The sequence below is a fragment of the Micromonospora vulcania genome (assembly GCF_042658605.1).
Classification (GTDB): Bacteria; Actinomycetota; Actinomycetes; order Mycobacteriales; family Micromonosporaceae; genus Micromonospora; species Micromonospora vulcania.
The window spans coordinates 1-57,230 of record NZ_JBHSQS010000024.1; the positions used below are offsets into that span (position 1 = coordinate 1).

54 protein-coding genes, 1 tRNA gene and 1 other RNA gene (1 of these 56 running past the window's edge) are annotated in these 57,230 nt (G+C 71.3%); 44 read left to right on the forward strand and 12 right to left on the reverse strand.

Features of this window, described 5'->3' with window-relative positions; genetic code table 11:
* Positions 1-45: 45 nt before the first annotated feature.
* The 11 genes from ACFQGL_RS27035 to ahcY all read left to right on the forward strand — a co-directional run bounded on the left by ACFQGL_RS27035 (position 46) and on the right by ahcY (position 12,978).
* Complete coding sequence (locus ACFQGL_RS27035) at positions 46-3,456, forward strand: toxin glutamine deamidase domain-containing protein (RefSeq protein WP_377515313.1); 3,411 nt, start codon at positions 46-48, stop codon at positions 3,454-3,456.
* Positions 3,422-3,739, forward strand: coding sequence for a hypothetical protein (locus tag ACFQGL_RS27040; RefSeq protein WP_377515314.1), 318 nt, complete (start codon positions 3,422-3,424; stop codon positions 3,737-3,739). The genes ACFQGL_RS27035 and ACFQGL_RS27040 overlap by 35 nt, the downstream gene beginning before the upstream one ends.
* 140 nt (positions 3,740-3,879) lie before the next feature.
* Positions 3,880-4,134: a hypothetical protein gene (locus ACFQGL_RS27045; RefSeq protein WP_377515315.1), complete on the forward strand. Its 255-nt coding sequence runs from the start codon at positions 3,880-3,882 to the stop codon at positions 4,132-4,134.
* A 59-nt stretch (positions 4,135-4,193) separates the two neighbouring features.
* Positions 4,194-4,910: a deoxyribonuclease V gene (gene nfi, locus ACFQGL_RS27050; RefSeq protein ID WP_377515316.1), complete on the forward strand. Its 717-nt coding sequence runs from the start codon at positions 4,194-4,196 to the stop codon at positions 4,908-4,910.
* 128 nt (positions 4,911-5,038) lie between these two features.
* On the forward strand, positions 5,039-6,109 hold the full coding sequence (locus tag ACFQGL_RS27055; protein ID WP_377515317.1) for a hypothetical protein: 1,071 nt from the start codon (positions 5,039-5,041) through the stop codon (positions 6,107-6,109).
* Positions 6,110-6,178: 69 nt separating this feature from the next.
* Entirely contained in the window at positions 6,179-7,564 is a 1,386-nt protein-coding gene (locus ACFQGL_RS27060; protein WP_377515318.1) for a phosphomannomutase/phosphoglucomutase, read from the forward strand.
* 61 nt (positions 7,565-7,625) lie between these two features.
* Positions 7,626-7,811, forward strand: a complete 186-nt coding sequence (locus ACFQGL_RS27065) for a Trm112 family protein (RefSeq protein ID WP_377515319.1) — start codon at positions 7,626-7,628, stop codon at positions 7,809-7,811.
* Positions 7,808-9,004 (forward strand): SIS domain-containing protein, encoded by a 1,197-nt coding sequence (locus ACFQGL_RS27070; protein WP_377515321.1) that lies wholly within the window; start codon positions 7,808-7,810, stop codon positions 9,002-9,004. The genes ACFQGL_RS27065 and ACFQGL_RS27070 overlap by 4 nt, the downstream gene beginning before the upstream one ends.
* A gap of 22 nt (positions 9,005-9,026) precedes the next feature.
* Positions 9,027-10,034 carry a cation diffusion facilitator family transporter gene (locus tag ACFQGL_RS27075; protein ID WP_377515322.1) on the forward strand — a complete coding sequence of 336 codons (1,008 nt, stop codon included), beginning with the start codon at positions 9,027-9,029 and terminating at the stop codon, positions 10,032-10,034.
* A gap of 3 nt (positions 10,035-10,037) precedes the next feature.
* Entirely contained in the window at positions 10,038-11,201 is a 1,164-nt protein-coding gene (manA, locus tag ACFQGL_RS27080; protein WP_377515323.1) for a mannose-6-phosphate isomerase, class I, read from the forward strand.
* A 277-nt stretch (positions 11,202-11,478) separates the two neighbouring features.
* Positions 11,479-12,978 (forward strand): adenosylhomocysteinase, encoded by a 1,500-nt coding sequence (gene ahcY / locus ACFQGL_RS27085; protein WP_377515325.1) that lies wholly within the window; start codon positions 11,479-11,481, stop codon positions 12,976-12,978.
* Positions 12,979-13,028: 50 nt separating this feature from the next.
* Here ahcY and ACFQGL_RS27090 read toward each other — a convergent pair whose 3' ends face one another.
* The gene (locus ACFQGL_RS27090; protein WP_377515326.1) at positions 13,029-13,187 is read right to left on the reverse strand and encodes a hypothetical protein; all 159 of its coding nucleotides are present in this window, start codon (positions 13,185-13,187) and stop codon (positions 13,029-13,031) included.
* 170 nt (positions 13,188-13,357) lie between these two features.
* Between ACFQGL_RS27090 and efeU the strand changes: the two genes are divergently transcribed.
* The 8 genes from efeU to hpf all read left to right on the forward strand — a co-directional run bounded on the left by efeU (position 13,358) and on the right by hpf (position 22,876).
* A complete protein-coding gene (gene efeU / locus ACFQGL_RS27095) occupies positions 13,358-14,275 on the forward strand; it encodes an iron uptake transporter permease EfeU (RefSeq protein WP_377515327.1) in 918 nt (305 codons plus the stop codon).
* 24 nt (positions 14,276-14,299) lie between these two features.
* Positions 14,300-15,433, forward strand: a complete 1,134-nt coding sequence (gene efeO, locus ACFQGL_RS27100; protein WP_377515328.1) for an iron uptake system protein EfeO — start codon at positions 14,300-14,302, stop codon at positions 15,431-15,433.
* A 78-nt stretch (positions 15,434-15,511) separates the two neighbouring features.
* Positions 15,512-16,789, forward strand: coding sequence for an iron uptake transporter deferrochelatase/peroxidase subunit (gene efeB, locus ACFQGL_RS27105; protein ID WP_377515329.1), 1,278 nt, complete (start codon positions 15,512-15,514; stop codon positions 16,787-16,789).
* A 227-nt stretch (positions 16,790-17,016) separates the two neighbouring features.
* Positions 17,017-17,706 (forward strand): MtrAB system response regulator MtrA, encoded by a 690-nt coding sequence (mtrA, locus tag ACFQGL_RS27110; protein ID WP_007455837.1) that lies wholly within the window; start codon positions 17,017-17,019, stop codon positions 17,704-17,706.
* 111 nt (positions 17,707-17,817) lie between these two features.
* Complete coding sequence (mtrB, locus tag ACFQGL_RS27115; RefSeq protein WP_377515392.1) at positions 17,818-19,473, forward strand: MtrAB system histidine kinase MtrB; 1,656 nt, start codon at positions 17,818-17,820, stop codon at positions 19,471-19,473.
* The gene (locus ACFQGL_RS27120) at positions 19,470-21,284 is read left to right on the forward strand and encodes an LpqB family beta-propeller domain-containing protein (protein WP_377515330.1); all 1,815 of its coding nucleotides are present in this window, start codon (positions 19,470-19,472) and stop codon (positions 21,282-21,284) included. Before mtrB ends, ACFQGL_RS27120 begins: the two co-directional genes overlap by 4 nt.
* Before the next feature lie 4 nt (positions 21,285-21,288).
* Positions 21,289-21,996, forward strand: coding sequence for a ComF family protein (locus ACFQGL_RS27125; RefSeq protein WP_377515331.1), 708 nt, complete (start codon positions 21,289-21,291; stop codon positions 21,994-21,996).
* Between the two features lie 244 nt (positions 21,997-22,240).
* Positions 22,241-22,876 (forward strand): ribosome hibernation-promoting factor, HPF/YfiA family, encoded by a 636-nt coding sequence (hpf, locus tag ACFQGL_RS27130; RefSeq protein WP_377515332.1) that lies wholly within the window; start codon positions 22,241-22,243, stop codon positions 22,874-22,876.
* 66 nt (positions 22,877-22,942) lie between these two features.
* Here hpf and ACFQGL_RS27135 read toward each other — a convergent pair whose 3' ends face one another.
* A complete protein-coding gene (locus ACFQGL_RS27135; RefSeq protein ID WP_377515394.1) occupies positions 22,943-24,052 on the reverse strand; it encodes a GNAT family N-acetyltransferase in 1,110 nt (369 codons plus the stop codon).
* A complete protein-coding gene (locus ACFQGL_RS27140; protein WP_377515333.1) occupies positions 24,052-25,194 on the reverse strand; it encodes a GNAT family N-acetyltransferase in 1,143 nt (380 codons plus the stop codon). Before ACFQGL_RS27140 ends, ACFQGL_RS27135 begins: the two co-directional genes overlap by 1 nt.
* Before the next feature lie 168 nt (positions 25,195-25,362).
* On the opposite strand from ACFQGL_RS27140, the gene secA reads away from it, so the two are divergent.
* A complete protein-coding gene (secA, locus tag ACFQGL_RS27145) occupies positions 25,363-28,290 on the forward strand; it encodes a preprotein translocase subunit SecA (RefSeq protein ID WP_377515334.1) in 2,928 nt (975 codons plus the stop codon).
* A 169-nt stretch (positions 28,291-28,459) separates the two neighbouring features.
* Here the strand turns inward: secA and ACFQGL_RS27150 are convergent, their stop codons facing one another.
* Positions 28,460-29,143, reverse strand: a complete 684-nt coding sequence (locus tag ACFQGL_RS27150; protein WP_377515335.1) for an Rv3235 family protein — start codon at positions 29,141-29,143, stop codon at positions 28,460-28,462.
* Positions 29,144-29,241: 98 nt separating this feature from the next.
* Positions 29,242-29,469 (reverse strand): helix-turn-helix domain-containing protein, encoded by a 228-nt coding sequence (locus tag ACFQGL_RS27155; protein ID WP_377515337.1) that lies wholly within the window; start codon positions 29,467-29,469, stop codon positions 29,242-29,244.
* 216 nt (positions 29,470-29,685) lie between these two features.
* Between ACFQGL_RS27155 and ACFQGL_RS27160 the strand changes: the two genes are divergently transcribed.
* Positions 29,686-30,192: a DUF6912 family protein gene (locus ACFQGL_RS27160; protein ID WP_377515338.1), complete on the forward strand. Its 507-nt coding sequence runs from the start codon at positions 29,686-29,688 to the stop codon at positions 30,190-30,192.
* Between the two features lie 16 nt (positions 30,193-30,208).
* On the opposite strand, the gene ACFQGL_RS27165 is transcribed toward ACFQGL_RS27160, so the two are convergent.
* Positions 30,209-31,276 (reverse strand): hypothetical protein, encoded by a 1,068-nt coding sequence (locus tag ACFQGL_RS27165; protein ID WP_377515339.1) that lies wholly within the window; start codon positions 31,274-31,276, stop codon positions 30,209-30,211.
* 350 nt (positions 31,277-31,626) lie between these two features.
* Here ACFQGL_RS27165 and pruA point away from each other — a divergent pair, with 350 nt between their 5' ends.
* The 10 genes from pruA (at position 31,627) to ACFQGL_RS27215 (ending at position 40,574) form a co-directional block, all read left to right on the forward strand.
* A complete protein-coding gene (gene pruA / locus ACFQGL_RS27170) occupies positions 31,627-33,255 on the forward strand; it encodes an L-glutamate gamma-semialdehyde dehydrogenase (RefSeq protein ID WP_377515340.1) in 1,629 nt (542 codons plus the stop codon).
* A 185-nt stretch (positions 33,256-33,440) separates the two neighbouring features.
* A complete protein-coding gene (locus ACFQGL_RS27175; protein WP_377515341.1) occupies positions 33,441-33,956 on the forward strand; it encodes a PadR family transcriptional regulator in 516 nt (171 codons plus the stop codon).
* A gap of 64 nt (positions 33,957-34,020) precedes the next feature.
* Positions 34,021-35,142 (forward strand): peptide chain release factor 2, encoded by a 1,122-nt coding sequence (gene prfB / locus ACFQGL_RS27180; RefSeq protein ID WP_377515342.1) that lies wholly within the window; start codon positions 34,021-34,023, stop codon positions 35,140-35,142.
* Positions 35,143-35,260: 118 nt separating this feature from the next.
* The gene (gene ftsE, locus ACFQGL_RS27185; RefSeq protein WP_328423791.1) at positions 35,261-35,941 is read left to right on the forward strand and encodes a cell division ATP-binding protein FtsE; all 681 of its coding nucleotides are present in this window, start codon (positions 35,261-35,263) and stop codon (positions 35,939-35,941) included.
* A 67-nt stretch (positions 35,942-36,008) separates the two neighbouring features.
* Complete coding sequence (ftsX, locus tag ACFQGL_RS27190; protein ID WP_377515343.1) at positions 36,009-36,884, forward strand: permease-like cell division protein FtsX; 876 nt, start codon at positions 36,009-36,011, stop codon at positions 36,882-36,884.
* Positions 36,885-37,034: 150 nt separating this feature from the next.
* Entirely contained in the window at positions 37,035-37,514 is a 480-nt protein-coding gene (gene smpB / locus ACFQGL_RS27195) for an SsrA-binding protein SmpB (RefSeq protein ID WP_377515344.1), read from the forward strand.
* 104 nt (positions 37,515-37,618) lie between these two features.
* Positions 37,619-37,994, forward strand: a transfer-messenger RNA (tmRNA) gene (gene ssrA / locus ACFQGL_RS27200).
* Between the two features lie 245 nt (positions 37,995-38,239).
* Complete coding sequence (locus ACFQGL_RS27205; protein WP_377515345.1) at positions 38,240-38,920, forward strand: hypothetical protein; 681 nt, start codon at positions 38,240-38,242, stop codon at positions 38,918-38,920.
* A 130-nt stretch (positions 38,921-39,050) separates the two neighbouring features.
* Positions 39,051-39,566, forward strand: a complete 516-nt coding sequence (locus tag ACFQGL_RS27210; protein ID WP_377515347.1) for a hypothetical protein — start codon at positions 39,051-39,053, stop codon at positions 39,564-39,566.
* A 54-nt stretch (positions 39,567-39,620) separates the two neighbouring features.
* Positions 39,621-40,574, forward strand: coding sequence for a hypothetical protein (locus ACFQGL_RS27215; protein WP_377515349.1), 954 nt, complete (start codon positions 39,621-39,623; stop codon positions 40,572-40,574).
* 7 nt (positions 40,575-40,581) lie between these two features.
* Here the strand turns inward: ACFQGL_RS27215 and mdlC are convergent, their stop codons facing one another.
* Positions 40,582-42,177, reverse strand: a complete 1,596-nt coding sequence (gene mdlC / locus ACFQGL_RS27220; protein WP_377515351.1) for a benzoylformate decarboxylase — start codon at positions 42,175-42,177, stop codon at positions 40,582-40,584.
* Between the two features lie 436 nt (positions 42,178-42,613).
* Between mdlC and ACFQGL_RS27225 the strand changes: the two genes are divergently transcribed.
* Complete coding sequence (locus ACFQGL_RS27225) at positions 42,614-43,204, forward strand: YqgE/AlgH family protein (RefSeq protein WP_377515353.1); 591 nt, start codon at positions 42,614-42,616, stop codon at positions 43,202-43,204.
* A gap of 89 nt (positions 43,205-43,293) precedes the next feature.
* Positions 43,294-43,366: transfer RNA gene (locus ACFQGL_RS27230), tRNA-Ala, on the forward strand.
* A gap of 77 nt (positions 43,367-43,443) precedes the next feature.
* Here the strand turns inward: ACFQGL_RS27230 and ACFQGL_RS27235 are convergent.
* Complete coding sequence (locus ACFQGL_RS27235) at positions 43,444-43,839, reverse strand: hypothetical protein (RefSeq protein WP_377515354.1); 396 nt, start codon at positions 43,837-43,839, stop codon at positions 43,444-43,446.
* A gap of 273 nt (positions 43,840-44,112) precedes the next feature.
* On the opposite strand from ACFQGL_RS27235, the gene ACFQGL_RS27240 reads away from it, so the two are divergent.
* The 3 genes from ACFQGL_RS27240 to ACFQGL_RS27250 all read left to right on the forward strand — a co-directional run bounded on the left by ACFQGL_RS27240 (position 44,113) and on the right by ACFQGL_RS27250 (position 46,257).
* Positions 44,113-44,514: a hypothetical protein gene (locus tag ACFQGL_RS27240; protein WP_377515355.1), complete on the forward strand. Its 402-nt coding sequence runs from the start codon at positions 44,113-44,115 to the stop codon at positions 44,512-44,514.
* A 208-nt stretch (positions 44,515-44,722) separates the two neighbouring features.
* Positions 44,723-45,220: a SigE family RNA polymerase sigma factor gene (locus tag ACFQGL_RS27245; RefSeq protein ID WP_377515357.1), complete on the forward strand. Its 498-nt coding sequence runs from the start codon at positions 44,723-44,725 to the stop codon at positions 45,218-45,220.
* Entirely contained in the window at positions 45,217-46,257 is a 1,041-nt protein-coding gene (locus tag ACFQGL_RS27250; protein WP_377515358.1) for a hypothetical protein, read from the forward strand. Before ACFQGL_RS27245 ends, ACFQGL_RS27250 begins: the two co-directional genes overlap by 4 nt.
* A gap of 23 nt (positions 46,258-46,280) precedes the next feature.
* Here ACFQGL_RS27250 and ACFQGL_RS27255 read toward each other — a convergent pair whose 3' ends face one another.
* Complete coding sequence (locus tag ACFQGL_RS27255; RefSeq protein ID WP_377515360.1) at positions 46,281-47,153, reverse strand: helix-turn-helix domain-containing protein; 873 nt, start codon at positions 47,151-47,153, stop codon at positions 46,281-46,283.
* A gap of 136 nt (positions 47,154-47,289) precedes the next feature.
* Between ACFQGL_RS27255 and ACFQGL_RS27260 the strand changes: the two genes are divergently transcribed.
* The gene (locus ACFQGL_RS27260; protein WP_377515361.1) at positions 47,290-47,991 is read left to right on the forward strand and encodes an SDR family NAD(P)-dependent oxidoreductase; all 702 of its coding nucleotides are present in this window, start codon (positions 47,290-47,292) and stop codon (positions 47,989-47,991) included.
* A gap of 71 nt (positions 47,992-48,062) precedes the next feature.
* Here the strand turns inward: ACFQGL_RS27260 and ACFQGL_RS27265 are convergent, their stop codons facing one another.
* Complete coding sequence (locus ACFQGL_RS27265; protein ID WP_357071839.1) at positions 48,063-48,185, reverse strand: 50S ribosomal protein L36; 123 nt, start codon at positions 48,183-48,185, stop codon at positions 48,063-48,065.
* Between the two features lie 139 nt (positions 48,186-48,324).
* Here ACFQGL_RS27265 and ACFQGL_RS27270 point away from each other — a divergent pair, with 139 nt between their 5' ends.
* The gene (locus tag ACFQGL_RS27270) at positions 48,325-49,245 is read left to right on the forward strand and encodes a lytic polysaccharide monooxygenase auxiliary activity family 9 protein (RefSeq protein WP_377515363.1); all 921 of its coding nucleotides are present in this window, start codon (positions 48,325-48,327) and stop codon (positions 49,243-49,245) included.
* Positions 49,246-49,270: 25 nt separating this feature from the next.
* On the opposite strand, the gene mgrA is transcribed toward ACFQGL_RS27270, so the two are convergent.
* The gene (gene mgrA, locus ACFQGL_RS27275) at positions 49,271-50,266 is read right to left on the reverse strand and encodes an L-glyceraldehyde 3-phosphate reductase (RefSeq protein WP_377515365.1); all 996 of its coding nucleotides are present in this window, start codon (positions 50,264-50,266) and stop codon (positions 49,271-49,273) included.
* 120 nt (positions 50,267-50,386) lie between these two features.
* Between mgrA and ACFQGL_RS27280 the strand changes: the two genes are divergently transcribed.
* The 6 genes from ACFQGL_RS27280 to ACFQGL_RS27305 all read left to right on the forward strand — a co-directional run bounded on the left by ACFQGL_RS27280 (position 50,387) and on the right by ACFQGL_RS27305 (position 56,959).
* Complete coding sequence (locus tag ACFQGL_RS27280) at positions 50,387-50,884, forward strand: hemerythrin domain-containing protein (RefSeq protein ID WP_377515366.1); 498 nt, start codon at positions 50,387-50,389, stop codon at positions 50,882-50,884.
* 64 nt (positions 50,885-50,948) lie between these two features.
* Positions 50,949-52,196: a sensor histidine kinase gene (locus ACFQGL_RS27285; protein WP_377515367.1), complete on the forward strand. Its 1,248-nt coding sequence runs from the start codon at positions 50,949-50,951 to the stop codon at positions 52,194-52,196.
* On the forward strand, positions 52,193-52,843 hold the full coding sequence (locus tag ACFQGL_RS27290) for a response regulator (protein ID WP_377515368.1): 651 nt from the start codon (positions 52,193-52,195) through the stop codon (positions 52,841-52,843). Before ACFQGL_RS27285 ends, ACFQGL_RS27290 begins: the two co-directional genes overlap by 4 nt.
* Positions 52,844-52,934: 91 nt before the next feature.
* A complete protein-coding gene (locus ACFQGL_RS27295; protein ID WP_377515369.1) occupies positions 52,935-54,440 on the forward strand; it encodes a magnesium chelatase in 1,506 nt (501 codons plus the stop codon).
* A gap of 2 nt (positions 54,441-54,442) precedes the next feature.
* Positions 54,443-56,395 (forward strand): vWA domain-containing protein, encoded by a 1,953-nt coding sequence (locus ACFQGL_RS27300; RefSeq protein WP_377515371.1) that lies wholly within the window; start codon positions 54,443-54,445, stop codon positions 56,393-56,395.
* A gap of 99 nt (positions 56,396-56,494) precedes the next feature.
* Positions 56,495-56,959 (forward strand): hypothetical protein, encoded by a 465-nt coding sequence (locus ACFQGL_RS27305; RefSeq protein WP_377515373.1) that lies wholly within the window; start codon positions 56,495-56,497, stop codon positions 56,957-56,959.
* Between the two features lie 221 nt (positions 56,960-57,180).
* Here ACFQGL_RS27305 and ACFQGL_RS27310 read toward each other — a convergent pair whose 3' ends face one another.
* On the reverse strand, positions 57,181-57,230 hold the final stretch of the coding sequence (locus ACFQGL_RS27310) for a GlxA family transcriptional regulator (RefSeq protein ID WP_377515374.1). 940 nt of this gene lie beyond the right edge of the window; only the last 50 of its 990 coding nucleotides appear in the window; its start codon lies beyond the right edge, outside the window — the gene reads right to left on this strand; its stop codon occupies positions 57,181-57,183.

The following is a 57,230-nucleotide window of genomic DNA, read 5'->3' on the forward strand; positions in this document are numbered from 1 at the left end:
CGCCGTGCGCTACGAAGCCACCCTCACCATCGCCGCCATCAACCAATGGCTTCGTGCCCTACGAAACACGGCCTAGGCGGGCTGGAGGAGGCGGGGGAGGAGGCCGGGGTCAGCCTGGCCACCCAGGCGTACCAGAACTCCACCGGGCGGGCGCACGGCCTGGACCTGACCGATCTGGGCGCTTCGGCGGTCGGCGGGCTGGCCGGCGGGGCGGTCGCGCCGCTGGCCGGCCTGGGCCGGCACGCGACCGGGCGCGGTGCGCGGATCGGGGAGCACCTGGGCCGGGAGATGACCGGCGAGATGCTCGCCGAGAGCGCCGCCAGCATCGCCACCGGGCAGGGCCCCGCCTCGATGGAGGACGCCGTACGGGCCGCCGCGTCCGGTGCCACCGGCTCGGCGACCACGCAGGCCGACAAGGCGCTGCACACTCGACTCGACGCGCAGACGAACGCGCTCGCCGGAGCCTCGCTGAACGGCCCGTCGCTGGCACCGCCGGTCGCAGCCACCGACGTGACCGCCGCACCGGTGGCGTCTCCGGTGATTCCGGTGCAGACGTCGGCGGCGACGGCCGTCGACGCGACACTCGCGTCAGCGCCGACGGAGCTCGCTCCGGACCGTGCCGCACCGCTCCACGGTGAGCTGCCGTCATCGGGAGCCGCGCCGGGCGTGGACGTCGCGGCGGACCCGACGCTCCCGGCGGTCGCGGCCGATCCGACGCTGTCCTCGGTTGCGGCGCCCGCGACGGGCACGCTCGATCCGGCCAGCGGGCCGGCGGCGGGGGCCGGGCCGGGCAACCTGGCCAGCGGACCGCACAGCACTGCCCCGGGCCCGGTCGCCTCGACCATTACCGGCCCGGCCGTCGCTGGCCCGGCTGCTACTGGCCCGGTGGTCAACGGCCCGGTCGTTACCGGCCCGGCCGTCGCTGGCCCGGTCGCCCCGACCGTGACCGGGCCGGCCGCCTGGTCGTCGGCGACTGGCACGCCGGCCCCGAGCGTCAGCCCTGGTCAGCCGGTGCCGACGACGTCCGCAGGCCCGGCCGCGACCACCGGCGCCGGCCCGGCCCAGCCGGACACCTCCACCGGTACGGCCCCGCCGGTCGCGTTCAACGGGTCGGGTGGTGGCACGCCGTCGACAGTCGCGCCCTCCTCGGGTGGCACGGTCACCGGCACCTGGGGCACGTCGGTGATCGGCTCGGCGGTCGGTCGATCCGCGGTGCGGATCCGGGAGGCGCTCGCACCGGTCCGCGTACCCGATCATCCGGCTCGTGGCCGGGCGTCGATCCCCGCCCAGGCGGCGGCGTTCGACGACCAGTCGCTGCCCGCGCCGGAGCACAGCGACTGGTACGCGGCCCGGTGGGCCGCCGAGGCGGACGCCGTCGAGCGGCGGCGCTACCAGGGCTACTACGAATCCCAGCGGACCTGGTTCGAGAACAATCGCCGGCAGTCCGAGGCGATCCGGTTACGTGCCCAGGCCGCCGAACACAACCGTCGGGCGGCCGAGTACGCCAGCTACGCCCGGCAGTTGCGTCAGGGCGGTCACCCGCGCTGGGCCGACGGCTGGCAGCGGACCGCGTACGACGAGGCGCGCGCGTACACCGATTGCCATGACCTGGCCGACGCGGTGCTGGCCGGCACCACGGCGCCGCCGGTCGTGGACATCGGCGCCGCCCACTTCCGGCAGGCCAACGAGGACGTCGGCGCGCTCGCCCTCGGCGCGGTGGAGACCGGCAACCGGTCGAGGCTCACCGGCGACGACGTTCCACCACCGAGTGACGACTCCCGGCCGTACGGGCGGCCGGGTGGGCTCCGTCCGCCGCTGGCCCTGCACCAGGTCGACGTCGAACGGCAGGTGCCCCGCGAGCGGGACGGCACCGTTACCCGTACCGCCGACCCCCGCCGGGGCGGCTGGCTGCGGCTACTGAACGACGGCGGCCCCCGGGCCGACGCCACCCGGGGCATCAACTGCCTGGACTGCACCCTCTCCCTGTACGAGACGTGGGTGCACGGCCGCCCCCGGGTGTCGGCGCCGCGTACCTTCGACGGCTACCTGGAAGGTGACACCCGGCGGCCGATCCGTGGCGAGGCGGGCGGCCCGGGCCGGGTGGAGGACGTGACCGGCGGACGCTTCCAGCGGCTGCTCGCGCCGACCCCCGGGCAGCAGCTGAACCCCGTGCAGGCCGCCGAGCGCGGCTACACCAACCTGCACGACCAACTGCTGCTCGGGGGCCACGGCAGCTACGCGTTCCTGATCACCGAGTCGCCGCAGGGTGGCTCGCACGCCTGGGTGGCGCTCAACCAGAACGGCACCGTGCTCTACGTCGACCCGCAGAGCGGTCTCGTCCGGGACCGGCCGCTGTACCTCGACGTGGTTGGTATCGACGCGCTGGTGCTCGGCGGGGACGGGCGGCCGATGCCGCTCGGCGGGCTGCCCCGGGGCCGTTTCAGCGAGCGCCCCGACCTGCCGGAACATCCTTCGGCGCTTGATGAGGGCGGCCACGGCGACCCGTACATCAACCGGATGTACCTGCTGCTGGACGGCCCCGGCGCGATGGACCCGGGTGCCGGTCTGGGCGATGGTCCGGCTGACTCCGGCGATGCCGAGCGTTCGACCTCAGAGCTGGCACGGCTCACGACTGCGGAGTTGACGGCGCTCACGGACCTCCGTGCTCGCGCGCTCGCCGCTGCCGGCCCGGTCGAGAACGCCCTGGATCAGATCGGGCGGAGCGTGACGGAAGCCATGGGCCTGAGTGATCCGGTGCAACTGCGTGACCGCACGTTCCGCGTTAAAGATCTGGAATCGCTGGCCCGAAAGTACGTCGACGAGACGCGTGCCACGACGATCGACGCGACGGCCTTCGCGGCGGATGTCAATGATGTCCTGAGATTCTGCTTCGAACTGCCGTCGGGGAAGCAATACGCAAGAGCCGTCGAATTGATCCTTGCTGGCCTCGTCGAAGCCGGCTTCGCCGTACCGGATTCAGCCTGTAAGAACTTCTGGCGGGAGGGCAATCGGTTCTACGGATTCAACTGCACTCTCCGCTCGCCTGGCGGGATGCTGCTTGAGTTGCAGCTGCACACCCCGGTGTCGCGGAGGGTTTGGCTGGCGACACATGAGGACTACGAAGTTCTGCGGCGCACCTCGAACAGTCCTGAGCAGAGAGCGGGCGCAATCTTGCGGATGCTTGCCGCGAACCGTGAGAGTGGCCTGCCGGACTCGCTGCCGACTGCGCTGGCGAGGCGTTTTCCTCCTAAGGACGCCACCTTCGCAAAGTGGATTAGTCGAAACGCGCGTGTCTGGCAGGAGTATCGCTCCTGGTTGGCTCGTCATGAGACAGGTCTCCCGCAGGTTGTGCGGGATCTCGGGCTAGAGTCTCGTGACTTTCCCGTAGCGCCGCAGGTTGCCCGAGAGTTGGAGCAGGAAGATGTTGACCTACTACGCAATTTACCGAATGGATGAGAAAGGTGACCCGGCCGGGCTCTTCATCATGGATGTGGGGTTTGGTCAGGCGATTCTCTGGGATCACAGAGCGCAGGCGTGGAGCTATGATCCAGACCTTGTCGTGCGGTTCCTTGACGATTACCGGAATATCGACCGCTACAGGACCGTCGATCGTGCAACGGCAGAGGGCGTGGCTCTGGCTGTCACGGGCGGCGTCAGCCTTCCCGACGAGCAAGCCATCCGTGGCATGTTCGCGGCGGCCGGCGGTGCCAGTCCCCACCTGACCTCTGGCGATCAGTGAGGTACGGCTGACTCCACCGTCGACTCTCGCCTTCAGACGTCCACCACCACCCCACCCGTACCGTCGAGCGGCCCGACACCGTCGCCCACGACGACGTTTCCGTTCGGGCGGGTTCCGCAGGGCCCGAATAGCATCGAGGGATGGCAGAACCGGAGGGGCAGGGTAGCCAGTCCCGTGCCTGGGCCTGGTGGGTCGGCATTGTGCTCGGTCTGGTGATCGGCGTGCTCGCGCTCGGCGGTCCCAGTGGAGTCGGGTTCGGCATCGCCATCGGCGTCGCTTTCGCGATCGCACTCGGTGCGACCAGGAAACCTGCCGAGGTGCGCCCCGCCGACGACGGTCCTGCAGCCCCGGAAAACGAGGACGGCGAGGTCCCCGGGGACTCACGCCGAGGATGATCGACACCGGTCCCGTCATGTCAGGGCATCAAACCCCGCCGGATAGCCCGACATCGCCGATGTCGAGTGGATCAAAGCAGCCCGCGCCGGCCGCGCCTGCAAAGCAGCCCGCGCCGGCCGCGCCGGCTACGCCTGCCGAGGCGGTGGCCGTACAGGAGGAGTTGCGGGAGCTGGTTGACCTGGTCGGGCCGGGGCCGGCGGCGCCCGCGACGGTGGCCGGCCTGGATGTCGCGTACGCCCAGAGTGGTGACCTTCTCGCGGCGGCCGTGACGGTGCTGGACGCCCGGACGTTGGCCGTGGTGGACTCCGCGGTCAGCGTGGGCCGGCCGGCGTTCGAGTACGTGCCGGGGCTGTTCGCCTTCCGTGAGCTGCCCGCGCTGCTCGCCGCTCTGGACCGGCTGACCACCGTCCCGGACCTGCTGGTCTGCGACGGGCACGGGCTGGCCCATCCGCGCCGGTTCGGGCTCGCCTGCCATCTCGGGGTGGTCACCGGGCTGCCCGCGATCGGGGTGGGAAAGACGCCGCTGGTCGGCGAATGGGTACCGCCGTCCGCCGAGCGGGGTTCCTGGTCGCCGCTGCGGGACGGGGGCGAGATCGTCGGACGGGTGTTGCGGACGCAGGACGGGGTCAAGCCGGTCTTCGTCAGCGTCGGGCATCGGATGAGTCTCGACAACGCCACCGCGCAGGTGCTCGCCCTGACTCCGCGTTACCGGCTGCCGGAGACCACCCGGACCGCCGACCGGCTCTGCCGCGACGCCCTCGCCGACGCGGAATGACGGGACCGGGAGCCGGGTCGTAAACCGTAACGCCGCGCACATCCGGGGCGCTCTATGACCGGTGGCGGGGGTGGGCCGGTAGTAGCCTGACCCGCGGACCCCACCCGGGGCGGAACGGTGAGGTGATCATGACGGTACGTCGGCGCGTGGCGCGGCTCGCGACGGTCTGCGGTCTGCTGGGCGGCATGGTGCTGCTGGGTGCGTCCCCGGCGCTGGCCGATGACGACTCGGTCCGGGTGGGTGCGGCCAGCAGCTTCGCCGCGGGCGGCTCCGCGCAGGGTGTGAACGTCGCGGTGCGTAAGCGCTCCGACGGGTGCGTCGTGCTGCGTACCGCCCTGGGTCTGCGCCTCGCCGGTCTCCGGGCCGATCAGGTGACGGTGCAGGTCGCCGCCGGTGGGCACTGGGTTCCGGTGGCCGTCTCCGGCGGCGGCGGCAGCGTGGCGACGGGGGCCACCTCGTCGGCCAAGCCGCTGTGCAAGGGCAAGGGGGCCACGGTGCGCTACCGGGTGGCGTTCGCCGCCGGGGCTCCGGGCGGCTCACTCGCGGTGACCGGCGTGGCCGCCAGCGCGGCCGGTCAGGAACTCGGCCGGGGCAACGACACCTCGAAGGTCACCGGTGCGCGGGTCACCGCGTCGCCCACGCCCACGCCGTCGAAGAAGCCCTCACCCACGCCGAGCGTGGTCGCGACCGACGCCGCGACGTCCGACGACGCGGTGATCCCGGCCGGGCCGGCCGACGATTCCGGTGCGCCCGACACCTCGGCAGCCGCCGCCGAGTCGTCCGGTGGTGGCTCCACGGTGATGTTCTTCGGCATCGCGATGGTGGCGGTCGGGCTGCTGCTCATCGTGCTGCTGCTCCGGCGGTCACGGCAGGACCGCACGCCGGCCGACGACGCGCCCGGGTCGCTGCCGGGCAACCCCGGCGGCACCACCTACCGCTCCGGCGGGGGGTCGCCGGCCGCGCCCGGTCGCCCCGGTCCGGTGTACGGCCAGCAGCCGCCAGCCGGCGGCTACGGCGCCGTGCCGACGCCCCGTCCCGCCGCTGGCGGTGTCTACGGGGCCCGGCCAGCCAGCTCGACGCCGGACGCGACGCAGCCGATGCCGGGCAGCCCTGCGGGTGTTCCGCCACTGCCTGGCGACCAGCCTCCACCTGCCGACGGGGGCGGTCACACCGTGTACATGCCCCGGCTCCCCGGCTGACCGGGGCCCGACCTCGGCCCTCCGATACGCTCAGGTTTGTTGGAAACCTGCGGCCAAGGAGCGGAAACAGTGTCTGATCTGTCCCGGATCGTGAAGGCGTACGACGTCCGAGGGACGGTGCCGGACCAGTGGGACGAACGGGTCGCTGAAGCGCTCGGAGCTGCCTTCACCCAGCTGCTCAACACCACCGACGAGCCGGGCGACGCCGTCGTCGTCGGGTACGACATGCGGGCCAGCTCGCCGGGTCTGGCCGCCGCCTTCGCCGCCGGGGTCCGGGCCGAGGGCCGCTCGGTGATCGAGATCGGGCTGGCCTCCACCGACCTGCTCTACTTCGCCTCGGGCTCGCTCGACCTGCCCGGCGCGATGTTCACCGCCAGTCACAACCCGGCCCAGTACAACGGCATCAAGATGTGCCGCTCGGGTGCCCGGCCGATCGGCCAGGACAGCGGCCTCGCAGAGATCCGGGAGCGGGCTCAGGCCCTGCTCGACTCGGGCGAGTCGCGTACGGCCGGTGCGCCGTCCCGGCCGGCCGAGCAGCGCGACCTGCTCCCCGACTACGCCGCCTACCTGCGCAAGCTGGTCGACCTCTCCGGCATCCGGCCGCTGAAGGTGGTGGTCGACGCCGGCAACGGGATGGGCGGCTTCACCGTCCCCACCGTGCTGGGTGACGCCGCGCTGTCGGCCCTGCCGCTGGAGATCGTGCCGCTCTACTTCGAGTTGGACGGGACCTTCCCCAACCACGAGGCCAACCCGCTGGACCCGGCCAACCTGGTCGACCTCCAGCGCGCCGTGGTCGAGCACGGGGCCGAGATCGGGTTGGCCTTCGACGGCGACGCCGACCGGTGCTTCGTGGTGGACGAGCGCGGCGAGCCCGTCTCGCCGTCGGCGATCACCGCACTGGTCGCCGCACGGGAGCTGGCCAAGCACCCCGGTTCCACGGTGATCCACGGCCTGATCACCTCCAGCGCGGTGCCGGAGATCATCCGCGAGCACGGCGGGGAGCCGGTGGTCGCGCGGGTCGGGCACTCCTTCATCAAGGCGGAGATGGCCCGGACCAACGCCGTCTTCGGTGGTGAGCACTCCGCGCACTACTACTTCCGGGACTTCTGGTTCGCCGACACCGGGATGCTCGCCGCGATGCACACGCTGGCCGCTCTCGGTGAGCAGTCGTTGCCGCTGTCCGTGCTGGCCAGCGAGTACGAGCGCTACGTCGCCTCGGGTGAGATCAACTCGACGGTCGCCGACCAGGCCGCGGCGGTGGCCGAGGTGCGGGCCGCGTACCCGGACGCGGCGGTCGACGAGATGGACGGTCTCACCCTGCGTTTCATCGACGGCGCCTGGTTCAACCTGCGCGCGTCCAACACCGAGCCGCTGCTTCGGCTCAATGTCGAGGCACCCACCCGCGAGCGGATGGTCTCGCTCCGGGACGAGGTGCTGGGCCGCGTTCGCCGATAAGATCGCCTGCGCCGGTCGGCACCGCCGTCGGTGAAGCCGCACACGTGGAAGGAGCCGTGCCATGGCCCTGGATCCGCAGTTGCTCGAGATTCTCGCCTGTCCGGACACGCACCACGCCCCGCTCGACTACGACGCCGAGGCGCAGACGTTGACCTGCACGGAGTGCGGCCGGATCTTCGAGGTCCGCGACGACGTACCGGTGCTGCTGCTCGATGAGGCGCGCGGCGGCCCCGGGACGTCGTCGTGATCGACGGTACGGCCGGGGTCAGCGGTCGACGCGACGCTGACGAGGCCCTGCTCGACAACCCGGACGCCCTGGCCGAGCTCGACCCGGGCGGCATGCTCCGGCACACCGCCTCGGCCGGTGCGCAGGTCCGCGAGACGGCCGCGTTGGCCGCCGAGGCCAACCTGTCGGTGCTCGCCGACGACGGGCGGCCCCGGGCCGTGGTGATCGCCGGAATCGGCACCGCCGGGCGGACCGGTGACGTGCTCGCCACGGTCGCCGGGCCGCGCTGCCCGGTCCCGGTCATCGCGCACCGCAGTGCCGGCGTACCCGGCTGGGTGGGCGCGGCCGACGTGGTGATCGCGGTGAGCGCGTCCGGCCGTAGCCCGGAGGCGCTGGGTGCCGCCGAGGCGGCGCACCGGCGCGGTGCCCGGCTGGTGGCCGTGGGCGCGCCCGACTCGCAGTTGCAGTCGGTCGCCGAGCGGGCGCGTGCGCCGTTCATTCCGGTTCCCCGCCGTGCCCCGGCCCGGGCCAGCCTCTGGGCACTCACCGTGCCGGTCCTGCTCGCCGCCCGTTCGCTCGGGCTGGTGAAGGTCAACGAGGCGGATCTGGCCGAGACCGCGGCCCGGCTCGACGCGGACGCCGACCGCTGCCGTTCCGCCGCGGAGTCGTTCGTCAACCCGGCGAAGTCGCTGGCACTGGGCCTGGCCGGCTCGGTGCCGATCGTCTGGGGTTCGTCCCCGCTGGCCACCGTCGCGGCCCGCCGGTTCGGCGACACGCTGTCCGCCAATGCCCGCTACCCGGTGGTCACCGGGGCGCTCGGCGAGGCGGGCCGGGGCCGGGTCGGGCTGCTGGACGGCGTCTTCGGTGGCCTGGCCGAGGGGGAGCGGGACATCTTCGCCGACCCGGCCGAGGAGGAGGTCGACGGGACCCGGCTGCGGCTGGTGTTGCTGCGCGACGGCGGGCTCAACGCCGAGGACGACACGGACGAGCCGTTCGCGGTCGAGGAGCGCCGGGCGGACGCGGTGCAGACCCTCGCCGAGCGCCGTGGCGTCCGGTGCGACGTGGTGACCGCCGAGGGCGGGTCCGCGCTGGAGCGGCTGGCCTCGCTGATCGCCGTTCCGGATTTCGCCTCGATCTACCTGGCCCTGGCCCACGGGCTGGACCCGATGGCGGTACCGGCCATCACCGAGATGAAGGAGCTGTCGAACCAGTGAACGAGCGCAACGGAGTGGTGGCGTGAGCGCCAACGGCGGGACGAGGGCGATCGTCGCCGCACTGTTGGCCAACGTCGGCATCGCCGTCACCAAGTTCGTCGCGTTCCTGTTGACCGGCTCGTCGTCGATGTTGGCGGAGTCGATCCACTCGGTCGCCGACTCCGGCAACCAGGGCCTGTTGCTGCTCGGTGGTAAGCGGGCGAAGCGGGCGGCAACCCCGGAGCACCCGTTCGGGTACGGCCGGGAGCGCTACATCTACGCGTTCATCGTGTCGATCGTGCTGTTCAGCCTCGGTGGCCTGTTCGCCCTCTACGAGGCGTACCACAAGTGGTCGGATCCGCACGGCATCAGCAGCTGGCAGTGGGTGCCGGTCACGGTGCTGGTGGCGGCGATCGGCATGGAGTCGTTCTCCTTCCGCACGGCGATCAAGGAGTCCAACCACATCCGGGGCAACCAGTCCTGGGTGCGTTTCATCCGCCGGGCCAAGGCACCGGAGCTGCCCGTCGTGCTGCTGGAGGACTTCGGCGCGCTGGTCGGTCTGGTCTTCGCGCTGTTCGGCGTCGGCATGACGCTGATGACCGGCAACGGCGAGTGGGACGCGGTCGGTACCGGAATGATCGGCGTGCTGCTGGTGGTCATCGCCATCGTGCTGGCCATCGAGACCAAGAGCCTGCTGCTCGGTGAGGGTGCCGAGGCGAGTGACCTGGCCGCCATCGAGCGGGCCGTCACCGATGGTCCCGAGGTGGAGCGGATCATCCACATGAAGACGCTCTACCTGGGCCCGGAAGAGCTGATGGTGGCCGCGAAGATCGGCGTACCGCCCTGTGAGAACGCCCACGAGCTGGCCCGTGGCATCAACGCCGTGGAGGCGCGGATCCGCGCCGCGGTGCCGATCGCCCGGGTGATCTATCTGGAGCCGGACGTCTACAGCGTCGCCGCCGACCGGGCCGGCAGCGGTGCCGCCGCCGACACCGCGGTGCCGCAGCCCCAGGACGTGTCCGGCGAGGCCGCCGGGCAGTCCGGGAGCTGACGGGTGGAGCTGCTGTACGGACCGATCCGGGACTACGCCTGGGGGTCCCGCTCGGCGATCGCGCTGTTGCAGGGTCGGCCGGTGCCGAGTGCGGGCCCGGAGGCGGAGCTGTGGCTGGGTGCCCACCCGGGTGCCCCGGCCACCGTGGAGCGGGCCGGCCTCCGGGTCAGCCTCTGCGAGCTGGTACGCGACGAGCCGGGCCAGTGGCTCGGCCAGCGGGTGTCCGAGCGGTTCGGCACCCGGCTGCCGTTCCTGCTCAAGGTGCTGGCCGCCGATGCTCCGCTGAGCCTGCAGGCCCACCCGGACGCCGAGCAGGCCCGCGCGGGGTATGCGGCGGACGCTGCGCGTCCCGAGGGTGAACGCAACTACTCGGACCCGCACCACAAGCCGGAGCTGCTGGTGGCGCTCACCCCCTTCGAGGCGCTCTGCGGTTTCCGGGATCCGACGGAGTCGGCCGAGGTGCTCGCCGCGTTCGGCGTACCGGCGTTGGCACCGGTGGTCGCCGCGTTGCGGACCGGGCCGGCGGGGCTGCGGACAGCGGTGCGGACGCTGCTCGGCTGGCCGGTGGCGGAGCGCGCACAGCTGCTGGCGTCCGTGCTGGAGTCGTCGACCGACGGCCCGGACGTGGCGTTGGCCCGTCGCCTGGCCGACGCCTACCCGGGTGACCCGGGCGTGCTGGTCGCGCTGCTGTTGCACCACGTGCGGCTGGTGCCGGGGGAGGCGATCTGGATGCCGGCCGGCAACCTGCACGCCTACCTGAAGGGCTGCGGAGTGGAGATCATGGCGGCCAGCGACAACGTGTTGCGGGGCGGCCTGACCCCGAAGCGGGTGGACGTCGACGAGCTGCTGCGCGTGCTGCGTTTCGAGGTGCTCGACGATCCGGTACGGGCCGCACGGCCGGTCGGTCCGGGAGTGGACTGCTGGCAGGTGCCGGTGGACGACTTCGCGCTGCACCGGGTGCGGGTCGGTGCGGAGGTGCCCTCGGTCACGCTGCCACTGCCCGGCCCCCGGGTGGTGCTCTGCGGTGCCGGCACGGTCACCGTGGACGACGGGGCCGGCGCGTTGACGCTGAGCTCCGGTCAGGCCGCGATCGGCACCGCGGCCGGCGAGCCGTTGCGGGTCAGTGGCACCGGCGAGGCGTACGTGGCCACGGCGGGTCTGCGCTGACGCCGACCGGGCGCGTCGGCATAAATCCGACTTTCCCGGAATAGCTTGACGCTGACCTGGCTGAGTGTGACTCTATGGGTACGCAGCGTTATCGCGACGACGGTCCGACAACGTGCGGGGAACCAAACCGGGGGGATGCACGGGGCGGGCGGGAAATGGGCGGCGAGTCTGTCCATCACCGACCGCCCCGTGCGCTGTCCGCGTACCGTCCCCGGCGCTCGTCGGCAGCGCGCGTAAGGTGGAGGGTCGGCGCAGACATCGTTCGACAGGAGCTTTCATGACCAGCACCCTCCCGGCGTCCGCCAGCGGTACGCCGTCCGAGGCCCGGCCGAGCACGCTCGCCGAGGGCGACTTCAAGGTGGCGGATCTGTCGCTCGCCGAGTTCGGGCGTAAGGAGATCCAGCTCGCCGAGCACGAGATGCCCGGCCTGATGTCGATCCGTCGGGAGTTCGCCGAGGCGCAACCGCTCGCCGGGGCGCGGATCACCGGCTCGCTGCACATGACCATCCAGACCGCCGTCCTGATCGAGACGCTGGTCGCCCTCGGCGCACAGGTGCGCTGGGCGTCCTGCAACATCTTCTCCACCCAGGACCACGCCGCCGCGGCGATCGTCGTCGGCCCGACCGGCACCCCCGAGGCCCCCGCCGGCGTCCCGGTGTACGCCTGGAAGGGCGAGACCCTGCCGGAATACTGGTGGTGCACCGAGCAGGTGCTCGTCTGGCCGGACGGGCAGGGTCCGAACATGATCCTCGACGACGGTGGTGACGCCACCCTGCTGGTGCACAAGGGCGCCGAGTTCGAGCAGGCCGGTGCCGTTCCGCCGGTCGAGTCCGCCGACTCCGAGGAGTACGCGGTCATCCTCGACGTGCTGCACCGCTCGCTCGCCGAGGACGGGCAGCGCTGGACCCGGATCTCCGCCGGGATCAAGGGTGTCACCGAGGAGACCACCACCGGCGTGCACCGGCTCTACGAGATGCACCGCGCCGGCACCCTGCTCTTCCCGGCCATCAACGTCAACGACTCGGTGACCAAGAGCAAGTTCGACAACAAGTACGGCTGCCGGCACTCGCTGATCGACGGCATCAACCGGGCCACCGACGTGCTGATCGGCGGCAAGATGGCGGTCGTGCTCGGCTACGGCGACGTGGGCAAGGGTTGCGCCGAGTCGCTGCGCGGTCAGGGCGCCCGCGTGGTGGTGACCGAGGTCGACCCGATCTGCGCGCTGCAGGCCGCGATGGACGGATACCAGGTCGCCACCCTGGACGACGTGGTCGAGCAGGCGGACATCTTCATCACCGCCACCGGCTGCTTCGACGTCATCACCAACGAGCACATGGCCCGGATGAAGCACCAGGCCATCGTCGGCAACATCGGCCACTTCGACAACGAGATCGACATGGCTGGCCTGGCCAAGCGCTCCGACGTCGAGCGGGTCAACATCAAGCCGCAGGTCGACCTGTGGCGCTTCGCCGACGGGCACGCCATCATCGTGCTCTCCGAGGGCCGCCTGCTGAACCTGGGCAACGCGACCGGGCACCCGAGCTTCGTCATGTCGAACTCGTTCGCCAACCAGACGATCGCCCAGATCGAGCTGTTCACCAAGACCGAGGACTACCCAATCGGCGTCTACGTGCTGCCCAAGCACCTGGACGAGAAGGTGGCCCGGCTGCACCTGGGCGCGCTCGGCGCCAAGCTGAGCACGCTGACCAAGGAGCAGGCCGCCTACCTGGGCGTCTCCACCGAGGGTCCGTTCAAGCCGGATCACTACCGCTACTGATCGGCGTACGGGACCGGGTCGGCTGTTCACAGCCGGCCCGGTTCGTCGTTTCAGCGTGGCCGGGAGTCGCGGCGGGTCGGGCGGAACCAGGTCCAGGCGCACCACGCCAGCCAGCCGAGTGACACGACGGTGGCCAGTGCCCGCTGGCGCAGCGCGCCGAGCAGCAGGACCACGGCCAGCACCGTCAGCCACGGCAGAAATCCCTTCACGGCGGGGATCCTTTCACAGCCGACCGGTGTCGGCCGGTCGCCGGTTCGCCGGGGGCCTGGTGCCCGGTGCGGTGAGCTTGTCGTCTACGACTTGACGAGGCCGCCGGAACAGGGAGAAGGTATGGCTGCCCTAAGTTAGCTGAGGCGTCCCTAAGGAACCCGGAGCTCGGATGTTTGCCACCTACCTGATCGGCCTGCGGGAGGGTCTGGAAGCCACCCTGGTGGTCAGCATCCTGGTCGCCTTCCTGGTGAAGTCGCAGCGCCGGGACCGGTTGCCGCAGGTCTGGGCCGGAGTCGGCCTGGCCGTGGCGCTCTCGGTGCTCTTCGGTTGGCTGATCGAGTACACCTCGACCACGCTGCTGGCCCGCTCCGAGGACCGGGAGCTGTTCGAGGCGATCACCTCCGTCGCCGCCGTGGTCTTCGTGACCTGGATGATCTTCTGGATGCGTCGCGCCGCCCGGAGCATCGCCGGCGAACTGCGCGGCAAGCTCACCGAAGCGATGGCCGTCGGGTCTCTCGCCGTCGCCGGGATGGCCTTCCTCGCGGTGGTCCGCGAGGGCCTGGAGACCGCCCTGATCTTCTACTCCGCAGCGCAGGGCGCGGCCGGCGACAGTGGCCCGCTGCTCGCGCTGATCGGCGGCATCGCGACCGCCGTGGTGCTCGGCTTCCTGCTCTACCGCAGTGCCCTGAGGATCAATCTCAGCAAGTTCTTCACCTGGACCGGCGCGCTGCTGATCCTGGTCGCCGCCGGCATCCTCAAGTACGGCGTGCACGACTTCCAGGAGGCCGGTGTCCTGCCCGGCCTGAACGACCTGGCCTTCGACATCACCACCACGCTGGACCCGAGCACCTGGTACGCCGCCCTGCTCGCCGGGATGTTCAACGTCACCCCGGCACCCACCGTGCTGGAGACGATCGCCTGGATCGGGTACGCCGTGCCCGTCCTCCTGCTCTTCCTGCGCCCGACCCGCCGTAAGCCGGCACCCGCAGTGCCGCCGGCCGACACCGCGACCGACGCTGCCCCGGCGGGCGGCGAGAGCGACACCGCGACCAAGGACGAGGCGGCGTCCACGCCGCAGCGCGCCTGACCCCCACGAGGAGAGAAAGCTCAGATGCGTACCACCCGATTTTTCGTGCTGGCCGCGGCCGGCGTGCTGGCCACGACCGGTGTCGCCGCCTGCTCCGATTCCGACAAGGGTGACGCGGGCGCGGCCGGCGGCCCGATCGCGGTCAAGGCGAACGACACCGCGTGCGAGGTCGGCACCACCGACCTCGGCGCGGGTACGGCCACCTTCAAGATCACTAACTCGGGTGCGAAGGTGACCGAGTTCTACGTGTACGCCTCCGGCGACCGGGTGATGGGCGAGGTGGAGAACATCGCTCCCGGGCTGAGCCGCGAGCTGCACGTGGAGCTGCCGGCCGGCACCTACGAGACGGCGTGCAAGCCGGGTATGAGCGGCAAGGGCATCCGGGGCGCGCTCAAGGTCAGCGGGTCGGCGCAGCCGCTCACCGCGGACGCCGCGCTGGCTGACGCCACGGACAACTACCAGCGTTACGTGAAGAGCCAGACCGGCGCGCTGCTGGAGAAGACCGAGGAGTTCGTGACCGCGGTCAAGGCCGGCGACGTGGCGAAGTCCAAGGCCCTGTTCCCGGTCGCCCGTACCTACTGGGAGCGGATCGAGCCGGTGGCCGAGATCTTCGGCGACCTGGACCCCAAGATCGACGGCCGTGAGGAGGTCATCGAGGAGGGGATGGAGTTCACCGGCTTCCACCGCATCGAGAAGGACCTCTGGCAGTCCGGCGACATCAGCAAGGACGGCCCGATCGCCGACCGGCTGTTGGTCGACGTGAAGGAGATCGTGGCCAAGGCCAACGCCGAGAAGCTCTCTCCGTTGCAGCTCGCCAACGGCGCCAAGGAGCTGCTCGACGAGGTGGCCAGCGGCAAGATCACCGGCGAGGAGGACCGCTACTCGCACACCGACCTGTGGGACTTCGCCGCCAACCTGGAGGGTTCCAAGGCCGCCGTCTCGGCTCTCCGTCCGGCACTCGAGCAGCGCTCGCCGGAGCTGGTCAAGCAGCTTGACACCGAGTTCACCAACGTGGAGACGCTGCTCGGCAAGCACCGCGACGGCGATGGGTGGAAGCTGCACACCGCGTTGAACAAGGCCGAGCTCAAGGAGCTCTCCGACGGCATCAACGCGCTCGCCGAGCCGATCAGCAAGATCGCACCGGTCGTCGCCAAGTAGGCGTGAGCAGACGGGCGTAGTCGACGAGGGGCCGCAGGGTCGGTCCCTCGTCGATGCCGGTCCAGGGAAGGAGCCGACGTGAGTGCCAAGCGGGTGTCCCGGCGACGGGCGATCACGCTCGCCGGTGCCGGCGTGGCCGGCGTCGCGGCGGTGAGCGCAGGTGGGGCCGCGTTGATCCGTGGCTCAGCCGAGCAGCCCGCCGCTACCGACCATCCGTCCGGTGCGGTGGCGTTCTTCGGCGAGCGCCAGGCCGGCATCGTGACTCCGGCGCAGGACCGGCTGCACTTCGTCGCCTTCGACGTGATCACGAAGGACCGGGCCCGGCTGGTCGACCTGCTCCAGGAGTGGACCGCCGCCGCCGCCCGGATGACCGCCGGGCGCGACGCCGGGGTGCTCGGCGCGGTCGGCGGGATGCCGGAGGCCCCGCCGGACGACACCGGCGAGGCACTCGGCCTGCCACCGTCGCAGCTCACCCTGACCATCGGCTTCGGGCCCACGCTGTTCCGTGACGCTGACGGTCGAGACCGCTTCGGCATCGCCGACCGGCGGCCGGCCGCCCTGGCCGAGCTGCCGAAGTTCCCCGGTGACGCGTTGCAGCCGCAGCTCTCCGGCGGCGACCTCTGCGTGCAGGCGTGCTCCAACGATCCGCAGGTGGCGGTGCACGCGATCCGCAACCTGGCCCGGCTCGGCATGGGTGTGGTGAGCGTCCGCTGGTCGCAGCTCGGCTTCGGGCGTACCTCGTCGACCTCCCGCGACCAGGCCACCGCCCGCAACCTGTTCGGCTTCAAGGACGGCACGGCCAACCTCAAGGCCGAGGACACCGGACTGCTGCGCGACCAGTTGTGGGTGCAGCCCGGCGACGGGCCGGACTGGATGACCGGCGGCTCATACCTGGTCACCCGCAAGATCCGGATGCTGGTGGAGACCTGGGACCGGACCTCGCTGGCCGAGCAGGAGGAGATCGTCGGCCGGACCAAGGGCAGCGGTGCCCCGCTCGGTCGCACCGACGAGTTCGACGAACCGGACTTCGCCGCCAAGGGTGCCGACGGGCAGCCGGTGATCGCCGAGCACGCCCACGTCGCGCTGGCCCACCCCAGCCGCAACGCCGGCGCGCACCTGCTGCGCCGGGGCTACAACTTCGTCGACGGCTCGGACGGCCTCGGCCGACTCGACGCGGGCCTCTTCTTCATCGCCTACCAGCGGGATCCGCGCCGGCAGTTCGTGCCGATCCAGACCCAACTGGCCCGGCACGACGTGATGAACGAGTACCTCCGACACGTATCCAGCGGCCTGTTCGCCTGCCCGCCGGGCGTCCGTGACGGCGGCGACCACTGGGGGATGGGCCTGTTCGGCTGAGCCGGGGTCCGGATCGCGACAGCGCGAACGGCCCGAGGCGGCGGTGGCGTAGGGCGGCGCCGAAGGGGGATCATGGTGGTGGTCCGACCCGGGTCCCAACCGGGGTGCCGGACCCGCACCGCGTGGCGCCGCCGCCGCGCGTCGCGGTGACACACTTTGCCGGCGGCGCAATCCGCACCGGGTGACGCCGGTCCCACCGAACTGAACGGGGATGCAATATTAATCCCATGAGAGCCCGGGTACTGGTGGTCGACGACGACCCCGCGCTCGCCGAGATGCTCGGCATCGTGCTGCGTAGCGAGGGTTTCCTGCCCTCGTTCGTCGCCGATGGTGAGCGGGCGTTGGCCGCTTTCCGCGACAGTCGCCCCGATATCGTGCTGCTTGACCTGATGCTGCCCGGGATGAGCGGTATCGACGTGGCCCGGTCGATCCGGGCCGAGTCCGGCGTGCCGATCGTCATGCTGACCGCCAAGAGCGACACCGTCGACGTGGTGCTCGGCCTCGAATCCGGCGCCGACGACTACGTGGTCAAGCCGTTCAAGCCCAAGGAGTTGGTCGCCCGGATGCGGGCCCGACTACGCCGGGGCGAGGACGTGGCACCCGAGATGTTGACCATCGGGCCGCCCGGCAACCAGATCACCATCGACGTGCCAGCGCACACGGTGAGCCGCAACGACGAGGAGGTGAAGCTGACGCCGCTGGAGTTCGACCTGCTGGTCGCGCTCGCCCGCAAGCCGCGTCAGGTCTTCACCCGCGAGGTGCTGCTCGAACAGGTCTGGGGCTACCGGCACGCGGCCGACACCCGGCTGGTCAACGTGCACGTGCAGCGACTGCGGGCCAAGATCGAGCCGGACCCGGAGCGACCGGAAATCATCCTCACCGTGCGGGGCGTGGGCTATAAGGCGGGGACCGGATAGCCTGGTCACACTGTGTCGACCTCCCCGCCACCGCACCCCCGGACCACGGCTCCCAGCCGGCCCAGCGCCGGCTGGGATTTCTGGCGTGCGGTGAGCGGGCGGGCCGCCCGAATGGTGGCCCGGGTGCACCAGACCTGGCGCCGTTCACTCCAGGTCCGGGTGGTGACCATCACGCTGGTCGCCTCCAGCCTGCTGGTCGGTGGTTTCGCGTACCTGATCGCTGACAAGATCACCAGCATCCTGCTCGACAACGCCCGCACCGACGTGCAGCAGCGCGTCAAGAGCGGCGCCACCTACGCGGCCAAGCAGGTCAACCTCTATGGCGAGCCGCAGGAGGCGCAGCTCCAGGAGACCATCGAGGGCACGGTCAACTACCTGGCCGGTGGTGACCCCCAGCAGACCAGCGGGGTGGTGGTGGCGATCACCGCCGATGGCTATCCCGTGATCCAGACCCGCACCGCGCCCGCCGCGAACGTGCAGCCGTTGATCAGCCCGGAGCTGCGCGCCGCGGTCGCCAAGGGCAACGTGGCGAGCCAGATCCGTACCGGTCGGCTCACCGGAGAGCCCACCAAATACCTGGTCTACGGCTCCCCGGTGCCCACCCGCTTCGGCCAGATCGAGCTCTACTACCTCGTGCCGTTGACCCGGCAGGACACCACCGCCGCCGACGCACGAGCCACCGTGGTGGCCACCGGAGTCGCGCTGGTGGTCCTGCTCGGGTTGCTCGCGGCCCTGGTCACCCGGTTGGTGGTCAATCCCGTCCGGGTCGCCGCGCGCACCGCCCAGCGGCTCTCCGCCGGCCTGCTCGACCAACGGATGGTGGTCAACGGCGAGGACGACCTCGCCCTGCTCGCCGCCTCCTTCAACCAGATGGCGACCAACCTGCAACGGCAGATCCTGCGCCTGGAGGAGATGTCCCGGTTGCAGCGCCGGTTCACCTCCGACGTCTCGCACGAGCTGCGTACCCCGTTGACCACGGTCCGGATGGCCGCCGACCTGATCTTCGCCGAACGCGACGAGTTCGACCCGGCGGTGGCCCGCAGCGCGGAGCTGCTCCAGGCCGAGCTGGACCGGTTCGAGGAACTGCTCACCGACCTGTTGGAGATCAGCCGGTTCGACGCGGGGTTCGCCATGCTGGACGCCGAGCCGACCGACCTGGTGCCGGTGGTGCACCGGGTCGTCGAGCGGCTGTCCGGCCTGGCCGAGCGGGTGGGCGTCCCGATCGAACTGGACCTGCCGGGCACGCCGGTGATCGCCGAGGTGGATCCGCGCCGGGTCGAGCGGGTGTTGCGCAACCTGGTCGGCAACGCCGTCGAGCACGGCGAGGCCCGCCCGGTGCTGATCACCCTCGGCATCGACGAGACCGCGGTGGCGATCACCGTCCGGGACCACGGGGTGGGGCTCAAGCTGGGCGAGGAGAAGTTGGTGTTCAACCGGTTCTGGCGCGCGGACCCGTCCCGGGCCCGGCAGACCGGGGGCACCGGGCTCGGCCTGTCCATCAGTCTGGAGGACGCCCGACTGCACGGCGGTTGGCTGGAGGCCTGGGGCGCGCCCGGGCAGGGCGCACAGTTCCGGCTCACCCTGCCGGCGCGGGCCGGTGACCGGCTGACCACGTCGCCGCTGCGGTTGGTGCCCGCCGACGCCGCGTTGCCGTTCGGCGGCCCCCGCGACGGTGGCCCCCTGGCCATCGGGCCGGGCACCGGCGGTGCGCTGGCCATCGGGCCGGCGCCGGTCGAGGACGGCCAGCGGGCCGAGGTGCGCTCATGAGGCGGCAGGCGCTGGTCGGGGTGCTCGGCGTGGTGCTGGTGCTGGGTGCCGGATGCGGCATCCCGGCGGCCTCCGACGTACGAGTGGACGGCAAGGGCGGGACCGCGACGGAGGCCGGCGCGGTCGACGGCCGGCGCAGCGAGCCACCGTCGCGGACGGCCAGCGGAAGCAGCGACTACGAGGCGTTCGTGCGCAACTTCCTGTCCGCCGCCGCCGGCGAGCCGGACCAGGCCTACGAGCGGGTCAAGAAGTTCATCGCCCCCGAGCACCGGACCCGCCTGCAGGAGAAGAAGGGCAGCGAGGTCGGGTTGACCGTGGTCCGGCTCCGGGACCAGGTCTTCACCGGCAACAGCGACCTGACCACCACCGTGAAGGTCAAGGTCCAGCAGGTCGGCGTGCTGCGCGCCAACGGCACCCTGGCCCCGCCGGTGGCGACCGAGTCGGAGTACGAGTTCAGGCTGCGCAGCGGGGCGCTCAACGGCGACGGGGAGGACGAACGCGCGGGCCTCTACGTCCTCGACCCGCCGAACGTGCTGTTGCTCAGCGACGTCGCCCTCCAGCAGTACTACCAGGACGAGGCGATCTACTTCTGGAACTCCAACCGCGACCAGTTGGTCCCCGACCAGCGCTACCTGCCGTACTCGGTGCCGAATGAGCGCCGGGTCAACGAGGTGGTGAAGTGGCTGGTCGCCGGTCCGTCGGACTGGCTGCGCCCGGGCGTCGTCGGGCTGCCCGACCGCACCGAGTTGATCAACAACGCCACCGGTGCCAACAACCGGTGGGAGGTCAACCTGGAGATGTCCGGTGACGACCAGAACCGGATCGACCAGTTAATCACCCAGCTCGCCTGGTCGTTGGGCGACCTGGAGGGCGAGCTGGAGCTGAAGATCCGCAACAACGCGCAACCCGTACAGGACCTGCGGGAGCGCCGTACGTCCCACAAGCTCTACCCGATCAGCGAGAGCCCGCAGCGGTTCTGCGTGTACGAGGGCGTCATCCGCCCGCTCGATTTCACCCCCGAGCCGATCGGCGCGGTGCCGGTGACGGCCGAGGCCAACCGCAACGTCGTCTCCGCCGGTCTCGCCCGGGGCCGCGACAGGATCCTCGCCGCGATGGTGGTGGGCGCCGGCAAGGGCCGGCAGCGCCTCGCGGTCGGTGCCGGTGTCAGCCCGATCGGCGTACTCAACCAGGGCGGTCCGGACTTCGCCTCGATCAGCCCGCCGGTCTGGTTGCGTACCGCCGACTCGCGTCCGGCACTGGGCCTGGTGGTGGCCGACGGCAAGCTCTACCGCTTCGACCAGGCCGCCACGATGCAGTTGGTGCCGCTCAACCTGCCCCCTGGTCAGGTCACCGCGGTGTCGGCCGCCCTGGACGGCCAGCGGGTCGCCCTGATCGTCGGCGGTCGGCTCTACGTCGCGGCGGTCAACCTGGACGGCGGTGGGGTCTCCATCGGTCCGCCCCGGCAACTGGTCACCTCGTTGACCGGGCTCACCGCGGTGGACTGGGGTCGGGAGGACCGCCTGGTGGTGGCCGGGTCGGCCGGTCAGCCCGCGATCTACGAGCTCAGCGTGGACGGCGCCCTGGAGACCCCGCTGAAGACCGACGTGGGCGCCAAGGTCAACCACCTGGCGGCGTACCCGGCCAACGGGACCGTGCAGCTGCCCAGCGGGGCCTTCATGTACGAGGCGAACGGCGTGTCCTACCGCAGCAGCCCGTTCGATCGGATCCAGCCCGACCAGGTGCGGGAGATCGAACCGCCGCCGGCCGGTATCCGCCCGGCCAACCCGTCGGCCCCGTTCTTCCTCTACTGACGCCGTGCGCGGGCTCTGGGCGGACCTCGGTGACCTGGTGCTGCCGGCCGACTGCGCGGGCTGTCGGGAGCGCCGACCGGGCCTGCGGCACGGGGTCTGCCCAACCTGTGTGACGGCGCTGAGCGCGCTGCGTCCCCGGCCGGTACGTCCCACCCCCGCTCCACCGGGCCTGCCGGCGTGCGTCGCCCTCGGCCCGTACGCGGGCCCGCTGCGCGAGGCGCTGCTGGCGTTCAAGGAACACGGTCGGCACGGGCTGGCGCGTCCGCTCGGCGCGTTGCTGGCCGAGGTCGTCGTGGCGGCCGTCGGCGAGGTAAGGCCGTTGGCGCTGGTGCCGGTACCGGACACCGCGGCGGCGGCCCGGGCCCGCTACGGCGACCATCTGGACCGGTTGACCCGGCACTGCGCGGCCCGGTTGAGCCGGGGCGGCTGGCCGGTCCGGGTGCACCGCCCGCTGCGCGCGCTGCCCCGACCCGACTCGGTGACGCTGGACAGCGCCGGCCGGGCGGCCGCGGCCGAGGCGGCGTTCCGGCCCCGGTCCGGTGCGTCGGGCGCGCGCGGCACGTCGGCTGTCGTCCCGGTCGTGGTGCTGCTGGACGACATCGTCACCACCGGGGTCACCCTGGCTGCGGCAGCCCGGGTGCTGGCCGCGACCGGGTGGGCACCGAGTGTCGCAGCGGTGCTCGCGGCGACTGAGAAAAGACGCAGTTCGTAACCGTTCGTGTTTCCGTTTTACCCATTGGTGTATGAGGTGGGAAAAATTCCGGGCTGTCTCGGCAACATGGGGTGACGGCCGGGCGAACAAGAGTTAGCGTTTCGCTGTCGGGGGTAGGAGGTCGTTCCACCCACTCCCGGCGGTGAGAGGAGGCGTAGCCGTACTGACCGGTCGACGCCAGCGGGGCTCCCGAGGCGCACGACCGGATGACCGGATCGAAGGCCGTCCGAACAAGGGAGGTCACGTGGACATCGTGGTCAAGGGCCGAAACGTCGAAGTGCCGGACCATTACCGGGTGCACGTAGCCGAGAAACTCGCAAAGATCGAACGCTACGACCACAAACTCATTCGTGTCGATGTCGAGCTGTTTCACGAGCGCAATCCGCGCCAAGCCGACCACTGCCAGCGGGTGGAGATCACCTGCGTCTCCCGGGGCCCGGTGATCCGGGCCGAGGCGTGCACGAACGACTTCTACAGCGCGCTCGACGCGGCCATCGCGAAGCTCGACACCCGGCTGCGCCGCGCGGCCGACCGTCGCCGCGTACACCGGGGTCGCCACGCGCCGCTCTCCGTCGCCGCCGCCACCGCCGACCTTCCGGTCGCGGACCTGGTGGCCGCCTCGCTGAATGGGCCCGGTGACGGCGCCCGCGCCGGCACCGCCGTCGCGGAGCGGGTCGAGGAGGAGTACGACGAGCAGCCCTGGCACATCGCCCGGGAGAAGGTGCACCCGGCGGACCCGATGACCATCGACGACGCGTTGTTCCAGATGGAACTGGTCGGGCACGACTTCTACCTGTTCCAGGACAAGGAGTCCGGCCGCCCCAGCGTCGTCTACCGCCGGCACGCGTACGACTACGGCATCATTTCCCTCGACACCTGACCAGGGCTCCGACCCGCGTCGATCGTGGAGTGGTGGTGGGCGTTCCCACCACCACTCCGCGGTCTGTCAGCGGAGGTCGGGCGGCAGCAGGGCGAAGGTCAGATCGTCCTGGCGGGCACCGGCCAGGCCGGGAAGTCGACCGCGTTGGAGCGCCTCCGGTTGGAAGCCGACGCGCTCCAGCACCCGGTGCGAGGCGGTGTTGTCCGGCACGGTGCCGGCGATCAGCCGGGCGACGCCGGGCGGCCCGAACGCCCAACCGGCGAGCAGGCGGACCGCGCGGGTCGCGTACCCCCGGCCCCGCCAGGCGGGCAGCAACGCGTAGCCGACCGCCGCCTCGCCGCTGGCCGCATCCGTGAACGACAGCCCGCAACTCCCCACCGGCTCGCCGCTGGCCACCTCGGTGATCAGCAGCCGGGCGATGTCGCCGGTCAGCCAGCCGCTCTCCGCGAGACGGCAGCGCCGCTCGATCGCGGCCCGCTCCGGCGGCACCGGCGGAGCCTGGTTGGCCACCACCTCGGGTCGGCTGTGTAGCCGGTACATCAGCTCGGCGTCGTCCGGCGCGAGCCGGCGCAGGGCCACCACCTGATCGGTGAGCACCCCGCCGGGCAGGTCGGGCAGCTGCCGTACGGCCGGGCCTGGCGGATCGTCGGCGAGGCGTACCCAGGCCAGCAGATCGTGTCGACCGCCACTGCGACTCGCCCCGGCCGACCGACGCAGCCCCTCGTAGCCGAAGCCGGCGGCCAGCGCGACGCGCTGGCTCTGGCCGTTCTCCGCCTCGGTGAACAACTCCAGCCGGGCCGTCCCGGTGGCGAACGCGTGCTCGCTCAGCGCGCGGGTGGCCGCGGTGGCCACCCCACGGCCGCGCGACGCCGGCCGCACCCAGTAGCCGATCTCGGCCCGCGCGTGCGCGGGCACCGGGTTGTTCAGCCCCACCGCGCCGAGCAGCCGGTCGGTGGCCGGGTCCGCGACGGCGTACGCCGCGCCACCCCCGGTCCAGACCGCCGGGGCGCCCGCGTCGATCCACCAGCGGGCGTCGGCCTCGGTGTACGGCGCCGGCATGGTCGACACGAACCGCTGGCTGAGCGGGTCCGCGCAGCCGTCGACGACGTCGGCCGTGTCGTCGACGCGGAACGGGCGAAGCCGTACCCCGTGCGCCTCGACGACCGGCTGGGGAATCACGTCAGATCCTCGGCCAGCAGCGCGCCCACCCAGGCGTCGACGCGCTCGCCCCGGTGCTGCACACCCGCCCGGGCGGTCCCCTCGAACGTGAAGTTCGCCTTCTCGGCCACCCGGCGGGAGGCGAGGTTGCCCACGTTCGCCTTCCATTCGATCCGCGCCAGGCCCAGCGTGGTGAAGCCCCAGGCGCTCAGCGCGGCGAGCGCGACCGGCATGTAGCCCCGGCCGCGGGCCGCCGGGGCGGTCATGAAGCCCACGTCGGCCAGCAGCGGGTCGGCGGGGGAGAGCCGCAGGTCGACCGAGCCGGCGTACCGGTCGTCCGAGTCGGCGATCACGAAGCACCCCGCGTCGCCCCGGGCCCAGGCGTCCTGGCTGAAGCCCTGGTACCGGTGCGCGTCGGCCCGCTGGTACGGGTCCGGCACGCTGGTCCAGCGGATCGTCTCGGGATCGCGGCAGGTCTGCACCATGGCGTCCAGGTCCCGCTCCTCCATCGGCCGTACCCGCAGCTCGCCGGCACCGGCGGTGGCGAACAGGGTGGGCTGCGGGCGGCCGAAGACGGCGGCCCGCCGGGAGACCAGGGTGTCCGGCCCGGCGGGCCCGGCCGACCCCGGTGCGGGCACCTCGCCGGGCAGCAGCGAGCCGATCCAGCCGTCCGGAAGCGTCGGGTCGCCCAGCCGCACCCGACCGTCGATCCGGAAGCCTGCGCGGAGCGCGACCAGGCGGGAGGCGTGGTTGCCCACCTCGGCCTGCCAGATGAGCCGGCGCAGCCCGAGCTTCTCGAAGGACCAGCGGGCGATCGCCCGGGTGGCCCGGACCATCACCCCCCGGCCCCGCGCCCACGGTGCCGTCCAGTAGCCGACCTCGCCGGTGCCGGCGCTGTCGATGGAGATCAGTGCGCACGCGCCGAGAAGTTCGCCGGTGGCCGGGTCGCAGACCGCGAACGGCGCTCCGGTCCCCGTCGCCCAGGCCCGCTCGCTCATCTCGGTGACGAAGCCGTGTGCGTGTTCCGGCAGGTACGGGCGCGGTACGGTGGTCCAGCGCTGGATGTCCGGATCCTGGCAGGCCAGGTGCACCCCGGCGGCGTCGGCCTCGCGCCAGGGGCGCAGCAGCAGGCCGTCCTCGATGATCTCCACTGGTTCCACCCGTGCATCGTGCCGCAACGTTCGCCGACGGCGTAACCGGATTACCCCCGGTCCGCAGTCGGTGCGCGCGTTATGTCTGGTTCGGCGGGGTGGAGCACCGCCACCAGTGACCATCGCGCCAGTCGAGCGCCTACGATGGTTCGAGACCGTCTAGGGGAGCGTTGATCCGTGTCGATTCTGGAAAAGGTCCTTCGCGCGGGCGAGGGCCGTATGGTGCGCCGGCTCAAGGCCATCGCCGCCGCCGTCAACTCGATCGAGGACGACTACGTCAACCTCAGCGACGACGAGTTGCGCGGCATGACCGAGCAGTTCCGGGAGCGACTCGCCGATGGCGAGACCCTCGACGACCTGCTGCCGGAGGCGTTCGCGGTGGCCCGCGAGGCGTCCGCCCGGGTGCTCGGGCAGCGCCCGTACGACGTCCAGGTGATGGGCGGCGCGGCGCTGCACTTCGGCAACATCGCCGAGATGAAGACCGGTGAGGGCAAGACGCTGACCTCGGTCATGGCCGTCTACCTCAACGCGCTCTCCGGCGACGGTGTGCACGTGGTCACCGTCAACGACTACCTGGCCCAGCGCGACGCGGCCTGGATGGGTCGCGTGCACGAGTTCCTCGGGCTGACCGTCGGCGTGGTGCTGCCCAACCGACCGGCCACCGAGCACCGGGCCGCGTACGAGTGCGACATCACGTACGGCACCAACAACGAGTTCGGCTTCGACTACCTGCGCGACAACATGGCCTGGTCGCACGACGAGCTGGTCCAGCGCGGGCACAACTTCGCGGTGGTCGACGAGGTCGACTCGATCCTGATCGACGAGGCGCGTACCCCGCTGATCATCTCCGGCCCGGCCGAGCACTCGGCCCGCTGGTACGGCGAGTTCGCCGGCGTGGTGGCCCGGCTCCAGCCCGGCACCGACGGCGAGGGTGACTACGAGGTCGACCACGCCAAGCGCACCATCGCGGTGACCGAGCGCGGTGTCGCCAAGGTCGAGGACCGGCTCGGCATCGACAACCTGTACGAGTCGGTGAACACTCCGCTGGTCGGCTACCTCAACAACGCCATCAAGGCCAAGGAGCTCTACAAGCGCGACAAGGACTACATCGTCAGTGACGGCGAGGTCCTGATCGTCGACGAGTTCACCGGTCGCATCCTGCACGGCCGTCGCTACAACGAGGGCATGCACCAGGCGATCGAGGCCAAGGAGGGGGTGGAGATCAAGCAGGAGAACCAGACCCTGGCCACCATCACCCTCCAGAACTACTTCCGCCTCTACAACAAGCTGTCCGGCATGACCGGTACGGCGCAGACCGAGGCCGGCGAGTTCAACAAGGTCTACAAGGTCGGCGTGGTGACCATCCCGACCCACCGTCCGATGGTCCGCGCGGACCGGCCGGACGTCATCTACAAGACCGAGAAGGCCAAGTTCAACGCGGTGATCGAGGACATCGCCGAGCGGCACCAGCTGGGCCAGCCGGTGCTGGTCGGCACCGTCTCGGTGGAAAACTCCGAGATCCTCTCCCAGCTGCTGCGTCGGCGCGGCATCCCGCACTCGGTGCTGAACGCCAAGTTCCACGCCCGGGAGGCCGAGATCGTCGCCCAGGCCGGGCGCAAGGGCGCGGTCACCGTGGCCACCAACATGGCCGGCCGAGGCACCGACATCCTGCTCGGCGGCAACGCCGAGTTCCTCGCCGCGAACGAGCTGCGCCAGCGCGGCCTCGACCCGCTGGAGAACGAGGAGGAGTACGCCAAGGCGATGGAGGACGTGCTGCCCACGTGGAAGCAGGCCTGCGACGCCGAGGCGGACGAGGTGTCCGCGGCCGGTGGCCTGTACGTGCTGGGCACCGAGCGGCACGAGTCCCGGCGGATCGACAACCAGCTGCGCGGTCGCGCCGGCCGGCAGGGCGACCCGGGTGAGTCCCGGTTCTACCTGTCGCTCCAGGACGAGCTGATGCGGCGCTTCCGGGCCGGTGCGGTCGAGGCGGTGATGGACCGCTTCAACATCCCGGAGGACGTGCCGATCGAGTCGAAGATGGTCACCCGGCAGATCAAGAGCGCCCAGGCCCAGATCGAGGGCCAGAACGCCGAGATCCGCAAGAACGTGCTCAAGTACGACGAGGTGCTCAACAAGCAGCGCCAGGTCGTCTACGCCGAGCGCCTCCGCGTGCTCAACGGCGAGGACCTCTCCGACCAGGTCCGCAACATGATCGACGACGTGACCGAGGCGTACGTGCGGGGCGCCACCTCGGACGGCTACGGCGAGGACTGGGATCTCGATCAGCTCTGGTCCAACCTCAAGCAGCTCTACCCGGTCGGCGTGACGATCGAGGAGCTGGAGGAGGAGGCCGGTGGTTCCCGGGCCGGCATGGACGCCGACTTCCTGGTCGCCCGGCTCAAGGACGACGCCAACGCCGCGTACGACCGGCGCGAGGAGCAGATCGGCACCGAGGGCGTACGCCAGCTCGAGCGGATGGTGCTGCTCCAGGTGATCGACCGCAAGTGGCGCGAGCACCTCTACGAGATGGACTACCTCCAGGAGGGCATCAACCTCCGGGCGTACGCCCAGCGTGACCCGGTGGTGGAATACCAGCGCGAGGGCTTCGACATGTTCGCCACCATGATGGACGGCATCAAGGAAGAGACGGTCGGCTACCTCTACAACGTGGACGTCCAGGTCACCGAGCCGGAGCCGGACCCGGAGTCGGAGGAGGTCACGCTGCTCGACAAGCCGGTCGAGATCCGTGCCAAGGGTCTCAACCGTGCGCCGCAGCGGCAGGGCCTGCAATACTCCGCCCCCACCATCGACGGTGAGTCCAGCCCGGGTGCGGTAGCCGTCGAGCAGGCCCAGCAGCAGGCTCCGGCGTTGGGTCTGGGTCGACCGGCACCGGGTGCCCCGGCGGCGCCGGGCAGGACCGCGCCGTCCGCCCCGCAGCGGCCGGCCTCCGGCCTGCGTGGCCCGGCGGTCCCGACTTCCGCCTCCCGTCGGCCGACTGCGGACCAGGCCGAGGCCAGCAACGGCCCGTCCCGTAACGCGCCGTGCCCGTGCGGCTCGGGCCGCAAGTACAAGCGCTGCCACGGTGCTCCCAACGGCGGCAACTGACCGACAGCACGTAGGACGGGCCCCGGCCGAATCGGCCGGGGCCCGCCCGCGTCTCCAGCCCGCACACCCGTTCCGGCCCTCGTGCGCCTGGATGCCGCGTTCCGACGGGTTGAGCCGTGCTGGCCCGGTGGTATCCGAACCCGGGCCGGCCCGGGGCGCTGTGCAGGGGTCAGAGGACCTGGAGGGCGGTGCAGAGCCAGCGGCCTCGGCGGTGCTCCAGGCGGAGTGCCATCGCCCAACTGTGGCCGCCGGCACCGGTGAACACCGCGGCGGCCTCCACCGCACCCTCACGGGGCTCGCAGACCCGCAGTCGGAGCAGCCGGACCACCGGCCGAGCGGCACGACGGCGGGGCACCCCGGCCGGGCCGGACACCCCGACCTGGCTGGACAGTCCGGCTCTCCCTAATGCTCCGACCTGGCCGGACTCGCCCGCCCTTCCGGACGCCCCGGCCCGGCCGGATGCCCGTGCCAGCTCGGTCAGCAGATCGCCGGCGCGGGTCGGGTCGAGCAGTGGCCGCACCTGTGCCGGCGAGCGGTAGCCGTTGACCGCCTCCAGGCAGGTGCTGACGAAGCGGTGGGCCACCCTGGTCGCCTCGGGGGCGGTCGCTGGCGGTAACGGCGCTCCCGGATGGGTGCCGCGTCGGGCGGGCACTCGACGGAGGACGGCGCGGCGGTCCGGCGGGCGCACCGGGTCGGGCCGGGACGAGGCGAACAGGTCGAGAGCGAGCTGGCCGTGGGTCGGCGTCGGCCAGTAGGCCCCGTCGGCTTCGTCCGCGTACGGCGGGTCGATGGGCGGGACCGGGCGCAGCCGCACAGGGGGCCGGGACGGACCGGTTCGCGGCTCGCTCATCACTCGCCCTCTCGATCTTACGTTTGCTTTCGTTTGCCTCCGACTGCGTTGATTCTGAGCGATAAAGCGGCCTTGGTCAATGGCCTGGCGCTACGGGAGAACTACTCCGGGTCGCGGTCGACGAGGGGATTGCCCTGGACCCAGTCGGCGGTCTCGGCGTACTTGCGAGTTATGTACTCCTCCAGCCGGGCGCGTTCGACCCGCCACTGGCCGCGTCCGCCGATCTTGATCGCCGGCAGCTCCCCACTGCGCACCATGTGGTAGACCTGCGAGTCCGACACGTTCAGCTCGGCGGCTACGTCGGAGAGCAGCAGGAACCTGGGCTCCACAGAAACTCCCGGGGTTGGGGCCGTTTGCCTCAGTTTGCCACCGGCGGGCTCGTCCGCCCAGTACCCGGGTGGTCCAGCGGCGAGCACCCGAGGGCGGACACACCGGCGAGGAACTTCCACCGGCCGGGAGGCGCGGTGTATGACGGTCACGGCGTGCGGCATGATCTGCGCCCGTGCCGGCGGCCGCCGGTGGTGGACTGAACGGGGAGACGACCGGTGACCGACGAACGTGTCCGGGTGTACGTGCCGGCGACCGTACCGATGCTGGCCCAGCTGCGCGAGCAGGGGTTGGCCGCCGACCAGGCGCACGCGGTGACCCCGGCGCTGCGCGAGTGGTACGCCGAGGGCGACGAGGAGGAGTTGGAGTACGTCGCCTTCACCAGGGCCGCCCAGGACGCGCTGCACCTGCTCCGGGCCGACCCGGCCGCGCCCCGTCGTCGGGTCGTGGTCTCGGTCGACCTGCCTCGGGCCGCGCTCGGCCGGGGTGACGGCGAGCTGGGCTCCAGCACGGTGACGTTGGCCGGAGCCGTGCCGGTGAGCGCTGTAGCGGCGATCCACGTGGACGGTGCGGACGCCGCCGAGGAGGTCGCCGCCGCGGCCGACGTGGTGGCCGAGGCCGCCGCCGGCGACCCGGACGCCCAGTTCACCGTCGATGGTGCCGAGGACCACGAGCTTGAGTGGTACGACGTGACAGAGCTGGACCTACTGCTGAACGCCAGCTGAGCCGGGGCGGCACCGGTCAGCGGGCCGGATCCGCCTCGGTGGCGTCCGCGTCGGCCGTCGTATCGGTGTCGCCCGCGTCGGATGCCGTGTCGGTGGCGGCGGCCACGGCCGGCTCGTCATCCTCGGTGTGGGTCGGGCCGAGCGTGCGGCCGAACGCGACGAGCGCGGTCAGAGCGCCCACGAAGAGCACCCAGATGCCGTTGTCCACGCGCGAGGTGCCCAGCGAGGTCTGCGCTACCGCGTCCGCCTCGCTGAGCGCGGCGGCCAGGTCCAGCAGCGAGCGACCACCGATCCGGATGATCACCTCGGCGAGCAACAGCAGCAGCCCCGGCCCGGCCCCGGCGAGCAGGTAGGCCGGCCAGCGCAGTGCCGGCGTGCCGGGATCGCGACGGACGGCCCGCCGTCGCGCCCAGGTCAGGTAGCCGAAGGCGAGCAACCCGGCCACCAGCCCGGCGAGCAGAGATTCGGTACGCGACACCCACTTCGCCGCGTCGACCAGCGACTCCTGGCTGTCGCCCGCACCGAAGAGATCGGACAGCGGGTCCCGGGCGCGGCTGAACGCGACCACGAAGAGCAGCGTGCCCAGCGCGGCGGACGCCACCGCACCGACCACCGGGGCGGTCCGCGCACCGGCGACGGCACCACCGATGATCGCTGCCGCCGCGGTGGTGCCGGCGATCACGTTGGTGGTCGAGGTGTCGAAGTAAGTGAGGTTGATGGCCAGCGCGGCGGCCAGCCCGACCACCATCCCCGCCCCGATCGCCCCGACGAAGCGCAGGGTGGCACGGTCGCCGTACCGGCGGGCCAGCGCGTTGCCGCCGGCCAGGGCGACGGCCGCACCGGCGACGAGGGCGGCCGAGATCACGCCGGGCAGGGCGAACGCGGAGAGGCTGATCGCGGTGACCCCGGCCGCCGCGGACGTGATCGCCTCGCGGGTCGACCACAGCATGGCGGCCAGCCAGCCGAGGGCCAGCAGCGCGAGCACCGCCGCACCGGGCGCGGGCGTCGGCCCGCTGGGGATGGCCGCGTCGACCGCTGGCTGGTCCGACTCCGCGGCTGGGGCGCGGGCGGGCTGCTTGGTCATCGTCTCCCCTTCGAGGCGGCAGGTCACCGACCATTCAGGGTACGCGGGCCCGCTGGGTTCTCCGCCGCCCCGGGACGACCGCGGCCGGTACGGCCGGCCGGCCCCGGGCCGACGGGTGACCGATGGCCGGCCGGGCTGCCCGCCGCGGACCCGACCGGTAAGGAGGAAAGGGGTGGGGCGGTCCTTCGCGGCGAGGTGGTGGTGCAGGTGAGGCCCGGACCCCCGCATGGAAGAATCGCGGGAGGTCCCGCCGCTGCTCGGCCCTACCGTGCGGCGTCCGGTGTCCGGCCGTCCGGTCGGTGCCAGCGGGTCCGGTTTCGCCACAGCTGTCGAGATCGCCAGGAGCCTTGATGGACGCCGTGTTCTCCGTACCCGAGCCGCGCAACGAGCCGGTTCGCAACTACGAGCCGGGCAGCCCCGACCGGGACCGGCTCCAGCGGCGGCTGACCGAGCTCGCCGCCGAGCGCATCGACCTGCCGATGACCATCGGTGGTGAGGCGCGGATGGCCGCCGGTGATTCGATCAACGTGGTGCAGCCGCACAAGCACGCGCATGTGCTGGGCGTGACCGCGCACGCCACCCACGACGACGCCCGCGGCGCGATCAAGGCGGCCAAGGACGCCGCCCCGATGTGGCGGGCGCTGCCGTTCGAGGAGCGCGCCGCGATCTTCTTGCGCGCCGCCGAGCTGCTCGCCGGCCCCTGGCGGGACACCCTCAACGCCGCCACCATGCTCGGCCAGTCGAAGACCGCCATCCAGGCCGAGATCGACGCGGCCTGCGAGTTCATCGACTTCCTCCGGTTCAACGTGCACTTCGCCCGGCGTCTGCTCGAGGAGCAGCCGAGCTCCTCGCCCGGGGTCTGGAACCGCTTCGACCACCGGCCGCTGGAGGGCTTCGTCTACGCGGTCACCCCGTTCAACTTCACCGCCATCGCCGGCAACCTGCCCTCGGCGCCGGCCCTGCTGGGCAACACGGTGATCTGGAAGCCGGGCCCGACCCAGCAGTTCGCCGCGCACTTCACCATGCGGCTGTTCGAGGCCGCCGGCCTGCCGCCCGGCGTGATCAACATGGTCACCGGCCGGGGCGAGGAGGTCTCCGACGTCGTACTCGCCGACCCGGACCTGGCCGGCATCCACTTCACCGGCTCGACGAAGGTCTTCCAGCAGCTCTGGCGGACCGTCGGTGACAACATCGCCCGTTACCGGGGCTACCCGCGGCTGGTCGGGGAGACCGGCGGCAAGGACTTCGTGGTCGCGCACACCAGCGCCGACGTGGACGCCCTGCACACCGCGCTGATCCGTGGCGCGTACGAGTACCAGGGCCAGAAGTGCTCGGCGGCCTCGCGGGCGTACGTGCCCCGCTCGCTCTGGGAGGGCGGGCTGCGTGACCGGCTGGCCGCCACCACCGACTCGCTGACCTACGGCGATGTCGCCGACTTCGGCAACTTCGGTGGCGCGGTGATCGACGACAAGGCGTTCGCCCGGCACACCGCGGCGCTGGAGTTGATCGCCGGCGACGACACCTGCCGGGTCCTGGCCGGAGGCACCGCCGACGACTCGGTCGGCTACTTCGTCCGGCCGACGCTCTTCGAGTGCACCGACGCCGCGCACGAGACGTTCACGACCGAGTACTTCGGGCCGATCCTGGGCGTGCACGTGTTCGACGACGCCCGCTTCGACGAGGTGGTCGCGCAGGCCGAGTCGATCGCTCCGTACGCGCTGACCGGGTCGGTGTTCGCCACCGACCGCCGGGTGATCGACGCGGTCGGTGAGCGGATGCGGTACGCGGCAGGCAACTTCTACATCAACGACAAGCCGACCGGCGCGGTGGTCGGGCAGCAGCCCTTCGGCGGCGCCCGGGCCAGCGGCACCAACGACAAGGCGGGCTCCTGGCTCAACCTGGTCCGTTGGGTGTCGCCGCGGACGATCAAGGAGACCTTCGTCCCGCCGACCGACCACACGTACCCCCACATGGGCTGAGGGTTCACCCGAAGGAGGGGTCCCTTGCTAACGCCTAGCGCATAGCAAGGGACCCCTCCTAACGGGCAATCCATCGATAGTCCTCAACGGACAGTCTGTCGCCGACAGTGCACATTGGAAGTCCTGTCGGGTGGCAAACTGCCAAATCCTGGACGCCGAGGGCGCAAAGTGGCAGCGTAATGGCCATGGCGGATTCTGGAGTCAACCCCACGGCGGCGGCCCTGCTCGGGCTGCTCCATGAGGGTCCCATGACAGGCGGCCAATTGATGGCCGCCGCTGAGCGCCGGCTGGCGCCGTACTGGTCGATGACACGCAGTCAGGTCTACCGCGAGTTGCCGGTGCTGGCCGAGCGGGGTTTCGTGCGGCTCGGCAAGCCGGGGCCGCGGATGAGCCAGCCGTACGCGCTCACCGCCAGCGGAAAACGGACATTTACCCGATGGTTGGCGGAGAACCCGGGGCGGGACACCATCCGCAACCCGATAGCGCTCCGGATGGCCTTCGGTAACCTGCACTCCGCCAGCCAGCTGAAGAGCCTGTACGCCTCCGCCAACGAATACCACACCGAGGCCCTCGCGCAGGTGCGGGAGCAGGTCAAGAACGCCAAACGGGACGGCGAGACGTACGACGCGAGCGCGCTGGAGTTCGCCGTCGCCTACCACCGGGCGGCTCTGTCCTGGCTGAAGTCCAGCCCTGTCGGGTGACCTCCGGCGGGTTCGCCCATAGGGAACGAGCTGCTCCGCCCGCGGCACAGTACGCTTATCTGTCGTGACCGCTGCCGATTACGCCGAACAGCTCAAGGTTCTCGACGCCACCCTGCGAAACATCGAGGCCGTCCTCAACCTCGACCGGCTGCACGAGGACAAGGCCCGGCTGGAGCAGGAGGCTTCCGCCCCCGATCTGTGGGATGACCAGGCCAAGGCTCAGCAGGTGACCTCTCAGCTGTCGTACGTGAACGGCGAGATCAGCAAGCTGGGCAGCCTGCGCTCCGGTCTCGACGACGCCCAGGTGCTGCTGGAGCTGGCCGAGGCCGAGTCCGACCCGGGTGTGCTCACCGAGGTCGAATCGGAGATCACCGGTCTGACCAAGGCCATCCAGGAGATGGAGGTCCGCACCCTGCTCTCCGGCGAGTACGACTCCCGGGAGGCGCTGGTCGCCATCCGGGCCGGCGCGGGTGGCGTGGACGCGGCGGACTTCGCCGAGATGCTGCTGCGGATGTACCTGCGCTGGGCCGAGCGGCACGGCTACCCGACCGAGGTCTACGACACCTCGTACGCGGAAGAGGCGGGCCTGAAGTCGGCCACCTTCGCGGTCAAGGTGCCCTACGCGTACGGCACGCTCAGCGTCGAGTCGGGGACCCACCGGTTGGTCCGGATCAGCCCGTTCGACAACCAGGGCCGCCGGCAGACCAGCTTCGCGGGTGTGGAGGTCCTGCCGGTCACCGAGCAGACCGACCACATCGACATCCCGGAGAACGAGGTACGGGTCGACGTCTACCGCTCCTCCGGCCCGGGTGGGCAGAGCGTCAACACCACCGACTCGGCGGTCCGGCTCACCCACATCCCGACCGGCATCGTGGTGACCTGTCAGAACGAGAAGTCCCAGCTGCAGAACAAGGCCTCCGCGCTGCGGGTGCTCCAGGCCCGCCTGCTGGAGCGCAAGCGCCAGGAGGAACAGGCCAAGCTGGAGGGGCTCAAGGAGAACGCGGCCGGCTCGTGGGGCGACCAGATGCGCTCCTACGTCCTGCACCCGTATCAGATGGTGAAGGATCTCCGAACCGAGCAGGAGACCGGCAATCCGAGCGCCGTCTTTGATGGCGAGTTGGACGGTTTCATCGAGGCTGGCATCCGCTGGCGTAAGCAGCGGCAACTCGCCGGCGACGGTGCGTAACGACGCGTGGGCGGAGCGCGTCGTCGATCTCCTGGTAGATGCCTGAATTGAGGACGCGCGCCGTATCTGCGGGGCGTGGGGCTTGGCTCTGTCGTTACACCGCGTAGACTCACGACCCGTGATTCAGCTTGAGCAAGTGACGAAGACGTACCCGAAGGCGTCCCGGCCTTCGCTCGACAACGTGTCCGTCTCGATCGAGAAGGGCGAGTTCGTCTTCTTCATCGGTCCATCCGGCTCCGGCAAGTCCACGATCATCAAGATGCTGCTGCACGAGGTCGCTCCCAACAAGGGGCGGGTCATCGTCAACAGCAAGGACGTCACCTCGATGCGCTCCTGGAAGCGACCCCACTTCCGGCGTTCGATCGGCTGCGTCTTCCAGGACTTCCGGTTGCTGCCGAACCGCACCGCGTACGAGAACGTGGCGTTCGCCCTTGAGGTGATCGGCAAGACCAAGGCGGTCGCCCGCCGGGTCGTGCCCGAGGTGCTGGAGCTGGTCGGGCTCGGTGGCAAGGAGCATCGCTACCCGCACGAGCTCTCCGGCGGTGAGCAGCAGCGAGTCGCGGTCGCCCGGGCGTTCGTGAACCGTCCACTGATCCTGCTGGCGGACGAGCCCACCGGAAACCTGGACCCGGACACCTCGATCGAGATCATGCGCCTGCTGGACCGGATCAACCGCACCGGCACGACCGTCGTGATGGTCACCCACGACTCCAACATCGTGAACCAGATGCGCCGCCGCGTCGTTGAGATTGAGAGCGGTCGCATCGTGCGTGACCAGGCCCGCGGCGTTTACGGGTGAGCCGGCGTTTCACCCCTGCGCAGCCTGACGACGAACACCTCATGCCGGAGACCCGGAGGAAACCCCGATGCGCGTGAAATACGTCCTGTCCGAGGTACTGGTCGGACTGTGGCGCAACGTGACCATGTCCATCGCCATGATCATCACGATGGCGGTCTCGCTGACCATGCTCGGCGCCAGCGGTCTCATGTACCGCCAGGTCGACGACATGAAGGACCTCTACTACAAGAACATCCAGGTCTCGATCTTCTTGAAGCAGGACGTGAGCGAGCAACAGCGCACCGACCTGGATGGAAGGCTGAAGGGCGACCCCCTGGTGAAGGAGGTCCTCTACGTCGACAAGGCCGAGGCGTACGAGCGCTTCAAGGCGATGTACCAGGACGCGCCGGACCTGGTGAACGCGGTGAAGCCGGACCAGCTGCCCGAGTCGTTCCGGATCACGCTCAACAACCCTGAGCAGTACAAGAACATCTACGACCAGTACAAGGCCACCGAGGGTGTCGACGAGATCGTCGACCAGAGTCGACTGCTCGACAAGATCTTCAACATCCTCACCGCGATCCAGAACATCGCCCTGGCCGCCGCCATCGTGATGGCGATCGCCGCCCTGCTGCTGGTCGCCAACACCATTCAGGTGGCCGCGTACAGCAAGCGGCGCGAGGTGGCGGTCATGAAGCTGGTCGGCGCGTCCAACTGGTTCATCCAGGCGCCGTTCGTGCTGGAGGCCGTGGTGGCCGGCCTGATCGGCTCGCTGCTCGGCCTGGTTGCCCTGGTCGCGGCGAAGTATCTGCTCTTCGACGGGTCGCTGAGCGCGTTGCAGGGTCTGCTCTCGCCGATCAGCTGGGGTGACATCCTGTTCATCTTCCCGCTGATGGCTGGCGTCGGTGGCCTGGTCAGCGCCGGCACCGCCTGGATCACGCTGCGCTTCTACCTGCGGGTCTAGGCACCGCACGGGTCGTCCCGTGGTCTCCCGAGGACCCTCCCGCAGCCGGAAATAAACGGCGCGGGAGGGTCCTTGTCATTCGGGTAGCATGATCGGTTGTCCGGCCGGGGTGACCCCGGCCACGGACACCAAGGAGAGGGGGTGGCGCCGATGCCACGGGAAAAGGGGCGCAAGGTGGTCGCCTCCAACAAGAAGGCGCGCCACGACTACGCGATCCTCGACACGTACGAGGCGGGCATGGCGCTGACCGGCACCGAGGTCAAGTCCCTGCGGGCCGGGCGGGCGTCGCTGGTGGACGCGTTCGCGCAGGAGCGCGACGGCGAGTTGTTCCTGCACGCGATGCACATCCCCGAGTACACCCAGGGCACCTGGACCAACCACGAGCCTCGGCGTACGCGCAAGCTGCTGCTCAACCGGGGAGAGATCGACCGGCTGCTTGGCAAGACCCGCGAGGGCGGGCTGACCATCGTCCCGTTGCAGGTCTACTTCTCGGACGGCTGGGCCAAGGTCGAGATCGCCCTGGCCAAGGGCAAGAAGTCGTACGACAAGCGTCAGGACCTCGCCAAGCGGGACGCGGACCGGGAGATCGCCCGGGCCTCCGGCCGGCGCGGCAAGGGGATGGACGACTGATTTGTCGCGTTTGTCCCGGCCGGCGTGCCGACCCGGGGCTCGGGATGAAACCCGTTGCGGCAGGCGTTAGTCTTGTCAGTGCCGCCACATCGGTGGCCTGTCGAGGGGGTGACTGGTTTCGACTTCGTACGCAGCGACAGGGGAAGCGAGCCGAGGAAGCCGACGTCGTCTCGAGAATCGGTCGTCGGAAACTTATAAGCGCCAAGAACACTCGCGCTGACTTCGCTCTCGCCGCCTGAGGCGAGTAGCTAAGTCTGTCGGTCTGGGAACGCCTTCGTCCCAGTCGCCGGCATCAGTTAGAGGGCTGGCCAACCGGACCCGGTCGCGGGGTCCGTGCGGCGAGATTAATCAGCGACTGGGCCCGTCACACCAACTTGCTCGCGTGAGCGGTGGGGCCGAGTAGAGGCATAGCGAGCTGCGCTCGGAGAAGCCCTGACAAACCGGCGAAGGACCCGGGTTCGATTCCCGGCACCTCCACCACCTCGAGCGAAGCGCCCCGGCGAACCGGCCGGGGCGCTTCGTCGTTCCCGCCCGTCGAGCCATCTCCGGCGCGCTCGTCCCGTCCTCGGTCAGCCGGCCACGAGACGCCCCGGCGCTGCCGAGATCACTGGGTGCTGAGCAGCTGCCAGGACCGGTCCTGAACCGCTGAGCATCAAGTGATCAGCGGACCTGTCGGGCCGACGTGGGACCAGGTACCACGGCCCGGCTGGCCTACGCTGCCCCCTGTGACCAACCAGGAACTTCGCCTGTCGGTGGGCGCGTCACCCGGCCAGCGCACGGTGGCGGTGGTGGCCGGCGTCCTCATCGCGGCCGTTGGTGCGGCGTTCGTGGTGCTGCCCCTGATCGCCGGCGGGCTGATGCGCCGGCTGGCCGGTCCGGGTGACGCGTTCCCCTCCTATGAGGAGGCTCGTGACCTGCCGCCGGGGATGTTGCCGCCCGGGCTGCGGGATTCAGGTGGCGGCTGGGACCAGGCCGGCCCTGGTCCGTTCATCGGGCTGTGCGGCCTGCCGTTCGTCCTGCTCGGCGTCTACCTCGTGCTGCGGGTGCTCCGTACGGCCGCTTGGCTGGACGGCAGCCGGGTGCGGGTACGGGGTGCCCTCCGTACCCGTACCGTCGACCTCGCCACCGCCCGGATCGACGCTGGCGCGGGGCCGGATCGCGGGGACTGGGATGACTCCCCGGCGGCCGGACCGCGGACGCCGAGCATCATCGCGACCGCCCCGGAGAGTGGGCGGCGGGTCACCATCGGACTGCGCGGCATGGGGCTGGCCAGCCTGCCCCCGTCCGAGCTGCAGGCGCTGGCCGATGCCATCACGACGGGCCGGCCGGTGGACGGGCGCGACGGCGACGCGCACGCCGTCGCCGACCAACTGCGCCGCCGGGCGGAGCGTCCGCTGGGTGCCTGAACCGGGTGGTGTGGGGCCGGCGGGGTGTTTGGGGCGGATGGTGCAGATGAGCCGGTCCAGGCCCCTGGACAGGGCGTACGCACAGGTTCACCATCGCGGTATGCGGTAGTCGCGCAGTGCGGGAGGTGCCATGGTCACCGGTCCGGTCCAGCAGCCGTCACCCGTCACCCGGCCGCCCGCCGCGCGTCCGCATCCGGTCGGTCTCCCCGCCGACCCGTACCCGGCCGGGCTGCCCGGTGACCCGCGCCCGGCCGGGCTCGCCGGAGACGTGCACGCGCTCGCCCGTGCGCTCGCCGTCGCGGCGACCGAGCCGCGGTGGCGCGAACGCGTGTTGCTGCGGCTACGTCCGGTCGGGCGGGCCTTCGCCGAGCACGTCCAGGTCACCGAAGGTCCCGCCGGTCTTTACCGGGAGCTGCTCACCCACTCGCCCCGGCTCGGGTACGGGGTCCGGCTGCTGACCCGGGACCACGCTGCCATCGTCGCCGCGATCCTGGCCGTGCAGCGGGTCGCCGAGCAGCCCGAGGCCAGCGCCGACGAGCTGCGACACCGTGCCGGTCACCTGCTGCGGACGTTGGCTCGGCATCGACGGCGCGGTGCCGACCTGCTCTGGCAGGCGTACCAGACGGATCTGGGTGGCGAGACCTGAGCCGGCCGTCGCGCGGGCGAGGAACCGGAGAGTCGGCGGGTACGTCGAACCGCCATGCGTCGACCGGTCCTGCTGCTCGCCCTGCCCCTGCTGGTGCTCGCGGTGGCCTGCGCGCCGACGGGTGCCGGCCCGTCCGCCGGGCCCACCGCTTCGTCCGATCGGCGGGCCGCGTTCGACCAGCGGGCCGTCGAGGTCGCCGAGGCGTGGCGGCCCGACTCGGCCTGGCGCACCGGGTACGTCCCGTTGCAGGGGCCGACCGTACTCACCGGCGACTCGGGCTTCACCCAGGACACCGAGGCGGCCTTCCGTGCGGGTTGGTACCGCGCGCAGGTCGCGATCCCGCCCACCCGGGTCGGTGCGGAGATCCGGTTCCCGGACGGCACGCTGACCCTGCCGTTGGTCAACGCGGTCGAGGCGTACCACCAACTCCACGAGGGCGACCCGCTGCCCTGCCCGGGGCGGCCGAAGCGGCCCGGGCTGCCCACCCCCGGCCCCACCGTCGAACCGGGACCGGACGGCGCGGTCAGCAGCGCACCGCAGACCGCCTGCCTTCCGCTCACCATCACCGGCGTCACGCTCGGCTCCGTGCCGGTACGCACCAGCCGAGGCGAGGCGCAGGTCCCGGCCTGGCTGTTCACGGTCAAGGAGCTGGCCAGCCCGGTGGCCCGGCTCGCCGTCGCACCGACGGCGGTCAGTCCGGTCCCCGAGCCGAGCGCTCCGGCCCGTCCGCTGCCGGACGGGCTGGTGACCGCCCAGGACCTCGTCTCGGTGGACGGTGCCCGGCTGACCGTCCGGCTCGGCGTCGGTGCCTGCGACACCGGGATCACCCCGCTGGTGCGGGAAACTCCGGACGCGGTGGTGGTCGGCGGCAGCGTCACCCGATCCACCGGCGTCTGCATCGACCTGCTCAAGCTGGAACCGGTCACTGTCACCCTGGCCGCGCCGCTGGGCGCCCGACCGGTGCTGAACGTCTCGACGGGTACCCCGCTGTCGATCGCCCCGCGCTGACCGCCGATTAGAGGATGCTGGGCACCTCGGTGCTGATCGGCACCGGCAGCACGGTGGGACGGTCGGCGCGCAGCCCGGCGGCGAGCGCCGCGCCGAGCTGGTCGGGTGTCTCCACCACCTCGGTGGCGCAGCCGTAGCCCGCCGCGATCGCCATGATGTCCAGCCCCGGCAGGTCCAGCCCCGGCACCCCGGGCGTCTCCTTCAGCTCGGCGAACGCCTTGAGGATCGCGTACTGCTGGTTGACCGGGACGATCACCACCACCGGCAGCCTCAGCCGCGCGGCGGTCCACAGCGCCTGGACCGAGTAGTGGAACGAGCCGTCGCCGACCACCGCCACCACCGGCCGGCCGCGTCCGGTGTCCCGCTCGGCCAGCGCGACCCCGATCGCGGCCGGCAGACCGTAGCCGAGACCACCGCTGGCCATCGTGAAGTACGACGCCGGACGGTTGATCCGCAGGCGACGGCGCAGTGCGGACAGGTTGGACGGTGACTCCTGGACCAGCACCCCGTCCGCCGGCCAGTTGCCGGCCAGCGCGGCGAACAGGGCGTCGGCGCTCAACGGCGCGGTGACCTCCGGCGGTGCCAACGCGGCCCGGGGTGCCGGCGCTGGTCGGTCGGCCACCGGCACCAGAGTGACCAGCGCGGCCAGGGTGAGGCCGGGGTCGCCGAGCAGGCTGTCCCCGACCGGGGCCCGGGCGGCCTCGTCCGGGTCGTCCGTGACGTGCAACAGCCGGGCGCCGGCAGGAAGGTGCTCGCCCGGCACGTACGGGTAGTAGCGGAACACCGGGGCGCCGATCACCAGCACCGTGTCGTGCCCGCTCAGCGACTCGGCAAGCGGCCCGATCGCGAACGGCAGCACCCCGCGAAAGGATGGGTGGTCCTCCGGAAACACCCCGCGCTCCGGGGCGGGGGCCGACCAGACCGGTGCGGCCAGCCGCTCGGCCAACGCGACCGCGGTCGACCAACTCCCGGCCCGGTCCACGCCCGGCCCCAACACCAGCACCGGGTTGCGGCTGCCGGCCAGCACCCGGGCGAACTCGTCCAGCCGTTGCGGGTCCGGCGCGTAGCGGGTGGCCACCGAGCGCGGTGCGGGTGGCGGGCCGGCCGGCTGGGCCCAGTCGTCCATCGGCAGGGACAGGAAGACCGGCCCGGCCGGTGGCTGCGCTGCGGTCGCGTACGCCCGCAGCACCGCCGCCGGAATGTCCTGCGCCCGGGCCGGTTCGTAACTCCACTTGACGTACGGCTGGGGAAGTTCGGTGGCTCGACGGCTGGTCAGTCGGGGTTCGAGCAGCAGCATCTCCCGCGTCTGTTGGCCGGCGGTGACGATCAGTGGGGTCTTGTTGTGCCAGGCGGTGACCAGGTTGCCCATTCCGTTGCCGGTGCCCGGTGCCGTGTGCAGGTTGACGTGCGCGGGTGTGCCGGCGGCCTGGGCGTAACCGTCGGCCATCGCGACCGCGGTCGCCTCGTGCAGCGCGTGCACGTAGTGGAAGTCAGCCGGGAAGTCCTGCAGGAACGGTTCCTCGGTGGAGCCGGGGTTGCCGAAGATGGTGGTCATGCCGAGGGTGCGGAGCACGTCGTAGGTCGCGTCCCGGACCGTTGCCATCGCCACCTACCTCCGTGTCGCGGCGCGCGCTGCGGGCTGCCGGGGCGAGGTCGCCTGCCGACCTGCCGAATCTATCGGGATGCGAGAGACCTTTCGGGCGTTTCGCGGCTGTCTATGACAATGTCGACCCGCCCGATGCTGTTGCCCCGTAGCCCGCCGGCCCCGCCTTGCGAGCTTCCGCCCAGGTCAGGGCAGTTTGTCGGGATCTCGGTGTTGTGCGGGGCTGGCCCACCGACCACTGCGGGGAACTCCGTCGATGTCATCGACCCGCAGCCGCAACTGACCGATCACCCGCCGGTCAGACCTTAGCCAGCGCCCGGGACGCAGGCTATGGTGCCAGGCATGGCGTTGACAGCGCGGCTGATCCCGGTGCACCGCGCGGATTCGGCGGGTGACGGAGCTCCGGCGCGGGCTCACGGTTGACGGGTGTGTGTGCATGCAGGGAGAGGGCCAGGCGATCGGCGGACGGGCGATGGAGTCGATGACCGGGCGGCTGGTGGTCGCGACTCCGGCGCTCAAGGACCCGAACTTCGACCGTACGGTGGTGCTGCTGGTCGCCCACGAGCCGGGCGGCGCGCTCGGCGTGGTGCTGAACCGGGCCACCGAGGTGCCGGTCGCCGAGGTGCTCGGCGACTGGAGTGACCTGGCCCGTGACCCGGCGGTGCTCTTCGAGGGTGGCCCGGTGCAGCCCGACTCGGCCATCTGCCTGGCTCGGATGCGGCACCCGCTGCGTCGGCTCAAGGGCTTCCACCAGGTCTCCGGGGCGGTCGGCACGATCGACCTCTCGATCGACCCGGAGCGGCTGCGGGAGAGCATCGGCGGCATCCGGGTCTTCGCCGGCTACTCCGGTTGGGGCAGCGGGCAGTTGGAGCAGGAGATCGCCGACGGCTCCTGGTTCGTGCTGGACGCTCTGCCCGGTGACGCCTTCGTCGACCGGCCGGACGACCTGTGGCCGATGGTGCTGCGTCGGCAGGGCGGGATGATGGCCGCGGTGGCCCATTTCCCGCCCGACGTGGCGCTCAACTGACCCGGCCCGGCCGGGACCCCCGCGAGATGACCATGCCGGCCGGGATGTGTATAGTTTCCCAGTGCCCGGGCAACCGGGGGCAACAGCAAGGGGCCGTGGCGCAGCTGGTAGCGCACCACACTGGCAGTGTGGGGGTCAGGGGTTCGAGTCCCCTCGGCTCCACCCTTGTGGCAACAGGCCGGTCGGCATCCCTCCCTGAGGGGTCGTCGACCGGCCTGTTTCAGTTGATCCAACTGCCCTCACGGCTGCCGCGCCGCAGGCCTCTGGGCGTGGGCCCGTAGCTCCGCCAGGCTCGGCACCTCCTGCACGGCGACGTCCGGCACCAACCCGGCCTTCGCGTGCTCCGGCTTGCCGGCCCAGTGCCGCAGCAGCTGTAGCGGACGCACCTGGTTGGCCCTGGCCCAGCGGATGCGCTGCACCCAGCCGATCCCGGCGTTCAGCCCAACGTGGCCGGCGTCGGGGCGTTCCACGAAACCCGCCGCGTCGTCGGTGACGGCTGCCCAGAGGTAGCCGATGGTCCGTCCGCCGAGGCGCACCGGCAGAACCCGCACCGCCGACGTCGTGGTGCCCGGGTAGTTGTCGGGCAGGGAGACGGGTCGGAACTCCGGATCCTCCGACATGGGGCCACGGATCACGGGACTCCTCCTCTCGGCAGTGGACACACCGTACGACGGGACCGCTCGCGATGCCGTCCCCTGCCGTTTCGGTGGGCCGCCTCCACATAATTTCCGGTTCAGGAGTGTCTCGGAACGACAGTCATCTACGTGAGGGAGCATTTCCGGCGCAGGCCCGAAAGCTCAAATCAAGCTCAAGAAGGCCCGTTCCCCGTTGTGCGTCCGCAGTTTCGACCCCTACGTTCCAAGCACTCGTCCGCCAGAATGGCGGTTTGGAATGATAGGTGGAAAGTAGTGTCAAAGAGTTGGTCTGTTCGTGCCGCCGCCGCTGGCGTCGCGGCATCCATCGCCGTCGTGGGCACAAGCACGCCCGCGTTCGCCGCTGACACGTGGGTCTCCCTCGTGAACAGCCAGACCGCGGTCGCCAGCATGCAGCACGTCGATGACGGCGACTACTTTCGGGTTCACGACAAGTTGTCCGACGGGCACGGCGTCCGTGGATACCTGTATTCCTGGACGGGTAACGACTACACGCTGGTCATGAGCAAATACAACGGCAGCGGGACGGGCACCTATACCCAGATGCAATACGATGTCTGGGGGACGAACTTCTATGCGATGAAGGTGTGCTCGGTGGACGGTTCGGGGGATACCTCGCCCGGCCCCTGCTCCCCGATGAAGTATTTCAGCGAATAAGGCAAAGCCGCTATACGGCGGTTACGCCGATCGTGCGCTGACCCGATGTGACGAAGCCCCGGCAGGTCGACGGGCGATCGAGAGACGCCCTGCCTGCCGGGCGCTGCGTTGCTCAACAGACCAGCCAGCACCCGCGTGGTGCACCGTGCAACCTTTCTCGACCACAGCCGGTACTACCTTGCGACGGACTGGACGAAGGGGCGTGCGCATGGTCATACCGGAGGGCTTCGACGATTTCGTCGTGACCCGCTCGCCGCGGCTGCTGCGTACCGCGTTCCTGCTCACCGGCGAGTGGGCGCTGGCCGAGGACCTGCTGCAGACCGCTCTGGCGCGGGCGTGGGAGGCGTGGCGACGCATCGACGGTGACCCGGAACCGTACGTGCGCCGGATCATCGTCAACGCGTACGCCTCGTCCTGGCGGCGCAGGTGGCGGGGTGAGTTGCCCACCGCGGATCTACCGGAGACCGCCGTCGAGGCTGATCCGAATGCCGGCGTCGATGATCGGGACCGCCTGTGGCGGGCCCTGGGCCGCCTGCCCCGCCGCCAGCGCGCCGTGCTGGTCCTGCGCTACTTCGAGGACCTCTCGGAGTTCGAGATCTCCGAAACCCTCGGCTGCTCGGTCGGCACCGTCAAGAGTCAGGCCAGCCGGGCACTGGCCAAGCTCCGTCTGGACCAGACGCTGATGCCGGAAGGGGTGCTGCGATGAATCTGACCGACTTCCAGCAGATGCTCGACGAGCGTTCCGAGGACCCGGCGGAGCACGTCATGCACCACCTACGGCTGCACGGCGTACGGGCCAAGGTGGTCGCGCGCCGGCGCCGACGGATCGCGACCTGGACGACCTGCGCGCTGGTCGTCCTGGCCGGCGTCGCCACGGCCGCCGTCCTGCCCGGGCTCCGCGGCGACGTCACCCCGCCGGTGGACGGCCCGCCGCAGGTACGCACCATCGAGGGATTTCCGGAGTACGCCAACGGCGCACGCGTCGTGGCCGCGAAGTCCGCCGCGCTGCCGGACCGTCGCGTCGAGGTGACGATCGTGCCGACCACCCTCGACCTCATCGTCTTCGATCGCTGCGGCGGCACGGGAGACGGCGTTGTGCTCAAGATCGCGTTGAGTGTCAACGGCCACGACTTCGTCGAGGGCACCTGCGGCGGTGCCCTCCGGCCGTCCCGGTGGGACGGGCGGGACGTCGCCGTCGGCAGGCCCACCACGTTCGTCCTGACGGTCACCGGCGCACGGCGGTCCGCGGAGACGGGCGACGTCGACGCGCCGATCCCGGACGCCGGTACGTTCGGGATCGCGATCGGCGAGCGGATCCCGTTCGACCGGTATCCGCTGCCGGCGCGGCCGACCGCACTCGCGTCGCTGCACCAGATGCTCCCGGCCGGCTGCACCGAGGCGCTGTGTCCGGACGCCGTCATCATCCGGTCGGACCCGGCCGACCCGATGCGCGCTGTCCGGCGGACCGTGACCTGGAAGACGATGGACTCGATCGAGATGCTCGCCCAGACGCCGGGCCTCCTGCACCTGCGCGTCGATGGGGTGGAGGTGAAGGTCGGTGAGTGGTGGGACTACGCGATGAATGGCCACGGGATGTACGGCGACAAGGACGGCGCGTGGAAACGCGAGTTCGGCCTCGACCTGCACCCTGGCGATCCGGTGGCTATCGAGATCGTTCCCGAGTACGTCACCGGAGCCTGGCAGGTCGTCCTCATCCCGGACGGAGCAGGTACGGGCGGGTAGCGGCGTGCCCCTCGGCACGGTGCTCAGCCGGCCGAGCGGGGGTCCTCCTGTGGTGTCGGCTGGGCAGCCGCCGTGAGGCTGCCCAGGATGGCGAGCAGTTCGGCGTTCCGGGTCCCGGGCTCGGCGTGGAAGACGACCAGGATGAGGCCGTCGGCACCACCGATGGTGAGCTTGTTCGACTGGAGTTCGATGTCGCCGACCTGCGGATGGGTCAGCCGCACGAGGTGGCCCCGCTGCGGGTGGACGTCATGCCGTGCCCACAGCCGCCGGAACCGTTCACTGCGCACGGACAGCTCGCCGACCAGCTGTGTCAGCCGTGAGTCGTTGACCGCCGGCCCGGTGTGGGCGCGCAGGCTGGCGACCCCCTCCTCGGTCATGTCGTCCCAGTCCCGGCGGAGAGTCTGCTCCGCCGGGTCGAGGAACACCGCCTCCAGCAGGTTGACGCCGGTCCGGTAGTTCGGCGAAAGCGCCGCCGCCAGGGTGTTCACGGCGACCACGTCGTAGAACCGGGTCTGCACGTACGCGGGATTGCTGGGCCACCCGTCGATGAGCTGCCGGATGCTCACCGGCACCCGGGCCGGCGGCGAAATCCGGGAGCGGGTCGACCGGCGGGCGCCCTGCCCCTGGCCCAGCCGGATCAGGTGGGCCGTCGCGTCAGGATCCAGCCGCAGGACCCGGGCGAGCGCCTCCAGGACCTGCACCGACGGGTTGCGATCCCGGCCCTGCTCAAGCCGTAGATAGTAGTCCGAGCTGATACCGGCCAGCAGGGCGACCTCCTCGCGCCGCAGGCCCGGAACCCGCCGCAGGCCGGCGCCGGCGCCGATGCCCACCTCCTCGGGCCGGACCAGCTCTCGCCGGGCGCGGAGGAAGTCGCCGAGTGGGTTGCTGCCATCCATGTCACCCACGGTAGGTCCGCTGGCCCGCCGGTGACTGGCCCTCTCGCTACCAGGATGACGGGGGCACCGACACCGCGGCCGTGACCGGCGAATACTCGAACCAACGACGCCATTACGACCGGAAATCGGGGATTCCATGACCACCACGCTCGTCACCGGAGGTAACCGAGGCCTCGGCCGGGAGACCGTCCGTCGCCTCGTCGAGCTCGGCCACACCGTCTACCTCGGCGCCCGCGACGCGGCATCGGGTCGGGCGGTCGCCGAGCAGCTCGGCGCGCAGTTCGTGCAACTCGACGTCACCGACGACGACTCGGTCACGGCGGCGGCGGCCGAAATCACCCGACGCGAGGGCCGGCTCGACGTGCTGATCAACAACGCCGGCATCTTCGAGGGAATGGTGCCGCCGCAGGACGTCACGGTCGCCCAGTTGACGGCCGTCTTCGAGGTGAACGTCTTCGGGGCCGTACGGGTGACGACCGCGTTCCTGCCACTGCTACAGGCGTCCGCCGCGCCGGTGATCGTCAACATCGGCACCGGTCTCGGCTCGTTCGGCGTGGTCACCGACCCGGCGCGCACCGAGTCGAAGTACCCGGTGCCGATCTACGCGGCCTCGAAGGCCGCGCTGCACATGCTCACCGTGCAGTACGCCAAGGGCCTGCCGGACGTCCGGGTCAATGCCGTCGAGCCGGGCTTCACCGCGACGGAGCTGCACGGGATGAGCGGCCCCGGGATCCAGAGTGTGCAGGAGGGCGTCGACGTGATCGTGCGGATGGCGACCATCGGCGCGGATGGCCCCACCGGGACCTTCACCGACCGCGATGGACAACTGCCCTGGTAGCTCCAACGCGAAACGCCCCGGCCGAAGAGATCCGGTCGGGGCGTTTTCGACTTATGTCCGGTAAGGGCTGTTTAGCCCTGGCGGCTCTTCCACTGCGGGTTCGCGCGGTTCACCACGACCACCCGGCCACGACGGCGGACCACCACCGAACCCGGCTTCTGCTTCAGAGCACGCAACGAGGTACGTACCTTCATGTCTGCCTCCTTGGCCTGGGGGTTTGGCCTCTATCCGTACCGACTATCGAAACGCCGAGGCCGGCGCCACGATTCCCGGCCACCCGGCCGTCGAACCTTTGCCGCCCCGCGCCCGTACCACTGCGCGGGAGGTCAAGCCATGACCGTGCGCCGAGTGCTCGCCGCCGTGCTGGTCGCCGTCGCGACCGTGCCGCTCACCGCCGCGCCGGCCGCCGCGCACGGCGCACCGACCGACCCGGTCAGCCGGGCCGCGGCCTGCGGACCAGCGGGCCGGTACGCGGCCAGCAGCGCCTGCCGGGCGGCGGTCGAGGCCGGGGCGGCGGTACGCGAATGGGACAACGTGCGGGTCGCCGCGATCAACGGTAGAGACCGGGAACGGATCCCGGACGGTGAGTTGTGCAGCGGCGGCCTCTCCGCGTACCGGGGGCTGGACCTGCCCCGGACCGACTGGCCGACCACCGGGCTGACCACGGGCGCGAGGTTCACCTTCAAGTACCGCACCACCATCGAACACCGGGGCACCTTCCGGCTCTATGTCACCAAGGCCGGCTACAACCCCCGTGAGCCGCTGACCTGGGCCGACCTGGAGACGCGCCCGTTCCTGACGATGACCGATCCGCCGGTACGGGCCGGGGCGTACCAGTTGCCGGGTCGACTGCCGACGGGCCGTGACGGCCGGCACCTCATCTATACGATCTGGCAGAACTCCAGCACCCCGGACACCTACTACTCCTGCTCCGACGTGCTGTTCCGGTCCACGCGAGGTGGCAGCGGGCCGACCAAGGCCGCTCCGACGAAGGGCGCGTCGGCTGCACCGCGTACCGCCGCGAGTAGGCCGGCCGCCACCGACCCGGCGGTGGCGGCGGAGGCCGACCCCGGCGTGCCGGTGGCGTCGGTGACCAACCTCGGTGACCGGTGGCCGCTGCTGGCCGGCGCCGGTGCCGTGCTGGTCCTGGCGCTGCTGCTCGGCGCGGGCCGGCTGCGACGGACCAGCGGCGGGCCGGTCGGCCGGGAGTGCGAGGTGCGCAACCACCGGGCCGGGCGGCGCCGGATCTGGTGACCCGGCCCGCCCGTGGCCCATGGGATCAGCCCAGGTGCCGGTCGATCTCGGCCAACTCCTCGGCGGTGAAGTCCAGGTTGCCCAGCGCGGCGATGTTGGTCTCCAACTGCTCCACGCTGCTCGCCCCGATGATCAGGCTGGTCATCCGCGGATCGCGCAGCGCCCAGGCCAGCGCGAGCTGGGCCAGGGACTGCCCGCGCCCCTCGGCGACCGCGCCGAGCCCACGGATGGTGGCCATCTTCTCCTCGCTGAGGTCGCTCTCGTTGAGGAAGACGCTGGTACGCACCCGCGAGTCGGCCGGGATGCCACCCAGGTAGCGGTCGGTCAGCAGGCCCTGGGCCAGCGGGCTGTACGCGATGCAGCCGGCGCCGACCTGCTCCAGGGTGTCCAGCAGGCCGTCGGCCTCGGTCCACCGGTTGAGCATCGAGTACGACGGCTGGTTGATCAGCAGCGGCGTACCCAGCTCGCGGAGGATCGCGGCGGCGCGGGCGGTCTGCTCGGAGTTGTAGTTGGAGATGCCGACGTAGAGCGCCTTGCCGGAGCGGACGATGGCGTCCAGCGCGCCCATCGTCTCCTCCAGCGGGGTCTCCGGGTCGAAGCGGTGCGAGTAGAAGATGTCGACGTAGTCCAGCCCCATCCGGCGCAGCGACTGGTCCAGCGAGGAGACCAGGTTCTTGCGCGAGCCCCACTCGCCGTACGGGCCGGGCCACATCAGATAGCCGGCCTTGCTGGAGATGATCAGCTCGTCCCGGTACGGCTTGAGGTCGGTGGCGAGCAGCCGGCCGAAGTTCTCCTCGGCGGCACCGGGCGGCGGGCCGTAGTTGTTGGCCAGGTCGAAGTGGGTGACTCCCAGGTCGAAGGCGCGTCGGACGATGTCGCGCTGCCGTTCGAACGGGCGGTCCGGGCCGAAGTTGTGCCACAGGCCGAGGGAGACGGCGGGCAGCCGTAGGCCACTGCGGCCGCTGCGCCGGTAGGTCATGGTGTCGTAGCGGTCATCCGCGGCGAGGTAGGTCACGATCATGAGCCTAGCTCCGCTCCGTGGAAGGCGGGATCAGGCTTGCGAACCCGGACATCGGGGTAGTTTCGAGGCCATGCACCTGCTGCGCGCCCGGTTGGCCGGCTCGACAGGAAAGTGAGCACAGTGGACGACATCACCGCACTGATCCTGGACGACCACGCCGCCTTCCGGCGTGGCTTCGCCCGCCTGGACGACGCCCGTGACGAGCAGGAGTTGCTGGCCATCTGGGATGCGCTCGCCCTGCACCTGGACATCCACGCCGAGGCGGAGGAGGCGATCCTCTACCCGCACCTGGTGAAGCACGGCGACGACGGTGAGGACGAGACCGAGGACGCGATCGGCGACCACAACAAGATCCGCGACGCCATCGCCGAGTCGAAGCTGCACCCGGTCGGCTCGGACCAGTGGTGGAAGGCGGTCGGCACGGCCCGCCGGGAGAACAGCGAGCACCTGGCCGAGGAGGAGGACGAGGCGCTGCCCGACTTCCGCCGGCATGCCGGTTTCGAGCTGCGGGCCGAGCTGGGCCAGCGCTGGCTGACCTTCTATGGCGAGCACAAGAACGGGCGCAACCTGCCGTTCCGGGACAAGGACCCGCAGGAGTACGTCGCCGACCACCGCTGAGCGCTGCTCGATCTCCCCGCTGCGGGGGAGTCGCAGGGGACGGCCACGGCAGCAGAATGACGGGGTGACCCCACGAGCGGCGCTCGCCCCGCTGGTCGCCGGCAGCACCTGGCGGCGCGGCGTGTTCCTGCTGCTGGGTGGTGTGCTGGCACTGCCGTACGGGCTGCTCGGGGTGACCTTCACCCAACTGCTGCTCGACGGCTCGGAGGTCCCCCGCCCACTGGTGTACGCCCTGCTGGTGATCGCGCTGCTGATCGCCGTGGTGCCGCTGCTGCTGGACGGCAGCCGAGCCCTGGAGATCGCCGCCGTACGGGCGCTGCTCGGCGTCGACCTGCCGGAGCCGACACCGGGACACCACGGCGACCGGGAGACCCGGCTGCGCAGCGCGCTCTGGATCGCCACCCATCTCATCATCGGCGCTCTGGTGATGGTCGCCCTGATCACCGCCGTGCCGATGGCGCTCGCCTTCATCGCCCAGCAGTTCGGCATCGGCGCGGAGCTGACCAGCCGGGAACGGTTCGGGCCGCTGGACGGGCGGGACAGCGGCTGGCTGACGGTGGCCGGGATGGCCCTGCTGGTCGGCCTCGGGTACGCCGTCGCCGGGCTCGGTGCGCTCGCCGGGTCGATGGCGCCGGTGCTGCTCGGCCCGGCCCCCGCCGAGCGCATCGCCGCACTGGAGGCGCAGGCCACCCGGCTCGCCGAACGCAACCGGCTGGCCCGGGAACTGCACGACTCGGTCGGCCACGCGCTGACCGTGGCCACCCTCCAGGCCGGTGCCGCCCGCGAGGTGCTGGACACCGATCCGGCGTTCGTCCGGCGGGCGCTGACCGCCATCGAGGACGTCGGGCGGACCGCGATGGACGAACTGGACCACGTGCTCGGGCTGCTCCGCGAGACCGGAGGCGATCGGCCTTCGGTGGCGCCGCAGCGTACCCTCGCCGACCTGGACCGGCTGGTCACCGACGCCCGCGATGCCGGGCTGGCGGTGCACGCGCAGCGCGCTGGCGACCCGGCGCGAGTGCCCGCGGCGGTCTCCCGGGAGGGCTACCGGATCGTGCAGGAGGGGCTGACCAACGCCGCCCGGTACGGCCGAGGGCCGGTGACGCTGCGGCTGGACCTGCACCCCGACGCACTGGAGCTGGAGCTGATCAACGCGGTGGAGCATCCCGAGCCGGCCGACCCGGGCCGGGGCGGGCGGGGCCTGGACGGAATGCGGGAACGGGTGCTGCTGCTCGGTGGCCGGCTCACCGTGGGACCGGACGGCGACCGCTGGCTGATCCGGGCCCGACTGCCGTACGAGGACGGACGATGACCATCGGAGTGCTCATCGTCGACGACGACGAGCTGATCCGCGTCGGGCTGCGGGCCATCATCGAGGCCCAGCCCGACCTGCGGGTGCTCGCCGAGGCGGCCGACGGCGCCGAGGTGCCACCGCTGGTCGCCCGGCATCGGCCGGCGGTGGTGCTGATGGACGTGCGGATGCCCGGCATCGACGGCATCCAGGCCACCCGGCACCTGCTGGCCACCTCCGCCGACCCACCCCGGGTGCTGGTCGTCACGACTTTCGCCAACGACGAGTACGTCTACGAGGCGCTGCGCGCCGGAGCGTCCGGCTTCCTGCTCAAACGGGCCCGGCCGGCCGAGGTGGTGGAGGCGATCCGGGTGGTCGCGGCGGGGGAGTCGCTGCTCTTCCCCGCCGCGATCCGACAGCTGGTCGGGGCGTACGGGCCGGCGGGCGGCGACCGACTGCGGGCGGCCCGGCTCACCGAGCGGGAGGCCGAGGTGCTGCGGCTGATGACCACCGGCCGGTCCAACCCGGAGATCGCCGCGCAGCTGGTGGTCGGGGTGGAGACGGTAAAGACGCACGTCGGCAACGTGCTGGCCAAACTGGGCGTCCGCGATCGCACCCAGGCCGTCATCGCCGCCTACGAGTCCGGCTTCGTCACCCCGTCCGGCTGAGCCGCCGGCCGCCGGCCGCCGGCCGCCGTAAGGAAGGGACCCTTCCTATCGTTTCCCGTTGTACTGGGGCCCCTTTCTAACCTGAGCTAGCGTGGGGCGGGTGACTGCGCCTACCCCGGTAATCCCGGTTCCACCGGCCGACCTGCCCGGCACGCTCGGCGCGCTTCGGGCGGCCGGTCACCAGTACCGCACCGTCAAGCAGGAAATCCGCGAAAACCTCCTCGCCCGGATGCGCACCGGCGAGCCCCGCTTCCCGGGCATCGTCGGCTACGACGACACCGTCCTGCCCGAGGTGGAGCGGGCACTGCTCGCCGGGCACGACATGGTGCTGCTCGGCGAGCGCGGCCAGGGCAAGACGCGGCTGATCCGCGCGCTCGGCGCGCTGCTCGACGAGTGGACCCCCGTCATCCCCGGCTCGGTGCTCAACGAGCATCCCCTGCACCCGCTCACCCCGGCCTCCCGTGCCCAGGTCGCCGAGGCCGGCGACGACCAGCCGGTCGGTTGGCTGCACCGCTCGATGCGCTACGGCGAGAAGCTGGCCACGCCGGACACCAGCGTCGGCGACCTGATCGGCGATGTCGACCCGATCCGGATCGCCCAGGGCCGCACCCTCGGCGACCCGGAGACCATCCACTTCGGGTTGGTTCCCCGTACCAACCGGGGCATCTTCGCCGTCAACGAACTCCCCGACCTGGCCGAGCGGATCCAGGTGGCGCTGCTCAACGTGCTGGAGGAGCGGGACATTCAGGTCCGCGGCTACCAGCTGCGGCTGCCGCTGGACCTGCTCCTGGTGGCCAGCGCCAACCCGGAGGACTACACCAACCGGGGCCGGATCATCACCCCGCTCAAGGACCGGTTCGGCGCGGAGATCCGTACCCACTACCCGGTCGATCTGGAACTGGAGCTGGCCCTGATCCGGCAGGAGGCCGATCTGGTCGCCGAGGTGCCGGAGCACGTGCTGGAGGTCCTCGCCCGCTTCGCCCGCGCGGTACGCGAGTCGCCGTCGGTGGACCCGCGTTCCGGCGTCTCCGCCCGGTTCGCGATCGCCGCCGCCGAGACGGTCGCGGGTGCCGCGCTGCGCCGAGCGGGCCTGCTCGCCGCGTCGAGCGAGGTGTTAGGAGGGGACCCTTTTACTACAGCAGGCGGTAACAGGGGGCCCTTCCTTGCATCGGAGGCGGCGGTGGCTCGGGTTGGCGACGCGGTGTCGGTGACCAGCACGCTGCGCGGCAAGGTCGAGTTTGAGAGCGGCGAGGAGGGGCGGGAGATCGAGATTCTCGCCCACCTGCTGCGTACCGCGACCGCCGAGACGTTCCGGGCACGCCTGGCCGGGCTGGACCTGTCCGGCTTCACCAGCCTCGTGCAGGACGGCGCCGCGATCGAGACCGGCGAGTTGGTCAGTGCCACCGAGCTGCTGCGCCAGGTGGGCACGGTGCCGGGGCTGGCCAAGGTCCTCGACCGGCTCGGTCTGGGCGACGCGCCCAGCCCGGAGGAGGCCGCGGCTGGCGTCGAATTCGTCCTGGAGGGGCTGCACCTGACCCGCCGGCTCGGCAAGGACGTCACCGACACCGGGCGCACCGTCTACGGCGGCCGGAGCTGACCGTGGCCGGCAACCGTTTCCGGTACGGGCAGTGGCGCGGCGGTCCCGATCCGCTCGCGCCCCCGTACGACGTGCGTGAGGCAGTGGACGCGGTCGGCGCCGAGGTGCTGGCCGGTGGCAGCCTGCGCGACTCGCTGCGCGACCTGCTGCGCCGTGGCCCACAGGGGCGTGGCGGTCTGGACGACCTGGCCGCCCGGGCCCGACGACTGCGCCGGGAGGCGCTGCGGCGGGGCGATCTGGATGGCGCGGTGACCCGGGCTCGGGCACTGCTCGACCAGGCGCTCGCCGCCGAGCTCGACGAGTTGCGGGGCCGCGACGACGACGCGGCGCGGTTCGCCGAGTCGGTGCTGGACAATCTGCCCCGCTCCACCGCGCGGGCGGTGGAGGAGCTGGCCAACTACCAATGGGCCAGCGCGGACGCCCGCCGGTCGTACCAGCAGATTCTCGACCAGCTCCGCGACGACGTGCTGGGTCAGCGCTTCGCCGGGCTGCGCGACGCGGTACGCGCCTCCGCCGACCCGGCCGCGCAGCAGCAGCTCGCCGAGATGATGCGCGACCTGAACGACCTGCTGGCCCGGCACGCCCGCGCGGAGGACACCACCGACGCGTTCGCCGAGTTCATGCGGCGGCACGGCGACTTCTTCCCGGAGCGGCCGGAGACCGTCGACGAGCTGATCGACGTGCTGGCCCGCCGTTCGGCGGCCGGGGAGCGGCTGATGAACTCGCTCTCCGAGCGGCAGCGCGCCGAGCTTGCCGGGCTCATGCAGCAGTCGCTCGGCGACCGGCTGGCCGGCGAGCTGTCCGCGCTCGACGCCAACCTGAGGGCGCTGCGACCGGATCTGCGGTGGGGGCGCGGCGAGCGGGTCCGGGGCGATCAGCCGCTGGACTACGCCGACGCGGCCGGCGCGCTGGGCGAGATCGGCGAGCTGGACGACCTGCTGGACCAGCTCGACCAGGAGCACCCCGGGGCCACTCTGGACGATGTCGACGTCGACGCGGTGGCCCGTACGCTGGGCCGGGACGCCGCCGACGACGTCCGGCGGCTGCGCGAGCTGGAGCGGGAGCTGCGGCGGCAGGGCTGGGTGGCCCGTGACGCCGATGGCCTTACGCTCAGCCCGAAGGCGCTGCGTCGGCTCGGCGGGACCGCACTGCGGAGGGTCTTCAACGAGCTGACCGCCGGCCCGCGCGGTCAGCACGACCTGCGTTTGGCGGGTGCCGCCGGCGAGGTCAGCGGTGCGTCCCGCCCCTGGGAGTACGGCGACGAACAGCCCCTGGACGTCGTCCGCACGCTCACCCGGGCCGTACGCCGGGCTGGGCCGACCGTGCCGTTGCAGCTCGCGGCGGACGACTTCGAGGTGGTGGACACCGAGAAGCGGTCCTCCGCGGCGGTGGTGCTCTGCGTCGACCTCTCCTACTCGATGATCTCGCAGGGCCGCTGGGGTCCGATGAAGCAGACCGCGCTGGCGCTGGCGCACCTGATGGAGACCCGTTTCCCGCAGGACGCCCTGCAGATCGTCGGCTTCGGTCGGACGGCGATGACACTCAGCCAGGCCGAGCTGGCCGGGGCGGAGCCGGACATGGAACAGGGCACCAACCTGCAGCACGCGCTGCGGCTGGCCGGGCGGCACCTGCGACGGCATCCGGACGCCGAGCCGGTGGTGCTCGTGGTCACCGACGGGGAGCCGACCGCCCACTTGGATCCGGACGACGGGGAGGCGCTGTTCAACTGGCCACCCCTGCCGGAGACGATCGAGGCGACCGTCCGCGAGGTGGACCGGCTCAGCCGGTACGGCGCCACGCTCAACCTGTTCATGCTCGGCGACGATCCGGGCCTGCGCCGCTTCATCGACGCGGTGGCCCGACGCAGCCGCGGCCGGGTGTTCACCCCGGACACCGACGACCTTGGCGAGTACGTGGTCTCCGACTACCTCCGCACCCGCCAGTCCCGCCGCTGACCCAGAGAGGCCGCTCTTCCGGGTGAAACGGGCACCTCACGTCCATGATCGATGCGGGTGGCGGGGCGCGGCGGGGTAGGGCCGGGGTTGACTGAGGGCGTGGAGAGTGGGGGTTTGCGGCGGGCGTACGGGGCGGTTCTCGGCGAGATCGACGCGGGGGGATTCGCCGCGCCGACCGGGGAGGAACAGCTCAGCGCCGAGCAGATCGTCGCGCACCTCATCGCCAACGACGAGCTGATGATCCAGGCCACCGAGGCGTTGTTGGCCGGGTCCACGTTCGCCTACTACGACCTGGACGACATCCATCGGCCGCAGCTCGACGCGCTGGTCGTCGAGCAGGGCGGCATCCGTGGCCTGACCGAGCTGCTGCACGGCACCAGCGAGAAGCTGTGCCGTCTGGTCGACCGGCTCGGCCTGGCGGCGCAGACCCCGGTCGAAACTCACCTGCGCGAGGGCTTCGACCTCGTCGTCGACGAGTCCCTGCCCTGGTCCCGCACCCTGGACCTGCACACCCGGGTCCACCTGCCCAAACACCAGGTCGAGCTCCAGGCGCTCCGCCCCTGAGCCGTCCCGGCCGTCCCGGCCGCCCCGGCCGTTCGGAGCGGCACGGCGTGGCGCGACGCCGGGCAACCCGTCCCATCGGGCCGTATACCTGTGGGTCATAAATATGACTCACAGGTATACCGCTCACTGCGGCGGTCGCCTTCGGCCAGCGCGGAAAGCCCCACCCCGGCGCGCAAAGCCCACCCCGGCGCGGAAAGCCCCACCCCAGCGCGTGTCGTGGATCAGCCTTCGACCAGCTCCGGGCGGGGGTGGAACGTTCGGCGGTAGGTGG

Bases quoted from the DNA above. Each gene is read 5' to 3' on its own strand.
- ahcY (WP_377515325.1), top strand. From the start codon at position 11,479: ATGACCAGCACCCTCCCGGCGTCCGCCAGCGGTACGCCGTCCGAGGCC.
- mtrB (WP_377515392.1), top strand. From the start codon at position 17,818: ATGGTGGCCCGGGTGCACCAGACCTGGCGCCGTTCACTCCAGGTCCGG.
- ACFQGL_RS27055 (WP_377515317.1), top strand. From the start codon at position 5,039: ATGACGGTACGTCGGCGCGTGGCGCGGCTCGCGACGGTCTGCGGTCTG.
- ACFQGL_RS27210 (WP_377515347.1), top strand. From the start codon at position 39,051: ATGGTCACCGGTCCGGTCCAGCAGCCGTCACCCGTCACCCGGCCGCCC.
- mtrA (WP_007455837.1), top strand. From the start codon at position 17,017: ATGAGAGCCCGGGTACTGGTGGTCGACGACGACCCCGCGCTCGCCGAG.
- ACFQGL_RS27175 (WP_377515341.1), top strand. From the start codon at position 33,441: ATGGCGGATTCTGGAGTCAACCCCACGGCGGCGGCCCTGCTCGGGCTG.
- mdlC (WP_377515351.1), bottom strand. From the start codon at position 42,177: ATGGCAACGGTCCGGGACGCGACCTACGACGTGCTCCGCACCCTCGGC.
- ACFQGL_RS27270 (WP_377515363.1), top strand. From the start codon at position 48,325: ATGACCGTGCGCCGAGTGCTCGCCGCCGTGCTGGTCGCCGTCGCGACC.
- nfi (WP_377515316.1), top strand. From the start codon at position 4,194: ATGTCGAGTGGATCAAAGCAGCCCGCGCCGGCCGCGCCTGCAAAGCAG.
- efeU (WP_377515327.1), top strand. From the start codon at position 13,358: ATGTTTGCCACCTACCTGATCGGCCTGCGGGAGGGTCTGGAAGCCACC.
- ACFQGL_RS27260 (WP_377515361.1), top strand. From the start codon at position 47,290: ATGACCACCACGCTCGTCACCGGAGGTAACCGAGGCCTCGGCCGGGAG.
- ACFQGL_RS27265 (WP_357071839.1), bottom strand. From the start codon at position 48,185: ATGAAGGTACGTACCTCGTTGCGTGCTCTGAAGCAGAAGCCGGGTTCG.
- efeO (WP_377515328.1), top strand. From the start codon at position 14,300: ATGCGTACCACCCGATTTTTCGTGCTGGCCGCGGCCGGCGTGCTGGCC.
- ACFQGL_RS27040 (WP_377515314.1), top strand. From the start codon at position 3,422: ATGTTGACCTACTACGCAATTTACCGAATGGATGAGAAAGGTGACCCG.
- ACFQGL_RS27215 (WP_377515349.1), top strand. From the start codon at position 39,621: ATGCGTCGACCGGTCCTGCTGCTCGCCCTGCCCCTGCTGGTGCTCGCG.
- ACFQGL_RS27165 (WP_377515339.1), bottom strand. From the start codon at position 31,276: ATGACCAAGCAGCCCGCCCGCGCCCCAGCCGCGGAGTCGGACCAGCCA.
- ACFQGL_RS27225 (WP_377515353.1), top strand. From the start codon at position 42,614: ATGCAGGGAGAGGGCCAGGCGATCGGCGGACGGGCGATGGAGTCGATG.
- ACFQGL_RS27245 (WP_377515357.1), top strand. From the start codon at position 44,723: ATGGTCATACCGGAGGGCTTCGACGATTTCGTCGTGACCCGCTCGCCG.
- ftsX (WP_377515343.1), top strand. From the start codon at position 36,009: ATGCGCGTGAAATACGTCCTGTCCGAGGTACTGGTCGGACTGTGGCGC.
- ACFQGL_RS27120 (WP_377515330.1), top strand. From the start codon at position 19,470: ATGAGGCGGCAGGCGCTGGTCGGGGTGCTCGGCGTGGTGCTGGTGCTG.
- pruA (WP_377515340.1), top strand. From the start codon at position 31,627: ATGGACGCCGTGTTCTCCGTACCCGAGCCGCGCAACGAGCCGGTTCGC.
- smpB (WP_377515344.1), top strand. From the start codon at position 37,035: ATGCCACGGGAAAAGGGGCGCAAGGTGGTCGCCTCCAACAAGAAGGCG.
- ACFQGL_RS27065 (WP_377515319.1), top strand. From the start codon at position 7,626: ATGGCCCTGGATCCGCAGTTGCTCGAGATTCTCGCCTGTCCGGACACG.
- ACFQGL_RS27045 (WP_377515315.1), top strand. From the start codon at position 3,880: ATGGCAGAACCGGAGGGGCAGGGTAGCCAGTCCCGTGCCTGGGCCTGG.
- ACFQGL_RS27290 (WP_377515368.1), top strand. From the start codon at position 52,193: ATGACCATCGGAGTGCTCATCGTCGACGACGACGAGCTGATCCGCGTC.
- ACFQGL_RS27035 (WP_377515313.1), top strand. From the start codon at position 46: ATGGCTTCGTGCCCTACGAAACACGGCCTAGGCGGGCTGGAGGAGGCG.
- ACFQGL_RS27250 (WP_377515358.1), top strand. From the start codon at position 45,217: ATGAATCTGACCGACTTCCAGCAGATGCTCGACGAGCGTTCCGAGGAC.
- ACFQGL_RS27255 (WP_377515360.1), bottom strand. From the start codon at position 47,153: ATGGATGGCAGCAACCCACTCGGCGACTTCCTCCGCGCCCGGCGAGAG.
- mgrA (WP_377515365.1), bottom strand. From the start codon at position 50,266: ATGATCGTGACCTACCTCGCCGCGGATGACCGCTACGACACCATGACC.